The organism is Spirochaetia bacterium 38H-sp (assembly GCA_039023545.1).
GTDB lineage: Bacteria > Spirochaetota > Spirochaetia > Winmispirales > Winmispiraceae > Rarispira > Rarispira pelagica.
Genome location: JBCHKQ010000002.1, coordinates 57672 through 115342 on the forward strand (window position 1 = coordinate 57672; position 57671 = coordinate 115342).

Consider the following 57671-nt stretch of genomic DNA (forward strand, 5'->3'; position numbering starts at 1 on the left):
TAAATATATTCAAAAAGAATTTCATACAAAATGCATTGAGAAATAATAAAGGAAACCAGACACTAACAGCAAAAAAATTGGGAATACAAAGAACATATCTTGCAAAACTTATAAAAGAATTAAATATTAATTTATAATTTATTTAAGGAGTTATTATGCAACCTCAGGAAAAAACACCTGCTGCTAATGGAAAAATTATCTCATTTATTTTAAAAAACAGATGGATAATTACAGCTGTTGCTGTTGCTGTAATTGTTGTGTTCACAGGAGTTATGGGATACCTTTCTGTGATAGATACAAAAAACAAAAAAGCTGCCATAGAGCTGGAGAACCTGACAGAAAAGTTAGGTGAATGGATTTCAGAAACAGATCAAACTAAAAAAGAGGCAATAGAAAAAATATTAACCGAAAGATTGCAGAAAATTGCTTTAGATTACAAAAATACATTTGCATCACAGAGAGCATACTATATACTTGGCGAACTGTTCTACCAAAAAGAAAATTGGGAAAAAGCAGCAGAATACTACAAAAAAGTCGCCTCTGCCAATAAAAACTATCTTTCTTTCGTTTCTTTAAGCAATCTGGCTGTATGTATGGAAAATAATGGTAAACTAGAAGATGCAATAAAGACCTATAAAGATATAATAGCATCAGGTTTAAAACCTCTTATTCCTCGAGCAAAGTTTAATCTGGCAAGATTACTGGAAACTACAGGTAAAAAGGAAGATGCAATAAAGGAATACAGCAGCCTTAGTGAGGACTATCCAAACAGCATGTGGACAAATATCGCAAAACAACGACTTCTACTACTTGAGATAAGTAATTAAACCTCTGATAATATTAGGAGGAGGCAAAAATGTCAGTAAAAAAGAAAAAAATATTTGAGCCTAAAATTTTCGGCTTGATGATTGGTCTATTTATTTTTTTTGTTTTCCTCCTCCTAAAACTCTACACATCTATCCCGCAAAGATTAGAACTAAAAGTTTTTGATACCTTTTTGATGTTAAAACCGGAAGCAACAAGAGAAATAAAGACAGCAGAGGGAAGAACTCAAATTATAAGAACTCACAAAATTTCTGATGACATTCTGATTCTAGGAATTGATTTTAAGACTCTTAGCAACATAGGTAAATGGCCTTTCGATAGAGCTGTACATGCAAATCTTATAAACGGTTTTACAAGAGTCACAGATATCTCTCAGCGAGAAAATTCTATTTTGTTAGATATATTTTTCGTAGAACCACAGAAAGATGCATATAACGATGCTTTGCTGGTAAAAAGCATACAAGATAACAATAGAGTTTTTCTAGAAACCGTGCTGGAACTCGGAGAACCCCCTCTTAAATTCAAAGAAGAACTATATAAAAGGCAAAAAACTCTAGTTGATACATATGGAGAAATAAAAAACATAAAAGGAAACTGGGAAGCTGTAATGCCTTTCTATGGCATGCAACCTCCGCTTGTACCATACGGAAAAGCAGTAAAGGGATATGGGCATGCCAATTATATAGCAGATGAAGACAAAATATTCAGACGACAACCATTAATAGCAAAATTAAGTACTTTAATCGATGTAATACCAGTAGAATCCTTAACACCAGATTACAAATTGAATAGAAATTATTTTGAGAGATTAGCATGGGTGGATAAAGAAGGTTTTGAACATTCCGTAAAATATCCTCTAACAAATCAAAGTATAATAGAGCTGAAAAATACGTTAAAGAAAATGGCACCCCCTGTAGAAGAGGATACTGATTCAGACGGTGTTATAGATAAAACTTATTATATTGTAAAAAAATACAGAGATGAATTTATTCCTGCAATTACACTGTCATTAGCTCTTCAATATATGAATAAAAGTCTTGATGATGTTGAAGTTGTTTTAGGAAAATATATAAAAATAAAAAATCCGCAGAAATTCAATAGCAGCACTGGAAAATGGGAAACTTATAAAATAGTAAAACAACCAGCACAATATAAAGATGGGGAAATAATAAAACAGACCGAATATCAAGAACTCGATGAGTTAAAAATCCCCATAGACGAACAAGGAAAAATGTTGATAAATTTCATGGGTCCAGGTTCTGATCCAACAGGATACCAAACTTTTCCCGTTAAATCATATTATGCATATGCAACTAACATTCCTCCAAGTAACCAGGATAAATGGCGACCATCAAGAGGAGTTGCTAATAAAATAATATTGGTAGGAGCCTTTGCAAAAGGAATGGCAGCAGATGAAAAGCCAACTCCTTTTGGCCTTATGTACGGTGTAGAAGTCCATGCCAATGCATTAAACACCATTTTGATGAATAACTTTATAACTCCGTTGGAAGACTATTACAATATAGCAATTCTTCTTCTGTTCATACTCCTAATCTGCTTTTATTCTTCCAGAATGTCCACGCCAGTAGCATTTATTTTAACTCTTTTTATCTCTCTTGGATTCTTTTTCATTTCTAATTTTATAGTTTTTGATATCTACAATACTACTATGGATGTAGCATTTCCAATAGTTGCCGGATTATTTTCTTTTGTTTCAATCGTTGTATACAGAGTTATGACAGAAGAAAAAGATAAAAGACTAATAAGAGAAACTTTCGGCAAATATGTTAATCCAAGTGTTGTTGATCAAATTTTGTCAAATCCGCCAGAATTGGGTGGAGTAGACAAAGAGCTAACAGTCCTGTTTTCTGATATAAGAGGCTTCACAACACTATCGGAGACAATGACTCCTCAGGAATTAGTAAACCATCTCAATGTGTATCTGACAGAAATGACTAATATCATTTTCGAGTTGGATGGCACACTTGATAAATATGTTGGTGACGAAATAATGTGTTTTTGGGGAGCTCCCATATCACAAGAGGATCATGCTTTAAGAGCTTGTAAGTGTGCTATAAGACAGATGGATGCTCTAAGAAAATTAAATGAAAGCTGGCCACCCGAAAAAAGATTGAATATTGGAATAGGTATAAACTCAGGCATAATGACGGTTGGCAATATGGGGTCCCCAGGTAGGATGAACTATACCTTAATGGGTGATAATGTCAACTTGGGAGCACGCCTGGAAGGAACCAATAAGATGTACATGACAAACATTATAATCAGCGAATATACTTATGCACTTGTAAAAGAACACGTGATTGTGAGAGAGCTTGATAATATACGTGTAAAAGGCAAAAACAAACCTGTACTCATTTATGAGTTGATTGACATAGTAGATGAATAACTTTTACAAAAATATTAAATATATATTTATAATATTAAATATATCAATTCTATTCTCATGTGGACTTGAGCAGGGATATATATTGTACAGCATTGATCCAACGACAATAGAGCCGTTATCCATCCAGAGCGGAAAAACAGGTTTTTCGTATTCCGGAGAAAATTCAAGCATTGTAGCATTCACTGGTTTTGAATTATATTATAAATTTTTTGCAGCAGATTCAGAATATAGTAGTAGAGATACATTTATGACAAATGAAACATATTTGACGACAAAAACAACAATAGAAAGTGAAATATCAAATACCCAATCGGTTTTATCCCAGTATGGCTTTAGGAGAGTGATAAGAACAGACAAACCATCTTTACCACTTATACCAATATCTAACAAAACAGGAAGTTATGATATAGTCGTAGATATCATAACAGATGCAACAGAAGGAAAAATATTTGTTTCCGGAGATGAAAATTATGATTTTATTATAAGAAGGAATGTACAAGTTAATGGTGAATACTTATCATTTATGAATCTAACAATAGGACAAGATGATTTTACTCAATCCGGAAGCTATTATTATTTATGCTTTGTTGTCATGTCCTACGGAGTAGACGAACAACTCAACAGTATCTACAGTAGTGCAGTGTTTTTAAAACCAATAAATGTTACGAGTTATATAATACCATAAAGTCAGCTTCTGATAATATATATTCTGTCTAATTAGGAGATATTATGAACAACTCCCCAATAGAGGAACTCAAATCTATAATAGAAACACTAAGAGGTCCTAACGGATGTCCTTGGGATAAAAAACAGACCCCTATGACAATGCTTGACGCATTATGGGAAGAGGTCGCAGAATTAAACATTGCTATAGTAAATAGTGATATTGAAAATATCGAAGAAGAAATTGGAGATGTTATTCTGGTATTATTCATGATCATTCAAATATATAAAGAACAATCTCAGTTGGATTACGAAAACATATTTATCAAATTAAACAATAAGTTGATAAGAAGACATCCGCATGTTTTTGGTAAAGAAAAAGCATCAACAGCAGAAGAAGCTTTAACACACTGGAACAAAGAAAAAAGAAAGGAAAAAAAAGCAATTACCAACAACTTATTAGATTTTCTTAATAATGATTTTGAAAACAGTTTTAAATCCCCCTACATCTTAACATATGTATTACAGGAAAAATTATCACAGATTGGATTTGATTGGGAAGATTCCATAGGCCCTCTTAATAAAATAAAAGAAGAAATATTGGAAATTGAACACGAATTCAATAAAGATAATAAAAACAAAGAAAACTTATCTACGGAAATAGGAGATCTAATATTCTCTGTAATTAACTTCTCCAGAAAGGAAAAAATCTCTCCTGAAAAATCCTTACTAATGACACTAAAGAAGATAAAAAAAAGATTTATAAAAATGCACCAACTAAATCCAGACTTTGAAAATTTGGATTTAAAATCTATGGATACTCTATGGAATATTTCAAAGAATGCAGAAACTGATGACTGTTAAGAGTATAATTACCTATTTTCAGTATACTTTCTTCTTTTGTTATATGTACAGGAAATTCCGAAGTTATCTCAATAAGTTTTTTTATTGTTAGTGGTTTTTTTTCTGGAACCAAACTTATTACTAGAGTATCTTTTTTTATTGCAATCTTGTCTCCAAAAATACTATCTTTGAGCTTATCTAGAATTTCCTTCATATTCTCAGAGTATATCCTGTACTTGTTTCCAATATGCAAAGAGGATATAGAGCTTGGTTTTTTATTGCCTTTTTTATAAGTAAACAATTTAACTTCTTTTATGGATATTCCTTCTGGAAAAAATTGATTTAGATATCTTGTTTTTAGCATCACATCAAGCACTCCCCACTTGGATGTCAGAATCTCAAACTTAATCATTTCATCCAGAGATTCGACACCTATAGGTGTTGGGTTCAAAAATTCCATAATTGGATGAGGAGAAAAACCATTGCTATGTTTTAGTTTAAACCCTGCTCTGGTGAGAGATTTTTGGAAGACATCTACTAGGTTCCTTTGAGAAATAAATTGAGCTGTTTTTTCTTTAAAAAATCTCATATAAACAATAGCAGTTGTATCGTAACTGACAAAGTGTTTAAAAATTAAAGGTTTAAGTAATTGACCATTAGAATTATTTTTTATTCTTATTTTAGAATTACATATTCCACATGGATGACTACAAGTATCAACACATATATCTGTATATTGTTTTTCATTTGACAATAGGTATTCTTTCTTAAGATAATTCTTTGATAATCCTATATTAATATTGTCCCAAGGCAATTCAGTTTCTAGTTCTTTTTTTGAAACTATGTAGTTTACATAATCATTATATTCTTTGTTAAAAAGATTTAACCATATATCTTCCTTTAAATAATCATCCCATGCATCAAATCTGGCTCCCCTACTCCATGCTTTATAGCATATTTCACCTGAAACGTGAGTTCCTCTGGAAATAATACCTTCTATCAGAGATTGAAGAGGATTATGATAGCTAATCTTTATTCTCTTGTTATATATAAATGCATCTAAAATTTCCTTTATTCTCAAACTCGCTTCTTCTGGAGATAACTGCCCTGCCCATTGAAATGGCGTATGTGGCTTTGGCACAAATGTTCCCAAGCTAATACTCAGGTTTAATTTTGTTTTTTCATATATATTATTAATAAAATCTATTATGCCTTTTACTTCAGAAGGATCATCCAAATTTCCCGGCAAACCTAGCATAAAATAAAATTTTGCACTTCTCCATCCTCGTTCTTTTGCCAGGTTTAAAATATTGATTATCTTATTTTTATCTATGTTTTTATTTATCTGCACTTGCCCTTTCTCATAAGGAGTTTCAATCGCAAAGGTTAATCCGCTCTTTCTACCAACACTTATCTTGTCCAATAACTCAAGAGAAAATGAATTTATTTTTAATGAAGGAAGAGCAAAAGAAATGTTTTCATCGGCAAATATAGCATTAAGGTTATCCACCAATTCCCCAATTTGAGGATAATCTCCGCTGCTTAAAGAAGCTAAAGTAATATCTCTATATCCATAGTAATTATACAACCAAAAAACTTCTTGATATATATTTACTATACTTTTAATTCTCTGAGGTCTATAAAAGAAGCCCGCATGACAAAATCTACATCCGTTAGGACATCCTCGCATTATTTCAACAGTTCCATTATCCTGTGAAATTTTTATTGATGGAACAGGAAATTTTATTTTGAAAGATTTCTCGCCAAAATTTTTCCATATGGCTCTGTAAGTTTTTTCTTTTTTTCCAGGAAACCAGCAATTAGTAGAATTTTTAAAATGATTTATAATAGAATTTCTCTTACTATATTTCCTTATTTCGAATATATTTATCGATGAAAAAAAACTTTCGCCAAGTTCCTCAAACTCTCCTATAAATGCAAAATCAACAAAATCTGAAAATGGTAATGGATTTGTAACAGCAGGACCACCAATTATAACAACAGGATCTGTTTCTTTTCTATCTGATGTAAAAATAGGTATATTGGAAGATGATAATAATGTAAAAATATTTGTAAAGCAAAGCTCATAACCTATTGATACAGCTAATATATCAAATTTTTTAATAGGCGTCCTCGTTTCAAGAGATAAGAGTTCTTCATTATTCATCTGTAAAGATTGCTCCATATCCGTATCAGGAATAAAGACTCTTTCACAATTTATATGAGGATAAGAATTTAATCGGGTGTACAAATATTTAATAGCAGAATTTGCCATACCAATTTCATACTTATCAGGAAAACACAAGACAATATTTAGATTGTCTCGGGAGAAAGACTTATGGGATATTCCAGCCTCCCCACCCATATATTGTATGGGATTTCTAACATTTGTATATATCATATAACGTCCTATACTATAATACTATATCTATTTTTAGATATATTTAAAACAATACTGATAGCTAATAATGACATCCAAGTTGAGGAGCCCCCATACGATAAAAGGAGAAGCGGAATTCCTGTGATTGGCATTATTCCCATAGTCATTCCCACATTTACTAAAAAATGAAACATAAATATGGTAGCAATACCACTGGCCAACAATTTTCCAAAGACATCAGAACATTGCATTGCGACATATATCATTCTAATAATTAAGTAGGCATATAATAAAAAAATAACAGTACCTCCTAAAAATCCCCATTCTTCTGCAATAATAGAAAAAATAAAATCAGTACTTTGTTGAGGAAGATATCTTAAATGGCTTTGAGTACCATTTAAAAAACCTTTTCCCACAGCACCACCGGAACCAATAGCAGTTAGAGACTGTATAATATTCCATCCTGCCCCCTTAGAATCCACACTAGGATCAATAAAGACAGCTAATCTCATTATTTGATAATCCTTCAAAATTTTTCTTGCAAGGATAGACACACCAAGAGGAAAGAAGAATATTAACATAAAATAGTTAACCCAGTAAAATATTCTAATTTTTGTAAGATAATATGCAATCAATAAAATTATACATATAAACAATGAGGTTAATAAAATAATATTTGTCAGGTCTGATGTAAAAATAAGTATAATTGATTCATCAAAACCCAAAGCTTTTCCTAAAAAGGGGAAAATTATCCATAGGAATAAAGAAAAAAGGAAGAAAATTATAAAAATCACATATTTAAAAGAAGCCCCAGCAACATAAATAACCGTCAAAAATATAGGAATAAAAACAAGTGCAGTTCCCAAATCGGGTTGTAAAAGAATAAGTATAAAAGGAAAAAATATTATTAAAGAGCCTTTAAGTATAGAATTGATATCTTTATAATTTAAATTTCTATTTGCTGTATATGAAGATATCAGAAGAAGAGCTGATATCTTCATAAACTCTGACGGTTGTATTCCTAAAAAAGATATTCCCAACCAGGCCTTAGCTCCACTTACTGTTTTTCCAACAATCAAAGTTATAATAATAAGGAATATATTTGCCCAATAAATATAAACAGATATCTCTTTGTAATATCTATAATTGACAGAAGAAAAAAATAATAGCAAAATAAATCCAACACTGCTCCATAATATTTGCTTAACAAATTCATAGCTAACCAACTTGTTATCAGAATCAACATTACTGGAATATATAAAAAGGATACCTATAACAAGCAATATAATCACTATAAATAAAATGGACCAATCCTGATCTTTCCATATGCTTTGTATATTAATATTAACCATATATACTCCTGACTAGTATAAATACCATGCACCCGTTCTTTTTAACTCATCTATAATGTCATTATACTTAGCTCTAGTAAAAATACCATGGAAAATAATATTTGCAGCCTTAGGTGCCCACCATTCCCAGTTATTACTTGCATCTACCAGTACAACAACAACAACAATATCGTTGGGATTTTTTGTATCATATGGTGCATACGCAGCAAACCATGAGACAAACCTATCTTTAAGTCCGACTTCTCCTGTTCCTGTTTTTCCCGCAACAGCTACTTTATTTGTGGTAATAACGGATTTAGCAGTTCCTTCTGTAATAACTGCACGCATCAGTTCTTTTAATTTTATAAATATTTCCTCGTTAATGTTTACAGCAGTAAGTATCTCCGGTTTATGAGATTCAATTGTATACCCACTTACAGGATCTTTAATTTCCTTTACAATATGAGGAGTAATTATATATCCATTATTAACTATCATAGCAATCATATCAGCCATTTGAATTGGAGTAACTGCTAAGAATCCCTGACCAATAGACATATTTACGGTATCACCACCGAGCCAAGGATAATTAAATCTATCTTTTTTCCATTTTGGATTTGGAACAATACCTGCCACCTCTCCGGGAAGATCTATGTTTGTTTTGTTTCCAAAGCCAAACATATTGGCATATTGTGATATTTTCTCAACACCAAGTTTCTCAGCTCCAAGCTTATAGAAATATACATCACAGGATTGAGCCACGGCTTTTCTTAAGTTTACAACTCCGTGACCTGTTTTTACCCAACAGTTAAAAGCCCTATCACCATAAATATAAGAGCCAGAACAAAAAACAGTCTCTTCTTCCGTTATATCTTTTTCTGCCAATGCAGCAGTAGACATAACAAGTTTAAATGTTGAAGCAGGAGGGAAAGTTGACTGTATAGCTCTATTGATAAATGGAAAGGAGGGATCCAAGCTTAATTTTTTAAATTCCATTGAACCGGTTTTAGAATTAAAAAATAAATTTGGATCATATGTTGGATATGAATATAATGCTAATAATTCTCCTGTAACAGGTTTTAGAACAACAACAGCACCATTTCGTTCCCCAAGAGCCTTTTGACTGAGCTCTTGAATATAAGGATCTATACTGATAATCAAGTCTTTTCCACTTTCTGGAGCTTTATTAATCTTTTCATCAATTATTTGGCCTCTTGCATCTACAATCCTACGCAATTTACCTGATTTGCCTTTAAGAATTTTTTCATATTGTTTTTCCAAGCCAGTTTTTCCAATAATTTCTCCCGGTGTATATCCTTTATTATAGAGAGTTTTTAGTTCTGTACTTGTTATTTCTCCGACATAGCCAATCAGATGAGAATAAGTGTTACCGTATGGATAAAATCTTATTGGTGTTTTTTGCCAACTGATAGCTGGAAAGTTGGATATGTTTTCAGCTATTCGTGTAATATCCGAAAAGGACAAGTCTTTATCAAGCAGAATAGGCGAAAAAGTGTTTGGATTATATTTTTTAACTTTATCAAGATAAAAGTTATTATCTCTTTTTAAAAGCAATGATAGATTAACAAGCTCTTCTTCCAATTGACCTGCAGGAACATCTCCAGGAGTAATATATAAAGAAAAAGATTCGTAACTTGTAGCAAGTCTGACAGAAAAATTGGTATCAAAAATATCTCCCCTTTTAGGAATTAAAATTATATCACGATTCACATTTTCTTTCGCTTGATTTTGATACCAATTACCTGCAATTATTTGTAAATAAAATAATCTAAAAATATATATAATGAATAATATTATCACAAAAATCATGAGAAGAACCAGACGATGGTTATTTTTTCTACCTAAAACTGTTAAACCCATTTTGAACCATCTATCAACTTTAGCTTTACAAATAAATATCTTATTAAAGGGATTAGTGTTAACGAAAAAAATATATTCAAAATATTCTGAAATAACGGAAAATCCACACTAACACCTACTAGCTCGCCTAACCAGAATAAAACAAAAAAATGTAAAATATATAGAACTATAAATCCTATTGAAAAAGAAACATATGATGTTTCAATAAAATCACTAAACACTTGCAAAAGAATACATTCTGTAAGCCTGATTGTCCCCCAAAAGCCCATAGGTACTATTGAGAGAATATCTTCAACAATCCCCAGGCTAAAGGCAAGCAGTTGAATTTTAAAAAACGAATTTTTATTACTCAATATTATAAAAGCTAATGTTATTAACGTGATATCTGGAATTATATTTGAAAAACTGAAACCAGCAAATACCCTGCGTATTATCACAGATACAAACGCAGCTATTAAAAATTTTATAAAATCTTTATTCTTCTCTCTCATCTTTTTTAACCGATTTTGTTATAATAAATACATCTTCAATTTGGCCAATAGTTGCATAAGGTTCAATATATAATTTCAATGAAGAATCATAATCATTAGCAACTATCTCTTTTACAACCCCTATTTTCAATCCTTCCGGGAAAATTAACGATAAAGAAGAAGAAACAACAATATCACCTATCTTTATGTCATTCTTATAAGCGTATGGGATATAACTCATTGACAAATAGTTATGATTAGAACCCATACCATTTATGAGCCCAATATTGTTACTACCCATTATTTTAGCAGGAATATAAAACTGCTTATTAAATATTGTCATTACTCTAGCTGTATCATCATATACTTCCATTACTTTCCCTAGTATTACCGGCTTTCCTTTTATGACAACAATTACAGGATTATTTTTATGAATATTATTTCTTTCTCCTTTATCGATCAAAAAAGATATATCAGCACTTAAAAGATCATTAGAAATTACAGAGGCATATTCTACTGAAAACTCGATAGACTGCAAGATACCCAAGTTGTTCTTAAGCCGTTTATTTTCTTCTAGTATAACATTATATTTCGTTATCTTCTCTTCATAATTTATTATTTTTTCTTGCATATTATTTACTTTTTCAATCAATTCGTTTTGATTTTCAAAATATAGAGACAAGTTATGAAAAGTTGATTTAGTATATATAAAAATACTCTCCACTTTAGATAATATGGAAACCCCTAATCTTTCTAGAAAATTATCAGGATTGGTTAGAAAAATTATATTTAACAAATATAATAAACTGGAGAATAATACCCTTATCCAAATATCTTTAAAAGACTTAGTTCGATTAAAGTTCATACTTAATAAACTCTATCTGTACCAAATCTGCTTTTTTCCATTTCTTTCTCGTATTCATAGTATAATCCAGCACCGATAGCTACACAGTGTAATGGATTTTCTGCAACAAAAACAGGCACCCCTGTTTCCTTTGAAACCAATTTATCAAAGCCCTTTAGAAGAGCCCCTCCTCCTGTTAAAACAATACCTCTTTCTACTATATCTGCTGCAAGTTCAGGTGGGGTTTCACTCAAGGTTTTCTTTATTTCTTCTATTATTGCTGTTACGGGTTCTTGTAACGCTTCTCTAACCTCAACACTATCTATTTCCAACCTGCGAGGTAGTCCTGTTATAGCATCCGTTCCTTTGATTTCCATCTTTTCTATTTTCCCGTCTGGAACAGCATTGCCAATAGTTTTCTTTAAAAGTTCTGCGGTTTGTTCACCTATAATCAGATTATGAACGCTTCTAATATGTTTAATAATAGATTCATCAAATTCATCACCACCTATTCTTATTGCATTTGTGACAACCATTCCACCAAGAGATATTACTGATATTTCTGAAGTACCTCCGCCAATATCACATATCATATGCCCGGCTGGTTCATAGATAGGAATATTAGCACCTATAGCAGCAGCTAAAGATTCTTCAATAACTTTTACCGATTTTGCACCTGTTTTTTCACCACTTGCCTCTACAGCTTTTTGTTCTACCTCTGTTATACAAGATGGTACACCTATAACCATACGCGGTTTTCTTAACCAACTATTAGAAACAACTTTACTCATAAAATATCTTATCATTTTCTCTGTTGTTTCCAGATCTGCAATAACGCCATCTCTAAGAGGCCTTATTGCTATTATCTTCTCAGGAGTTTTCCATAGCATTTTTTTTGCCTCTTCTCCAACCGCCAACAACCTCTTTGTGCCTCTCTCAACTGCAACAACCGACGGTTCATTAACAACAATCCCCTTACCTCTAACATATATAAGAGTATTGCATGTACCAAGATCAATACCTATATCAGGTGCCAATCCCTTCAAAAAATCTTTAAGTGACATTAAAAACCCCCATCAGTTTCTTTTAATCTACTGATAATATCATGATTATCAGAATCATACTTTAGAGCTTTACGCCATAAGGCTCTAGCTTCTATTTTATTTCCTGAAGCAAAAGCTATTTCTCCCACAAAATAATAAGCTAGTGCATTATGTTTATTATTAGCAATCAAAATATCAAAAATTTTCTTTGCATTATCATATTCTTTGTTCTCATAAAGGATTTCTCCTTTTAGTAGAAGTGCATCCCAATAAATAGCAGCTTCTTTATTATTGTTTGTCAAAACAGTATCTACACTATTAAGAGCTTTGTTAAAGTCACCCATATAAAAATAATTCTTTGATATTGCCAGCTTTATCATATCAGAAGGCAACTTAGAATAGGCCTTCTCTAAAAACAGATTAGAATCTTGATACTTTTTCTTTTTTGAATATAGAAGTCCAAGATACTGTTCTATGTCAGCAGATTCATATTTTTTATTATAAGCATAAAGCAAATATTTTTCCGAAAGATCAAGATATGAATCTCCTTTTAGAAAATAAGCTTTCCCCAGGAGGTAATAAAAATATATCCGCAAGTTGGCATCATTTTCTAAGAAAAGAAATTTTCTAATTCTTAAAACAGCTTTACTAATATAAAGTTGAGAAGTAGAATTATCAGGTACGGAAAAAGCAACTGCCAAATATGATATAGCATTAAAATTTATATACAAGGTATTTAATGGGTCATTTATTAACAATTCTTCTGTTTTATCTATTATCTTCCAATAATCAGAATCATTCCACAATGATTCAAGTTCATTCTTTTCATGTTTATTTATCATCACTAAATTGGAATTAGTATATATAAAAAAAAACAATACTCCCATTAAACAAATAGGTAAGAGCAAATAAACTAATATTCTAGGAAATATTAAAATATTGTTATTCATATTGTGAGAACATTAAATTATAAAACACAAAAAAAGTCAACGAAAAAAGTCAGCAGGTGTATAAGCCGGATTTTGTATTAGACCATCATTTATCTAATGGTGTATAAACTCTATGCGATCCACCCGCAGGTATTGATCGAGCAAACCCCTGCTGCATGATCTTGCTCCAGGTAAGGTTTACCTAGCATCAATAGTTGCCTATTGACCGGTGGGCTCTTACCCCACCTTTTCACCCTTGCTTGAGATCAAGCGGTTTATTTCTGTGGCACTATCTGTCAGGGAAAACCTGCCCAGAAATTATCTGGTACCTTGCTCTACGGAGTCCGGACTTTCCTCCCATCAAGGGCGATGGTCACACCTGCTGACAAAACTTTAGATCTCATCTTCTATATCATCATCTGTTATTTCTTCATCGTCCAAGTCATCTACAAAATCATCATCTACAAAATCATCATCATCTTTAAGTTCTTCATCATCTTCATCATCTTCATCGTCTTCAATATCTTCGGAATCATATATATCATCTTCGGAATCATATATATCAAGTTGTTCTTCTTCAAAAAGCTCATCTTCGAATAAATCATCTTCCTCTACCAAATCAGAAAGTTCACCAAACACATCACTCTCATATACTAAGTTTTCTTTTTCATCCTCAATCTGTTGAAAAAACAATATCCTAGAACAATGGGGGCAAAATACTATCTCATCAGCTCTTCTTATCTTATTTACAAATTCTCTAGGGAGTAAAATATTACAACCAGTACAAACATCTTTTATGACAGGCACTATACCTATACCTTCTTTGCTCTTTATGATTCTAGAAAACTTAAAAACAACATCCGGATCCAAATCAGGAGTTATTTCTTTTTCTTTTAACATTAATTCATTAAGTTTCGCTTGTTTTTCAGCTAGTTTTTCATTTATAAGACTTTCTTCATTCTTTATGTCATCTTCCGCAGATTGTATAACATTTTTTTCTCTCGTTATCGTCTCTTCAAGATCTTTTGCTCTGGCTTCTTCTTTCTGTAGCTCACGCCTTATTTCATTTTCCTTCTCTTTTGCATATGCAATTTCTTTTTCTGCAGCTTCATATTCTCTTTGTGTTTCAAGATGCTCCATTCTTGCTTCTATTCCAACTCTCTTATTTTCTGCTTCCTGCAATTGAATTGTCAATTGTTTTATTTTATTCTTTACATACTCATATTTTTGGTTCTTAGAAATAAAATCTTCTTTTAACCTTTTTAACATATCCTGCTGTGTTGTAAGACTCTGAGGCATTTGTTTTATTTCTTTTTCCAATATGAATCTTTCAGACAAAATGGTCTGAAGTTCTTTTAACTTGTTCAAAACATGGGTATTAAGCATAATTTTCTCCTTCTATTATTCTTCAAGATAATCTTTTAATCTTCTACTTCTTTTAGGATGTCTTAGCCTTCTTAAAGCTTTGGCTTCTATTTGTCTTATTCTTTCTCTAGTTACATTAAAGTACAATCCCACTTCTTCCAAAGTCAATGAATATCCATCTTCAAGACCAAAACGCATTTTTAAAACTTCTTGCTCTCTTTCTGGAAGAGAAGAAAGAACTTCTTTTAGTTGTCTTTGTAGAAGCGCATAAGCAGTTTGATTTGAAGGGTTAATTGCAGTCTTATCCTCAATAAAATCTCCCACACTAGAATCTTCCTCTTCTCCAATGGGACTTTCAAGAGAAATAGGCTCTCTGGAAACATTTTTCACAGATTTAACTCTGCTCAATGGCCAGCCCAACCTCTCTGCAATTTCCTCATCGGTAGGCTCTCGACCTAGAACCTGCATAAGTTGCCTTGCTTCCCTTTGCACTTTATTTATCTGTTCTATCATATGAACAGGAACTCTAATAGTTCTAGCCTGATCAGAAATAGATCTTGTAATAGCCTGTCTTATCCACCATGTGGCATAAGTTGAGAATTTATAACCTTTTCGATATTCAAATTTTTCAACAGCTTTGATTAGTCCTATATTACCCTCCTGAACAAGATCAAAGAAATGCAATCCTCTATTTGTATATTTTTTAGCGATACTGACAACAAGACGGAGATTAGCTTGAATAAGTTTATCCTTTGCTGTTTTCATCAATTCTTTTCCATAACTTATCTCTTTGCTTAAACTTAGGATCTCGTCGATAGAAGCTTCAAATTCTATTTCAAATGACCTTAACTTTTTTTCTGTAGTCTGAAACCTTCTTATTGCCTCTTTTATCTCTTCTGCACTCATACTCAAAGTTTCTTCTATGTTTTCCCTTTCAGCAGAAGAAGCAAGCCCCCGACCGAGCAATCTAAGCTCCCTGGGGCTTGATACCCCCAGTCTTCTTTCTATCTTTATTTGTTCATCCTGAAATTCTCTTACTTTTTTTGCAGTATCCAAAAACTTATCTTGAAGGAATTGCACCTCTTCTTGTTCCAATTCTATATCTTTAAGAAAATCAAGAAGCCTTTGCCTTTTTTCTTTTAGTTTTTGATCCTGTAGTATATTTTCTCCACGTTGAATCAGTTTCTTTTTTTCTTCATGATATTGCTTTAACTGTGATATTATTTTTTTTAGTGGTTCTCTATAAGCTTGTTGTAAACGTTTTTTTTCAGATATAAACTCTTGGAGTTCTTCTTTTGATAATCCCATATCCTCGGGATCTTTTTTGGAAAATATTTTTTGAGCTATTTGGAAAAAAAGAGATAACAGAATCCCAGACTTTTGTATCAAACTCTTGACAATATTTTCACCTTCTTCCATTTGTTTAGATAATACAACCTCTTCTTCTGCAGATAAAAGATTTTCCTTTCCTATTTCTCTTAGATAAAGTCTGATAGGATCATCAGAAGAAGTATCTTTTTCTGTTAAAAAAACTTTACTTTTCTTTTTTTCTTGAGAATCATCATTATCGGATAATACAATATTTTTATTTTCAAAAAATGCTAATACCTCATCCAACTTTTCTCCATCCAAGAGCTCTTCCGGTAACAATTCTGTTACATCATCATAGGTCAAAGACCCCTTCTTTGATGCATAATCCAAAAGTTTTTTTATAGAAGGGTGTTCTTCTATTCTCATTATATTATCTGCCATCACTTTTACCTCTTAGTTTTCTCAATTCTTCTTGCAAGTGCATTTGTTCCTCTAAGAGCTTTTTCAAATTTTCATCATCCTTTTCCATATTTAGCTTTTGCGTAAGCTCAGCTATACTCTCCTGTAAAGAATTAATTTTTATTTTTTTAGCGGTATCCATAATTATTTTTTTTGTATTAGTATCAAATTCTTCTGAAAAGATAGAGTCCAGAATAAAATTCTTCATATCGGAATCCTCTATAGCATCTATAATCTGCTCCATCTTCATATCCCCTGTACGATATGATTCTTCAAACAATATAAACAACCGTCTTCCCCAATCCGATACAAGATCGTCTATATTAATAAACTTTCTAATTTCTTTAAAATAAACAGGATGAGAACAAAGTGCTCTCATCATAAACATTTCATCTTTTTCTTTCGAATTTTTAAATTTCAAATACGAATTAATCGAAGAAAAAGATTTTATATCATTATTAATAAAATTTTTATAAAAATCATCTTTTAAAACAGTAATGGGAATTTTTATAACATTGGACAGGAGCTCAAAAAATTCTTCTCGGCGTACGGATGATTTTATACTGCTTATATACCCAAACATCTTCTTTATAACAGCCTCTTTAGTATCTCGAATAGATAATATAGTATTTTTACTGTATTTTTCCAAGATGTATTTAAAAACATCTATTTTTTTTTCAAAATGTTCTATAACACATGAGTATAAGCTATCCCCTCCTTTTTTTTCAAGTACGGATGCTGGATCTTCTCCCAAAGGAAGAGATATACAATATGGATTAACGCCTATTTTCTCAGCAATAATACCAGCCTTATACGTAGCTTCTAACCCTGCAGAATCAGAATCAAACAAAAAGAAAAAATCAGAAGCATATCTTTTTAATATATTGGCCTGTTCTATTGTAAAAGCTGTACCGAGAGGAGCAACAACATTTTTAACATTGGCCTGATGTAATGCTATAACATCAAAATATCCTTCAACAATAACAACAGAATTTGTTTTTTTTATTTCATCTATAGATTGATATAATCCATATAAACTATTTTTTTTCTTAAAAATCCCAGTTTCTGGAGAATTAATATACTTTGGGAATTTGCTATTATCAGATAATCTTCTTCCTCCAAAACCTATAACAATGCCTCTAGTGTTAAAAATGGGGAAAACCAATCTATCTGAAAACAGACAATAATCTGGTGCTTTTGAAGAAAACAATCCACATTTTTTTAAAAAATCTTTTTGAAACCCCTTTTTTAACAAGAAATTAAATAACCACCCTTTTTTAGAAGGACAATAACCTAACATGAATTTATTTATCATATCTGTAGTAAGGTTTCTGGACTGATAATATTCTAAAGCTTTTTCTGCTCCAGATATACCATTAATCAGAAAATAATTGAAAAGCTTAGCAGTTCTGGTATTAAAATCTTCTAAAGATTTTTCAATATTCCTTTCATAAGCATCAGATACATTTCTAATTTGTATGGAGGCCTTTTCGGCCAAAATAGTAAGCGCCTCATTAAAAGATATTCTTTCGGCTTCCATTAAAAATGCAAACACATCTCCTCCTTTATGGCAACCAAAACAATAGAACAAGCCATTTTCTCTGTCTACAGAAAACGAAGGATCTGTATCAGAATGAAAAGGACATATGCCGAAATATCTTCTGCCTTTCTGAGAAAGTTGAGTATACTCACCTACTATCTCAACAATATCTATTCTATCTTTTATCTGATTTATAATTTCTTTTGAAACACCCATTTCAATTTTTATAAGGTTTTAGATATAGAAATTTTGCTCTAACATGTTCCTCAAATGTTTTTGAAAAATAATGTTTACCTTTTGCAGGATCTTTCAAGACAAAATACAGAAAATCTGTTTTTGGCGGATATAAAACAGCTTTTATAGCTATCAAACCAGGATTAGAAATAGGGGCCGGCGGGAGTCCATAATACTTATAAGTGTTAAAAGGAGATTCAACTTTTAGATCATCATATGTTAATTCCAATTTGTTTTTTTCACCTCTTTCTTCTGTAAGTACATAGTCAATTGTGGCACATGATTCTAAAGGTATTCTCCTTTCTAATCTATTAAAAAAAACAGAAGCTATAAGCGGAGCCTCCTCGGGAAGTCGATATTCTCTCTCTACTATAGAAGCGAGAATTAATTTTTCATAAAAATCCTTGGACATAATATCTTCATGAGATATTAAAGTCCCAACCTTTTTAAAAAAATTATCTATTATTTTTGTGATTATCTCTTCTCCTGATTGTCCATATGAAAAAAAATAAGTATCAGGGAATAGATAACCTTCTAAACTATCAGAACTTAAGCCCAAGCTTTTTATAAATTTCTTATTAGTGATCAGAGATAAAAATCTTTCAGAATCAATCAATCTTTTTTTATCAAGCAATTCTGCTATCCGTGTACTAGTCCATCCTTCTGGGATGGTAACTTTTACAATCGCATTCTCGCCTTTCAAAATAATCTTGTATATTTCATACGTACTCATTGCCGGGGATAATAGATAGCCCCCTTGTTTTAATAAAGAGGCAGAGTTGTTTATCTTTGTAAGGATTCTAAAAAGTAAAGGGCTTCTGATTAAATTATTTTCATATAATTTTTGAGACACTTTAAATGCAGAATCACCAGAATTAACTATCACCAGTATATGGTTGTTATTTTGAGATTGTACCGGCAAGTTTAAATAATAGCCATATCCCATTAGCAAGGATATGGCTATAACAAAAAATATAATAATAGCAATAAAAAATTTTATTCTATTCATACAACCTATTCTTTTATCAAAATAAACTCAACACGTCTATTTTTCCACCTGTTTTTAATATCAGTATGAGGTACAAGAGGTTCCTTACCTCCTATGCCAGCAATAGTTATCCTTTGCTCATTTAACCCCATGCTAACAAGAGCATTTTTTACAGAGTCTGCTCTCTTTAAAGATAATGGTATAAGTTCCTCTACCTCTTCCCGTTCTGTACCGGAGATATTAACTGCATGCCCTTCTATTTTTATTTTATAATTTCCATATTTATTAAATATCTTAACAAGTTTCTCAATTATTTTTTTATTTTTCATTCCTTCTTCTGAGTCATCCATAACAAGTACAGAACTATTGGGTTCAAAATAGATACTTGATATTTTTATTTTCAGTCTATTACCTTCCCTTATGACTAACACGTCTACCGGAACTATTGTTTTTACAACAGAAGTGTTCCCAACAGCATCTAAAGCAGAGAAAATCAAATTATAATCTTCTGCAGAAGAGACAAGTTCTCCTGTCTTAGAGCGTCCATCCCATATTATTTGAGGAGCAGGAGTTCCTTTTCCCGAGAAGTTGGTAAACGGATTACCGTATGGATCTTGTATGGCTATATCCCAAGATACAATTCCGGATAAATCAGAAGTACTAATAGTAAAAAACACTTCATCATCTATCCCATCATTATCAGGAGAAAATGGCACAGGAGAGACATTTATCTCTAATTCCGGAGCAGTAGTATCCACTATAAATGTTTTTGAATTTTCCTGTATAGTTTCTCCTCTAGAAAAAACAACAGTATATCTGGCAGTATATATACCGTCTGATATTTTTCCGTTAGAGTTCAACCCATTCCATGTTATTTTCATTACTGATTCTTGAGTTTTTCCAGTATATGTTTTTTCTATAACTCCATTATTTATTAATTCCAAGCTCCATGATTCTACGGCATCAGCAGGTTCTGTATATATAGTAATTGTCTGAGTATCCAAAACACCATCGGAATTAGGAGAAAAAGCTTTTTCTTTAACAGTAACAAATACCTTTATGGGACGAATATCAACAACAATATTATCTACCTTGATACTGGTTTTATTTCCTGCCTTGTCCTGTCCTTCAAGCAAATAATAAAATTTTGCATATTGAATAACATTATCAGCAGAATCCTTACCTGACCATGAGAAAGATTCTAACTTTCCTGTCCATTCTTTTTCAATAATTTTATTATTATTTTCTTTTGATATAATAAACGCTTTCCAAGTAGCATTTTCATTGGAAGATTGGTTAAAAATACAATAATCTTTTTTACCATCATTATTGGGAGAGAAAATTTTGTTTTCTACCTTTAGATCTACAACAGGAGGAGTAATATCAACAACAATATTGTCAACTTTTGCATTCTCAATATTACCATTGGAATAATATACATTAAGTTGGGCAAAATATTTTCCCTCTTCCACTACATTTCCATTGTTATCCTTGCCATCCCATATTATTTGTCCAGGAACTATTTTATTACCAGCAAAAGCCTTAACATTTATCCCCTCAATATCTCTAATAATAAGTTCATACTTATCAACCATTTGCTGTGTTTTTAGTTGGGGATAAAAAGAAATGGTATCCTTGTTTCCATCGGAATTTGGCGAAAATGTATCGTAATTTACAGACAAAAGTACAGGGGTTTTTTCTGTAGAAAGAGAAAAGAATACAGGTTCACTTGTAAACGAATTTCCTGCTCCGTCTGTAGATTTTACAATATAATAATATCTTCCATCCAAAGCAAGACCGGTACCATCGGTTATACCATTCCATTGAAGTTCACCAGGTGGGAAATTATTCCATACAAAAGTCCTGACCTTTTGATCTTTATCCGTAAATATTTCTCCAATCCACCTATCCTCTCTCGATGAATTACTGTGTCTTATTATAAGCTCATCCTTTCTTCCATCGGAATTTGGTGAAAAAATGGGATCAGGAATATTGACACTCACACTTGGTGGAGTAATATCAAGATAAAAAACAGAAGTAGAGGCAGTAGGAGAGTTACCGTTTTGGTATCTTACTGTCAATTTGGCAACATAACCTCCTTCTGGCATAAGATTGCCATTGATATCCTTTCCGTCAAAGATAATAGAGGATGGAGGTATAGACTTATCTTCTTTTTTATACTTTAACTGATTATCATCTGTAAAAATTTCTAGTTTCCAGTTTACAATTCCTTTTATAACTGGCACGTCCAAATCAAATTTCAAATTATCGGATATCCCATCACCGTTGGGAGAAAAATATTTGGAATTTACAGTTATTCCCACAGGTGTCGGTTCCGTACTTATAATAATATTATCAATTTCCTTTGTTATAGAATTACCGGCTTTGTCTGTTGAAGACATAGTATAAGTATATATACCATCCGTACAAAGAACACCATTATTATCTCTGCCATCCCATTCAACATCTGATGGACTAGCGTCACGCCAGAAAAATTCCTTTTTAATATTTCCATTTTGATCTATTATTTTACCTATCCATAGTTCTTCTTCAGACCCTTTTTGTAGTATCTTTATAGTATCTTTTAGACCATCATTGTTGGGAGAAAATATCTTTGCATCCTCGGACTCTACACTTATAGAAATCTCCGGAAAAGTCTTATCAAGAATTATTAATTTCTTATCTGTGATAGTAATATTACCATTATCATCAGAGGCAGTAACATATACATAATATTTACCATCCTCCGCAATGTCGCCATTGTCAGTAATTCCATCCCATCTCAATTTATCAGGAATAGGAACTCCTTCTTTTGGCTTTAATAGTTGTTGAAAGAAAGTTTTTAAATTTTTATCTTGCGGTCTTTCTTCTTTATTTTCTATTGTTCTGATTATTTTGCCATTTTCATTCTCTATTTTTAGAGAATAATTTATTACATATCGTTGATCTTTTATTCCAAACGGGAACTCAAGATAATCATTTATACCATCATTATTAGGAGAAATATAAGTAATATCATCTAATTCTACAGTTACTTCTGGGGAATCTGAATCGATAACCCCCAAAGGCAGATTAAAACCGGTTGAAAATATCCAAACATCATTGCTTAATGGTAATAAAGAAAAACGTGGGCTTATTTCGCTCTTATTCCATCCATAATCTGCAAGAAGCCCTTTCTCTTGTTTAAAATCAATAGGAAAAGAAAAGCTAATTCCTACAGAAGGAAGGATATGCTTTACAGATGCACTAGCATCCAACAGCTCTCTTAAATTAAGAGTATAACCAGTATCAAATCTAAAAATATCCGATATCCCTATTCCCACACCACTCTTCAAAACAGCATTTTGGAAAAAAGGAAAACTTAGAGAATTAGCCCATTTTAGTGAAATTATATTATTTTCTATTATAAACGAATCAAATGTTAGAACAGGAGTATACAGCGGAGGGATGGATTCTCCGTTATTTATAGGTTGATATCCTTTTCCAATACCAGAAACTACAAATCCTACACGGCTTTTTTTGAAAATATCATTGTCTCTCAGAAACCATAAAAACCCTATATCAGAAAGCAGTCCAAAGTCATACACATCGGCAGTACCCATAATAGTTTTTACAGATACGCCAAAATTCAAATCATCAAAAATTTCTTTAGATGCGGAAAAACTTAAGCTAAAAGTTGAGCCCAAATCAATCTCATCCAAGCCTGATCCTATATATGATAAATATATAGAAAAAACAGCAAATCTAGAAGGAAATGAAGCGCCTGAGGAAAAACCATTTAACCCATATCCTGAAGGAGAAAAACCACCAGTATAATATAAACTCAATGATGTTCTCTGTTCGCTTGCAGTACTGGCTGGATTTATATTGGATACATCGGGAACTACATCTGACGCAAATGTAGAAGATGTTCCCAATAAAGCAGAAGAAGAATATTGATAAAATTCTTCCCCAATATAATTCATTTCCTGTCCATAAGCAGATAAAATTACACAACCCAGTATAAGAAGAATTAAAATTTTACCCTTCATATATTATCCCCCTCTTTTAAATTCATATACAATTTATCCAATTCATTCATCTGAAAAATATCCACCTTTTCATAAAGCCAATTTTCCAATTTTTGCTTTAATCTTTGCATGGTATCATCAAGTTTTTCTTCTTGATAAGATAGTAATAAATATAATCCAAGTTTTTCTTTATCAGTCAAGTCCAACACAATAAGTCTTATCCTCTTTTGCCAATTCTATTTCTAAAAGTTCATTTCCTTGATGTCTAGCATATTCTCGTGCAGCTTGAAGGTTTTGGAAAAGCAATTTATCATCATATAAAGGTTCATGATGAAACATAAGAACCTTCTTAATATTCCATTTGATGGCAAAATCAACAACAAGACTGAAAGAAGAATGGCCCCATTTGTATTTTTCTATGGATTCTCCCAAAGTATATTGACTATCAATTATTAAAAAATCAAGTTCATAAAAAAATTTTTTATTTCTAGGATTATCTATAAAATAATCATCTTCCAACTCCACATCTGTTGCATACATTATTTTCTTATTTTTATATTCCACTTTATAAGCATAACAACCTCCCGGATGTTCTACAGGTATAGGAGTAACAAATATATCTTTAATTTTATATGGGCTTTCTTCATTCAGAACAACAAAATTTTTACGACAAGCCATAGCATCCATAGTTACAGGGAAGTACGGACTTAACATTTGATTATAAAGATATTCTTTTAATTTTCTAACTGGTGAATAAAAAAAAGCCTCAACATCTTTTGAGTATAACTGCTGGAAAAAAGGCAACCCCATAATATGATCCCAGTGAAAATGAGAAAAGAACACATGAAAAGACTTACGGTTGTCTTTTTGTCGAGAAAGCCAAATACTGTAGTTTCTTATTCCAGAACCAGCATCAAACAAAAGAGAAATATTATTAGGAAATTTTATTTCCACGCAAGAAGTATTGCCTCCCCAAGTACCATATAACCATTCGGGAAGAGATGAAATAAAAAGCTCTTTATCCTCTTTTGTTCTAACATCATCTGAAGTGATTCTAGATACAACTGCTGAAATTTTATTTTTAACATCTATATCGGTTAAAGGCATAGGTAATGAGCCTCTAACTCCCCAGCACTTAATATTAATTTCCTTTTTCATAACTAATCAAAGTATTAAAGGAGGTTCCCCCAATCGTTTTTTTCTTATTGCTTCTATCTCATCATAAGTATATAATCTTCCATGGTTAACACCGGGACACGATTTTTCCAAGTCATCCCAGTTTTCCTGAGATAATAAGTACTCTTCCCAAAAAGGATAAGTTCTACACTGCAGAGGTCTAGCTTTGTATACAGCACAGCCACCATCCTCCCAGAATATACAATCATAGTTACTTTTCTCTTTTAAAGACAATCTCTTGAATCCAGAAAAATTTATTTCTCTGCAAAATTTATGGATAAAATCTTCTTGTGTGATTTTAAGGTGTTTTACTAGATTCTGAATATCTGACATTGATAAAAATACATATCCCGGTTCATATCTACAACATCGGGAACATCTTACACATTGAAATTTTAAACCGTCTTTATAAAAAACATCTTCACTCATATTTTTAAGAATATATCCTTTTAGAGCATTTTAGTATATAGTTAATCAAATAAGCCAATCAATTTTTTATCAAATATCCTATTACCTAGTGTCAGGATTTCTGCTCTATCTTCAAATATAGCTATGGTATGCTCAAACTGAGCTGTTTTGTTCCTATCTTTCATTATATAGGCAAAACCATCATCATGTCTTTCTACTGCAATATCCCCAAAAGTAACAACCGGCTCTATGGTAAAAACCATTCCAGGAACAATTCTTTCCCCAGTACGCTTTATACCATAATGGAAAACAGTTGGAGACTCATGCATATTTTTACCTATACCATGGCCTGCAAAATCAGGTATTACCTTGCAACCACATTGTCTAGCCTCATCTTCAATAGCTGCTCCAATATCTCTTATGTATCCACCAGGGATAGCCGCAGAAACTCCAGCCATTGTACAACGCCAGGCAGCCCGTATCAAATTAATATTATCCTCATGGGTTTCATCCACAGAATATGTCCACGAACCATCTCCATGCCATCCTTTATAACATATAGCAATATCAACCGTTAAAATATCTTCAGCCTTCAAAACTTGAGAAACAATTCCTCCATGTACAGCAATTTCATTCACAGAAATAGAAAGTGGTAAGGGGAACATCTTTTCTATAACAAGGGATGAAGATAATTTTGTTTTATTCAATATATAATTAACTGTCTCGATAATTTCCCCTGTTGAAATTCCCGGCCTAATAATAGTTCTCAACTCCCTTAAAATCTTTTCTACGTAGTTACAAGCTATCTTAATTTTTTTTATCTCATCATAAGTTTTTAAACATATCATAGCAGTTAACTAACCAGTTATATAAAATAGCAAAAAACTAAATAACAATAGGATAAAAAGTAATGAAGCCCAGAAAAGATTTAAAATTATCAAAAGTTTACTTTTCCTAAACAGAACCACATTAAATATTAAAAACAAAAACAATCCCATAATTGATACAGAAAAAACATATAACAATAATCTCTGAGTATTTACTTCTATTGTTTGATTCCCTCCGGATATAAACCATACACCTGCATAAAAAGACAACAAGGAAAAAGTTAACAAAAAAAAACTGAAATATTCTTTCTTTATATTCATTTTTTTATTTATTGCATAATCGTATTTAATATAGTATCAATATCGTATGAGTTATGAATATAGTAAAGAGCTTTATGACTCTCTAATCAAGTTAATTTCCAATAATATAATAGAAATAAAGCCAATACCTACGGAAATTGAAGAATCGCTACCTAATATAATGGAATTTGATGCTGTCGTTTTTGATATTTATGGCACACTATTTATTTCCGGAAGCGGAGATATTAGTATTGTCATGGGTAAAAGCAAGAATCATTTTTTTTCCGAAGTATTTTCTTTTTTTAATATAACCGTTAAAAATAAAAAAATAGATTATTCCTCTATATTTTATAATATAATAGAAAAACATCAGAACCAAAGAGTAGCTGATGGAATTGTTAATCCAGAAGTAAACATTCTTGAAGTATGGAAAGATTTTATTCTAGATTTAAAAAATAAGAAAGTAATAGATATAGAAAATATAACCAACGAACTGCTCACAGCTATAGCAGTAAAATACGAAATTCTTGTTAATCCTGTTTATCCTATGCCAGGAGCAATAGAATTTATAAACAAACTGAGAATGCATAACAAACTCTTGGGAATAATATCTAATGCACAGTTTTATACACCTCTTCTTTTTTATCTGTTTTGGGGAAAACTACCAGAAGAACTCGGTTTTTCTCATGACCTAATCATATATTCTTACCAAGAAAAAGAGGCAAAACCATCAAAAAACTTATTTTTAAAAGTAAAAAAAGAATTACAAAATCAAAACATCTCTCCGTCAAATGTCTTATATATTGGAAACGATATAAAAAACGATATATACCCTGCAAGCCAAATAGGATTTAAAACCGCCCTGTTTGCAGGAGATAAACGCTCTCTTAGATTGAGAGAAACAGAAGTGTCATTATCAAACATAAAGCCAGATTATATAATAAAAAATTTTAGAAATATAGGGGGTGGGTGATGAAAAAACTGGTGATAGTAATTATCTTAGCTCTCATCATAGGGATAGTTTTGTTTTGGGTTGGAAATATTTCTTTTTCACTATCTGATAATCAATATGCTGTAGTTTTTTCAAAAACTTCCGGCTGGATAGAAAAAACAATAGAACCTGCAAAAATAACATGGATATGGCAAAACCTCATCCCCTTTAACTGTAAAATATATAAATATAAAATTGTAAACAGAAAAAGCAGCATAGAAATATCTGGAACATTACCCTCCGGTGAGCTTTATTCTTCCGTCCTTCCATCTGTATATAATTTTTCATATTTAGCAAAGTTAAAAATCCAATACTCGCTTACCCCTGACAAAATATTACTAATAGCAAAAGAAGGCATATATCCGGAAAACATAGACGAATGGTATTCTGATATAGAAAAAAAAATAGAAGAAACGATATCCAGTAGCATATACAAATCCATAACAAACACTACATCCTCACCAAGTAGCTTTAAAGAAAAAATATTCTCTCTAATTAGAGAAAATTTACCAGACATAACCATAAAAGACATAATCATAGAAGAACTCAAGCTACCAGATATGGATATTTATATGCAAGCAAAAAAAATATACTTAGAAATACTCAATGAACAATCAAAAATAAAACTAGAACTATCAAAAGAAGAAAGTCTAAAATCAGAAAAAGATAAAATCATAATAGAAAGACTTCAAAAATATGGCAGAGTACTAAAAGAAAATCCAGAATTACTAGAATATTTTAAATTGAACCCAGCTAATCCGGATCCATTGGGTATTTTTGAAGGACTATAATATGTGCAGAAATTACTTATTTTCTTTTAATAAGATGCAATATTTTACCCAAAAAGAAAGCATAACAGGATGCATATTATGCCATATCTCCAAACACGACCATAAATGCGAAGAATTAGTCTTATGGGAAAATGAGTATTTTATTATATCTCTTAATCTTTATCCTTATAATCCGGGACATTTAATAATATTTCCCAAAAGACACATAGAAGATTTTAGAAAATTTAGCGAAACAGAAATTATGCAAATCAATAGAATAACAAAAGCCTGTTTAAACCTGCTGGATGAGACCTATCATCCGGCAGGCTATAATATTGGCTATAATATGGGACTATGCGCAGGTGCATCAATAGAACACATACATCAACATATTGTCCCGAGATATAAAAATGAAATAGGCATAGAAGAAATCATAGGAGGCAGTAGAATACTAGTAGAATCCCCCAGAGAAAGTCATAAAAGACTGCTGGATACAATAAGTGAGAAACACATATTTACTTAAAAAATAAATCATGTTCAGAATCTTTTAATAGATTCAAAAGCAAATCAAGACTTTTAATTTTATTCCTCCAACCATATACATATTCTTGAAACGGCTCATCAGATGTATAGTATTCTTCTGCAATATCTGTTATATCAGGTAGTATATCTATCAATCTGTCAAAAAAATCACCAAACTTGGATATTATACCCCTTGCAGCATTAACAATTTCATATGCTTCTTTACCTTTTTGATCTATAAGATGTCTTTGGACATCTGATACAGCAGTTCTGTCCTCAGATATAAACAATAGTCTACCATCAGGATTATCAAGAGAAAAACTCTGCTCAAAAGAAATCATTTCTGATAAAAAATCATCTATATCTTTATTTATAGAATTCAACACAGTTAATACATTTTTAAATCTAGTAGGAATAGCCTTAGCCATAGTCTCAAAAAAATCTCTTAACTCCATAATATACCACCTTTTAAAGACAGTAAAAATCACAGAGAAAGATTCTATATACATAAAAGAGTGAGGGAAAAGAGTTTTTAATCTACTTGTGGCAAAAGTATTTAAATTATCCATCCTTTCTTTTCCAAAAGGAAACAAAGAAGAATTAAGAGAAGATATGACATCCCTTATAATATCCAACACAGAATCATCATATTCTCCTATTATATGTAATATAAGAGACGAAGAATAAAAATTCTTAGCATCAATAGAAGGCACATAAATATAGAAACGATAAAAAGGATCTTTGTGAACAACCTGAAAAAAATCAGAAAGAGGAATTTTCTTATAAAAATTGATTGTAGCTTCTCGTAGAGATTTAAAAGCTGACTTTAGACTATCCACATCATAAAATTGCTTCTCATCTTTTTCTTTTTTACTTTGTATATATGAATAATAATATTTGAAAATTGCATCGGGAATATCATACTTTATAAACCTATTAAAAACACTAACAGCATAATATAAACGCTCTAGAAGGTGCTCACACTTACTAAAACCAACCTCTCTCAAAGTCGAAAAATCAGATACAGTATCAGGATCACTTACATTAAATAAGTTATAGAATAAACCATAGGGAAAAAAAACCAAATTTCTTGCTGCAAACAAGGGTAAAAGATTATAATCCATATCCCTAAAAATCTCTTTTGGAATAGATTCCAAATATGATTCTATCTTTTTCCGCAATATTTTCTTCACGTTCTCTCTCGATTTTCCCTCTAAAAACAGATTAAAAATTTCCTCTCGTGAGATAAAATCAAAAAGCTCTTTTTTACAAGAAGGAATCATCGTATTTAACGTTTCATGGATCAATTCTACAAAAAAAGATTTGTCCCCCCATAAAGTTCTATAAAAGTCCAATAAAAATCTGGAAGAAATATCAAGAGCAATCAAATACTCCAGAAACCCCGGCTTTATGGAAAATGTCCTAAGATTGAACATATCAAAAGCTAACCTGTTTATTTTTTTTCTTTTTTTAGAAAGATAGAGTTGTAAAAAAGCCTCTTCTTTGGAGCGAGCAGTAAACAAATTTCTAAACCACAAAACTATTCTCTCAAAAATAGAAAGCTCTCTCATCTTTTGCAAAATGACAAACTCTCTCTGTTCTTCAGAAAAAATTTTAGGATATATAGGCTCTCCTTTATCATCATTGACTCCAAAGAGAGAACTCTCTATTTTCTTCAACAAATCTTTTCTTTCTTCTGGAGCAAGGCTGTGTGCCAGCTCTTCTAATGTAGGCATAAACACTCCTGCAACTAAACTTTAAATAAATTTAAAACCAATAATAATCGACCTGATAACACATCAACAGACTGTTTTGTTTCTACTACCACATTACTTATTCCAACATCTCCAGGAATCCATCTCAAACCATCCAAAGGCCATTTAAACCCTGTTGTAGAAGCCAAAGTCTCTTGAATACAAACAGGGAAAAAAGACACTGTGCTTTTAACAGGAAAAGAAAAATAATATTTACCCTTATTTAAAGAAAAAACAGCTTCTTTTCCAGTAATCCATAAATCCGGAAAAAAATCCCTAAAAAAAATAGAATATATACCCAACAGCTGATCTACCCGCCCTCCTCCACCACCTACAATAAAAAAACTCTTGATATTCTTTTCTCTTATTATATTTATAGCAAGTTCTGTATCAGTATAATCCTTGTCTTGAGGATACTTATATATTTCACATGTTCTAAATTTATCAAGCAAAGAGACATCACTAAGAGAATCCATATCACCGACAATAACATCAGGAACAAAACCATAAGAATCACAAATCTCCAATCCAGAATCAGCAGCCACAATAAAAAAATTGTCAGCATTTACCATAGCCATAACACTTAAAAAAACATCATAAGAAGGGAAATCACCGCCCGTAAAAATAAGACCTGTACTCATAACAAAAATATCGGCATAAAAAAGTACAAAAAAAGTAATTTGATTAAACAGCGGTAAAAACAAGCCGACAATAAAAGAGCCCTGTACGGGCAAAGGCCAAGGAAGGCCATAATAAACTATCACGGAGGATAGTATGATAATTAATCACAACCTGAGTGCAATGTTTGCGCATCGCCAGAACAAGTTCAACGGTATAAACCTTGACAAAAACATGGAAAAGCTGTCATCCGGCATGCGTATCAACAGAGCATCCGACGATGCATCCGGACTTGCCGTATCAGAGAAAATGCGCTCTCAAATAAGAGGTCTTAATCAGGCAGAAAGAAATGCACAGGATGGCATCTCCTTCATTCAGACAACAGAAGGATATTTGCAGGACACCACAGACATACTGCAAAGGCTAAGAGAACTAGCAGTGCAAGCAGCCAACGGAATTTATTCTGACGAAGACAGGATGCAGATTCAGGTAGAAGTATCTCAGCTTGTTGATGAGATAAACAGAATAGCATCACATGCTCAGTTCAACGGCATGAACCTTCTTACAGGGCGCTTTGCAAAAGAAACAGGAGAAAACGTAGTAACAGCTAGCATGTGGTTCCACATAGGCGCCAACATGGACCAGCGAGAGCGCGTTTATATAGGTACCATGACAGCTCAGGGCCTTGGTATACAGAGCACCAACGGACTTCCGCACACTGCAAGCTTTTTTACACTTGCAACACCAGAAGACGCAAACAGAGCAATCGGCCTTATAGACCAGGCACTCAAAAAAGTCAACAAGCAGCGAGCAGATCTTGGTGCATATCAAAACAGATTGGAATTTGCATCAAAGAGCCTCTCAATAGGAGCAGAAAACCTCCAGGCAGCAGAATCCAGAATAAGAGATACAGACATGGCCGGAGAAATGGTAGAATTTGTAAAGAACCAGATACTCAACCAGAGCTCCACCGCTATGCTTGCACAGGCCAACCAGAAAACACAGAGCGTACTCCAACTCCTACAGTAAAGTTACAAAACAAAACCGAACGGCTGCCCGCTTTGCAGGCAGCCTTTTTTATTGACAATAAATCCTCCAGCAGTATACTGAGCCCATGCACCATTATAAAAAAGCACCATTTAAAATAAAAAAACTACCAGAAACACTAATAGAAATAGCAAACACACTAAAAAAAAATAAGCATCAATGCTACATAGTCGGAGGAGCAGTAAGAGACATTGCAATGGGAAAAGAACCGGACGACTATGATCTTGCAAGCTCGGCAACACCAGAAGAAATAAAAAAAATATTTAAAAAAGTAATCCCCACAGGAATACAACACGGAACCGTAACAATCCTTATAAAGAGAGATAAATACGAGATAACCACCTTTAGAGAAGAAGAAGGATACACAGATCTAAGGCATCCCGACAAAATAAGATACACACGTTCCCTTGAAACAGATTTATCACGACGAGACTTTACAATCAACGCATTAGCACTGGACCCTATAACAGAAGAAATATATGACCTGTATCAAGGATATGCTGATATCAAAAAAAAGATCATAAAAACAGTAGGACAACCGGACAAGAGATTTGAAGAGGACGCCTTAAGAATACTAAGAGCAATACGCTTTGCAGCACAACTAGGATTTACAATAGAAAAAGAAACATACAAAGCAATAAAAAGACACAGCAAAAACATACAACAAATCTCATGGGAAAGAATACGAGAAGAGTTTACAAAAGTGCTTCTCTCCCCTTCCCCATCACTAGGCATAAAACTAATGGAAGAAACAGAAATACTCCAATACATAATACCAGAACTCTTAACATGCAAAAACATATCGCAAGGGAAAGCACATAGATTTGACGTATACCATCACCTTCTGGCAAGCTGTGACCTTGTAGAAAAAAAAGACATAATAATAAAACTTGCAGCTCTCTTCCACGACATAGGCAAACCTATAACAAAAATAGAGATTCCCGGGAAAGGACTTGCCTTTTATGATCATGATAAAGAATCCGCTAAAATTGCAAAAAAAATTCTAAAAAGACTAAAATACCCCAATAGCACAATAGAAAAAGTAACGCATCTCATACAAAATCACATGATAAAATACACAGAAGACTGGACAGATGCAGCTATACGCAGACACATAACAAGAATAGGAAAAGACAACCTCGACCAATTACTAGAATTACTAAAAGCGGATAGATGGGGAATAACAGGAACAAAAACAAAAGTTACAGATATAGAAGCATTGCGATACAGAATAAACACAGAACTAAACAAAAGTAACGCTCTCACCATAAAAGACCTAAAAATCAACGGAAATACCTTACAGGAGACATTAGAAATTCCCGCAGGCCCATGGATAGGAAAAATATTGAAATACCTCATGGAAGCCGTACTCGATGACCCAAAACTTAATACAAAAGAAAAACTTATAGAGATAGCCAAAAAATATTACAAAAAATACAATTAATTAGTATTGGAACCCGCAAGAGCCTTGTAGGCAATAGCAGCTGCATCCTGCTCGGCTTCTTTTTTATTTTTCCCTTTGCCAGGACCATAAGATTTATCCAAGATCATAACCTCTATTACAAAAGTGCGATTATGATCTGGACCTTTTTTCTGTACTAACCTGTATTTGGGATAAGTCTTAAAATTTTTCTGTACATATTCCTGAAGAAGTGTTTTATAATCCTTTTTATGCCTGTTTTCAACAACCTTATCTATTTCTGGAACAATTAATCTAAGAACAAAATCTTTTGCTGCTTCAAAACCAGCATCAAGATAATATGCCCCTATTATAGCTTCCGTTGCATCAGCAAGAAGCGCCTTCTTAGACCTTCCACCGGAAAACTCTTCTCCCTTGCTTATTAGAATAAAATTGTCCACCTTTATCTTTAAAGCAACATCATAGAGAGTATCCTCGCTTACAACAAAAGATTTTATCCTTGCAAGCTCTCCCTCTGCCTTATCAGGAAAGGTATTATACAGGTAGTCTGCTACTGCAAGCCCCAAAACAGAATCCCCAAGGAATTCCAATCTCTCATTATCCCCTACACCGACCTGCTCGTGAGCATAAGAACGATGAGAAAAAGCCAGGTTTAGAAGCTCCAAGCTTCTAAACCTTATGCCATTTTGTTTTTCAAAGAGAAGTAATTCTTTTCTTCTATCCTCAGATATTTTTGAAGGAGCAGAACTATCAAAAAGTCCTTTAAGCAACCACACTGATGTTTATTTCTTCTCCAGTTCTGATTTGATAAAAGCAAGAGCATCGCCAACGGTCTCAAACTCGTTAGCCTTCTCATCGGGAATTGTGATACCAAGCTCTTCTTCTATTGCATATACAAGCTCATAGGTATCAAGACTGTCAGCGCCAAGATCCTGACGGAAAGAAGCACTCTCTGTAATCTTATCCTCTTCCACCTCAAGCTTCTCGGCAATAAGCTTTTTAAGTTTGTCAAAAAGATCGTCCATTTTTTGTACCCCTCTAGGTAAATGGTAAGTTATGCCATCTCCTCTGGCTCAAGAACCTGCTTGCCTCTATAGTTGCCACACTTAGGACATACTCTATGAGGCTTTACTTTACTGCCGCAATTACTGCATACAGAAAGAACAACCCCATTTATTCTCATATTTATGGAGCGTCTCCTTCTGGACCTTGCCTTGGATGTTTTATACTTTGGTACTGCCATATCATCCCTCTTTAAATGATGTAGCACTAAACCTATACCAAGGCAATAAAAATGTCAAGTATCACGGCAGTTCTTTATTATTCGTTATACTATAGAAATAACAATCGGTCAATAGCCGATTATATAATTCTCGTATTATACAAGTATGCAATATACAAAACATACAAAATTATAAACAAAAATCCTGCCTTTATAGAAACACGCTTAAATAAAAATAAAAATAAAAACAATAAAACAGACGCCCCTAACATAACAGCAAAATCAATCCAGAATGCAGGAAAAACAACTGGAAGAGGCGCAAGAATGGCGCTAAAACCTGCAACCCCCAGTGTATTAAAAATATTACTGCCAACTATATTGCCTATGGAAATATCACTTTCCTTTTTTGCAGCCGCAACAACAGAAGTAACAAGCTCCGGCAAACTCGTACCAAAAGCAATAACAGTAAGAGAAATAAAACGCTCAGAAACGTTAAATACTTCTCTGGCAAACCATATTGCACTGTTTATAAGCATATTAGAACCTGCAAGAAGCATACTGAAACCAAAGACAATTAATACAAAAATTATAGGAATAGACTTTTGGGAAGTATCATCTACTGCATCTATCTCCAAACGCTCCTGCAAAACAGCTTCCCCCTCTTTTTTTGCCTTTCTATAGAGGATATAAAGATATATGATAAGACTGCAGAACATAGGAAGACCTAGCCATATATTTAGCACAGAGGCTTTGGCAGAAGCAAAAATAATAACGCCTATAAGGAGAAGAATATACGAGAAAAACAACCAGGGAAAATCAAACACAATCAACTGTCTGTTTCCCGAAATGATATGAAATATAGAAACTATACCCAGAATAAGCAGAATATTAGCAATATTGCTGCCTATGACATTACCAAGAGAAAGCGTAGGATGACCGCTTAAAGCTGCAATACCGCTAACAAAAAACTCAGGAGCAGAAGTCCCCATGGCAACAACCGTGAGACCTATTATAAGAGGTGATATGTTAAACCTCTTTGCAAGAGAAGAAGCTCCACTAATAAAAAAGTCTCCTCCCCAGTACAGACCTGCAATCCCAATAAGACCTACAAAAGAATTTATTATTATACTCATAAGAAATAAACCTCTATAAAAGCTTTTTCCTTAGTTCCTGTTCTATAAAATCAGGAACAAGATTGGAAACATCTCCACCAAAAGAAACAATCTCTTTTATGGTAGAAGAACGCAATACAAAATATCTGGGATCTGTAGGAATAAAAAGAGTTTCTATCTCAGGATTAAGCCCCTTGTTGAGCATAGCAAGCTCAAACTCATGATTAAAATCTCCCAGAGCCCTTACACCTCTGACAATCACTCTAATATCCTTCTGCCTTGCATAATCCACAACAAGCCCGTCCCACGTATCCACAATTACGTTGGAAAATCTTTCTGTTAGCCTTGACATAAAATCATGCCTTTCCTGTTTAGAAAACAACCTGTTTTTGCTTGGATTGGCAGCAATAAGGATAGTAACGGTTTCAAAGATACATGCAATCCTCTCTATTACATTGATATGACCATATGTAGGAGGATCAAAAGTTCCAGGATAAATCGCTTTTTTCATAAACGCAGTATAAACAACAAAAAAAAAAAAAACAATTAAACACATATAGTATTGACCATAAAGACAAGTTAGTGCATTTTATAATATAGAAATAAGAGGGGGTGTACAGGTTTCGACCGGGAAGGTTTGCGTTTATAAGTTGCAGGTGGAGCGGTAACTCCTAAAACTGCCAACGGCTATAAATGCCAACGATGAACTTGCATTGGCTGCTTAAATAACACAGCCACGGGTACCTGATGCGCAGTCCTGAGCATTAGGCTACTTGTCAGAAACCAGGACTTACTGTATGTCGCGTTCGGCCGGCATGCAGGACATCTTAGCCGGACTCGGGAAGGACGGCAGGCTCCGGGCCCAAGTCTTCCTTAAAAACAAAAACCAGAGCCTAAACCTGTAGAAGCTTATAGACCGCTTTCCGGGACGCGGGTTCGATTCCCGCCACCTCCAACACAATGTAGTTCCTAGCTCATATCGAACGGGCTCACTATCCCTATTTTGCAAAAAAAGAGTATGGGCTTGGCAAGCCTGCCTGTGACATAAACAATACATCTTGGCTTATTGCAATAAGAATATTCATAAGCTCTTTTAATTTAAGCCCGTAGTATCCCTTTATCAGTTTTACTTCCTGGCAATTATGATAAGAACAGAGCTTTTCTTCCTCAATATCTCCTATAGCTCAACCTCCCTTATCTGTGCTAATCCGCAGAAACGAGCAGACACAAGAAAATAATAAACGACGCAAAAAACATTTGTTTTTTTTCATATCACATGCCTCCGCAATGCTAAAAATATTTAAAATTGTATACAGAGACACGATATAACACATCATACTTTTGGTATGATATTGTATGAAGATACAATTTTTATACCGAACGGCCTCGCATGGGTAAACCATAAAAGGTACATGGCTCGGCCTGCCTGCGGCAGAATACAAAGCAAATTTTTCTAGTCCTATTATCCATATGCCGAAGGCAGCGTTTTGACGCTTAGCGTCAAAACGCGTTCGGTATAAAATAAAAACTGCTGTCTGTGCTTTTTATAACCGATTATTTAATATGCGCTTTTTTTATGTCTTTTTGTTATTTTTATTAAACGTATCTCTTGCTTTCTCTCAGACAGCATACAGGCTGCCTGACGAGGTCAAAATTGTAGAAAAGCATAACTATTCTCACTCCATAAACGGGCGTTATGTTGGGCATATTTACCGCGAGCTAAGAGGGCGTCTTAAAAAGAAGGGAAGCGTATATAAAGGGACAGCATATTTTTTGGAATCTTTGACACACCTTGCGCCTTCTGTGCCACAGAGGGTAGATAATGAGGTGAAGGTTTCTTATATGCCGGATGCTTCTTCTGATTTTTTGGAATTATTTCCAACTTATAAAGCTATTCCTTTTTTACCGGCAGAAGGGATTGTGACTGGAGAGCCTTGGAGAGGATTTGGCTATGTGGGGGTGGATCCGCTGGGAACAGGGGATGTAAAAAACATCAGGGTCTACGTTGAATACAGATATGCCGGTACACAGGAGTATCAAGGCAGACAGGTGCATGTCGTAAGCGGGCAGTTTGCTCTCAGATTCTCCGATGACAGGGTAAACGGGCTTATAAAGAGTGAGGGAAAACACTTGCTTACTGTTTATGTTACGGAGTATGGCGAGCCTGTTTTTATCAAAGATAGTTTTGATGATAATTTTCTGTTCTCCGATAAAACAAGTGTTAAAAACAAAGGCTTTGTGCTTGTCTGGTTTTACGATATCGTTCCTTTTGATTACTCTTCCACCATTCCGCTTATTGTAAAATCTATGGGAGATGAGACCTATGTTCCTTTAGACACAAAAAAACCTGATGCATCAGTATCAAAATATAAAGAAAAAACAACAGGAGACGAGGATAAAGATGCTGAAGCCATAGATAATGAGACAGATAAACAATTTTTTGCAAAACTAAATGATCAGGATAGTGTGGAAAAGACAGAAGAAGGGATAAAAATTACTATAAGGTCCCTGCGCTTTGTTGCAAATAGCGCAGAACTTCTGGCAGGTGAGGAGAAAAAACTAGAAACACTTGCAGAAAATCTAAAAAAGATTCCCGGAAGAACAATCCTTATAACAGGGCATACCGCGGACATAGGTAGACCTACTGCTCAGAAGAATCTGTCCATAGAGAGAGCAAAAAAGATTGTCGAGCAATTAGTAAACCTGGGAGTGGATGGCTCACGGTTGATATACCAAGGCAAGGGCGGTACAGAACCCATTGCTGACAATAGCACAGAAGAAGGGAGAGCACTCAACAGACGCGTTGAGATTACTATCATGGAAGACTAGGGCTTTTTAGACATAAAATATGCACATTGTTAAATACACCTTAAGAAAATACATTAACATAAGAGTATACTTTAATACACACATTAAGAAAAATATTGAGGCGGGCTACGCTATATGTGTAGCGATTCGTTCTCCTGTGATGCTGTCAAAAACAAAAAACCTGGAAAAAGAGACCTCCACAGTCTCTCCTATCCTAAAATCACCTTCTGCTTCTGTTTCTATAACAGAGCTGTCTTCAAGCTCAAGCTTGATAATACGCTTGTTATCCAGAGGAAAACTTCCTATATCTTTTACTTCTGCTTTTACAACATTGTTAAGCTTGACACTTTTTTTTGCCGGTATATCGATATATTCCGGACGTATTCCTATTACTCTTCCCAGATATTCATCGGATAGGATATCTCCGGGTATGAGGTTGAGAGACTGCATAAATCTATGCGGATTTAAAAACTCGGCAACAAATATGTTCCGGGGATTTTCATAGAGCTCTTCTGGACTACCTTCCTGCTCTATCCTCCCTTCCCTCATCACAACAATCTTATCTGCTAACAGAAGGGCTTCGTGCTGGTCATGAGTAACATAAATCGTAGTAATATTAAAATAACTAAGAAGTTTTTTAAGTTGTACTCTGTATTTTTCTCTAAGAGGCTGATCGAGATTGGAAAAAGGCTCATCCATAAGAAACAGCCTAGGGTCTCGTGTGATACATCTGCCTATGGCAACCCGCTGCTTTTCTCCTCCCGACAGGTTTTTAGGAAATCTCCCGGAAAGATGCTCTAGCTTAACATCCAAAAGGCGACTGGTTCTTCTGTATTTTTCTTCTGCATCTCTTTCGTCTTCTTCTGTCCAGTTCTTGCTTAATTTTTTAAAGAAGAAGTAAGACATTATGTTATCTTTTACATTAAAGTGAGGATAAAGCGCATAATTTTGAAAAACCATGCCTATCCTTCTTTCTCCTGGTGGAAGTTCTGACAATTCTTTGTCACCATATAATATTTTACCGGTATCGTGATGGATTAATCCCGCTATTATCTTGAGCAATGTTGTTTTACCGCATCCTGTGGGGCCTATTATAACAGTTGTTTTACCTGCAGGAATTGTGAGAGATATATTATCAAGACAAAACACAGGTTCATTGTCTTCTTTTATCCCTCTTATAAACTGCCAAACAGAACGGGAAGGAACAAAGGTCTTTGTTATATCAGAAAGTATAATATCTTCCATAAACACATTATACCAGCATGCTTCTCATGTGTCAAAAAGCTTTTAAAATATTGTATTTTTGATTATTATCTTAACATGGAGGTCATATGTATAATTATAAAGAAGAAGTAATATTTTCCGAGAATATCAGGTATTTTTATAGGACATGGAAAAACCCAAAGAACAGAGCAATTGTATTTATATGCCATGGCATAGGAGAGCACTCAGGTAATTTTGTCGAGCTGGGAGGTCTTATTGCAGATGCAGGATACATGGTAATTGCTCCGGATCATTACGGACATGGACAGTCAGGCGGCAAGAAAGGCTATATCCCCTCATGGGAAACCTTTAGAAACGAAATAAAGCTAATTTTATCCAAAGAAAATGCAGACGGTATGCCTGTTATTCTGTATGGCCACAGCATGGGAGCTACCATTGTGCTTGATTATTTTATAAGAAACCAGGAAAACATAGGAGGAGCTGTGGTTACTGCACCTGCACTGTCTTTGGACGGGGTATCGGGTATAAAAAAACTACTGGGCAGATTTATGGCAAAAATAAAACCCGATTTTCAACTGGAATCCGGACTGGATACCTCGTATTTGACAAAGGATAAGGATATGATGGCAAGGCTTTTTTCGGATCCATTGGCACATGGGAAAGCAACACCAAGGCTAATGCTGGAAATAGAAGAAGTAATCAATTATTGCCACGAGAATGCAAATAAAATAGAAAAGCCAATCTTGATAATGCAGGGAGAAAAAGACAGGATAGTATCACCGGAAGCCACAAAATCATTTTTCTCAAACATAAAAACAGAAGATAAAACCCTGATATTAGTACCTAACGGAATGCACAAAATAGAACATGATACGGAAAGGGAGGAAAGTATAGAAAAAATACTTAACTGGTTAAAAAAACATAACTAAAGCATATCCCTATCATGCTCGCTTAGCAGATTGCCTACAATAGAAGCTTCTCTCTCCAGTTTCTTTTTCTTTGTTTTCTGTAGATAGTATCTGCATGCCAAATCTCGCGGAGCAATCTCCAAAGCCTGCATAAAAAACTCCTCTGCCTCATCAAACTCATCATTAAAATAAGCATATAGAGCTTTTTCAAAATATGTGCTGGATTTTATCTTATCCTTATCATAATTGGTCATTATCTCAAAAATAGGAACGCTGTTATGCTTGCCTTTAAGCCTAATGCGGCCTAGAAACCTAAAGAAATAATTGTTATTCTCCTGAGCAATATCAGGCATCTGCAGAAACAAATTGTGAGAAATGAGTAGACGTGCTCCCATCACTTTTGTAAGAGCTTCAAGTCTGGCTGCAGTGTTTACCGTATCCGAAACTACCGTACCGTCCATTCTTGTTGCTTCTCCTACAGTTCCCAGCACAACATCACCCCAGTGAAGTCCGATACCTATATCTATGGGAGATTTACCGACACGCTGTCTTTCCCTGTTATATTCATCCAAGCTCAAAAGCATCTCGGCTCCGGCCTTTACTGCTGACTTGGGTTCCCCAGGAAAAAGAGCCATAATACCATCACCAAGATATTTGTCTATAAAACCGCCGTTTTCTTTGATTATAGGAGATATTCTGTTGAGATAAGAATTTAAGAAGTTAAAACTCTCTTCCGGAGTAAGCTGCTCCGATATTGTTGTAAAATCACGTATATCAGAAAACATCACAGCCATATCATGTACCTTATGGTCTCCCAGTGTAACAGACTCTAGAGAATCCCTTCCTAGCATGTTTATGAACTCATAAGGGACAAATCTGCTCGCGGCATTTGCCAGCTTTTTCATCTTTTCGCTATACTCCAGCATCGTATTGTGTGTTATTGCATACCTTCTGGAAAGAATGTAGGACTGGAGAAGAAGAAAAAAGAACAAAGCATAGGATGACATATAAGTAAAGCCGATATTAAAGATAGAATAAAGAACATCGTTTATAACAGCAACAGCTATAGCTGCAAAACCAACAACTACCGGTATACTCTCTTTTTCCTTATTTATTAAAGCCCTAACCACATAGACCATTACCACAACAACTGCGGAAATAAGAATGATATTGTATATATTGTGAAGATTTGCACCAATGGAAAGAGGAAGAGCAGCAAGCAGTATCATAAAGATAAGAGAAGAATACCTAAAAAAAATTGAATACCACCTGTACTCCACAGAAGGGAACAAACTGGTAATAAAATGGTAAAAAGAAACAGCGGCTACGTAAACACATATGATTTCTATCTTGATAAGAATTATGGTAAAACGTCCTTCCAGCAGCATGTGTATTAACCTTGTACCTGTAAGACCTCCTCTTATCACTATGGCAAGAGCAAACAGAGCGAAAGCCAGATAACTCATATCCCTTCTTAAGAAGAAAAGAACGAGATGATATAAAGCTATTATAAAAAGGGCACCAAATACAAAAAAATCCACACCAGAATAAAGCTGATTTCTACTATTGATAACGCTGGGTTTGCCTATAACAATAGGAACTTTTAGACCACCATAGATATCGTCAAAGTTTGCCACCTGAAGAAACACATCAAAATCACGACCAGGCGGTGTAAAAGTAACAGTTCTTGGTCTAAGAGAAGGTTCTATACTATTCTTGCTGGTAGAAAAAAAACCATTCTCAAGTACAAGTCTTTCATTGACAAACAACCTGTAAGTACCTGTAATCTCACGCAAATCAAAAGTGATAGGTGTATAAGGCTGATAATCATCATAATCAACTATAATAAAATGCAGATAATAGGTACCATATCCCTCAGCAGGATAATGACCAGAAAGTTCCTGAGCATTGTTCCAAAAAGACGGAAAACTCACCAACTCATAAGAAGAAGAGGAAACATCTTCCATGGAAAGAAGTTTCTTCCAATAAAATCGTGCAAAACCGGTAAGAGAAACAGGCTTATCCAGCATTTTATGAGTTATCAAAACAGTACTGTCAAGAACGTTCTTCTCAATTCCAAATACAGACATCAATGAGAAAAATAAAAAAAACAAGAGTAGATATTTTTTTACCATATACCGCAAACTCTAATTAATTATACATATATTATCAGCATAAAACCATATTAATATTAACAAGCAAGGAGAAAAATAATACATTTTTTAATACCGAACGGCTGGATTGCACCTTAGGCAGCAAAGAATAAGCAAAAAGATGCAATCCAGCCTGCCTGTGGCAAATATTAAGAAAACCAGGCAGAAATATTATTATGTCTCTGCACCCGCAGGCAGGGCTTTACGAGCATAGCGAGTAGAGCCCGTTCGGTACCAAATAAAAAGCCCGGCATAACCGGGCATGTATCATTCTTTATTTGTTTGTAGCGGCTGCTTTTCTCATCTCTTCCAAAACGGACAGCGCCTTGAGTTTTACCGGCCTTATATAATTGCCTCTTGTTATTATCTCTCCTATCGCACTCACAAGCTCAGGATTTGAAATACCATTGTTTGTTTTTGCGAGTTTTTCTATTGCAAGCAGCGTGGAAAAAGCAAGGTTGTTGTCCGGAGTGGTCTTAAGGTTTTCCTGGTGAAGTTTAAAGGCAAGTACATTTGTGACTTCTTCATTATCGTTAATACCTATCTTACCCAAGCCATAAACAGCTTCGGCAACGACCATGGGCTCTTTTTCTTTTTGGACAACGTCCAAAAGTATATCCTTAGCTTTCTCGCCTCCTATCTTACCAAGAAGCTGACATGCCTGTCGTCTTATCTCAGGAAAGTTGTTTACAACTCTATTGTTGCGTTTTACTTCTTTTGAATATGTTTCTGTTGCAAGTGTCTGGAGGATGGTAAAGGCAGCTCCGTCATCAGAAAGTCTTCCCTCGTCAGCCATCTTCTCCAAATTCCTGAGTGCAAGCTGCTTGAGTTCCTCACTCTCTGAGTAGGCTTCATCCTGTATAAGCCTGAGTTCTATATCCTGACTGAGATAATACTCTTCTATTGTAGACACATCGCCCGATGATTGATTATCAGCGGTTTCCTGGGCAAACGGTGAGACTATAAATACAAAAGCTATGACAGCAATAAACGCTCCTTTTAATCTCATATTGTTCTCCTAAAAATTAAAATATTTTCCATGCCCCATCCACTTTTTTTAAGTTGTAGATGAGGTAAGGGGTTTCTTTTATTATCATAAAGGCCTTGACAGAATCCTTATCTATAAATTCTATCTTATCCAATCTTACGTTGGACCTGCTGGGAACAACTACGTATATAAAATAGTCCTTAAGACTTTTTAGAGTAATTCCCGCTTTTTTAAGCCTTGGAACTTCCGATAGCTCTTTAAGCTTCTCTGGAGAAGAATATGTATCCAGATATTCTTTAGAAAGATAAGAAAGCCATTTGTCATAATCTTTTTTTTGGATAACTTGTGTAAGCTCTCCCATAAATGCTTCTATCTGTGCAAAGGTCTCATCATATACATCCTGAGTAACCACAAACTCCTCCGGAGCAGGAGAAGATGTCGGTTCTACAGATTCTACCGGCACGGGAGAAGAGTTCGCAACAACAGCATCATCACTCTTGCAAGAAAAAAAGAGCAATAAAAATACAAGCAAAAATATCATATCTTTTTTCATATCTATACTGAAGTGTAAAAACACTTGGCAACTTTGTCAATCAAAAAACAAAGTTCCTTGCATGATATAGAAAAGCAGGATACTATATACCCATGGAAAAAAGCTCTGAGAAGATACAACAGCAACAAGAGTTTGAAAAACTCGTAGAAATGTATGTCAACAAATTCGCTCAGTCTAAGATAGAAGTAGAACATTTTATCACCTTTGCCCTTGCCTTTGCTGCAAAAAATAATTCTGCTTTTCCCTTTTTCTCTCGCTTTAGGACAAGAGAAAGTCTCTCCTATGAGCTTCTGCAGATGGCAAAGGAGATTGATGATAATCCATATTTTTTATTCGAAAAGAATAAGCACGGTACACTTGATATCATATATTACCTTGCAAATGACTATGAAAAAATAGAAAAGCGTTTTGCACTAATCAAGGCAAAACCAGAATTGCCTTTTCCTGATTATTCATTCTTACAGCTAACAACGCCGGATAAAAAGTTCTTTCATCTGGATGCAAAAGAGGATTTTATAGGATGGTTTGAAAGAAATCAGGAACGAAAAGACAATGTCCTTGTAAGTATTTCTTTTCCTTCCGGTATTCCTTCCTTTGTTACAACTGGACAGATAATACTCAACGATTTGTTTGACATCTGTCTGGCCAAAGTAAAACGATATCTCCAGGAAAATGAGAAAAATGTCGGATACACAACACAGAAACTGAGACCTTTTTTTAGAAACAATGAAACGGCATTGAAAGAACTTTTTAATGCTGTTTTAACAAAAACAGACCAGATAGTAAGAGATATAAAAGAACCCGGAGACAGGACATATTATTTCTGGAATCAGCTGTGTTCTTTTCTTTTCCGAGAGTTTTCCGAGAAAAAAGAAAGACAGGATACAGAAACTTCCTATGCTCAGGCAGCATATATTCTAGGCCTATATCTTATATATTATAAAGGCAAACAAAGAAAGAAAAAAGAAGAAGAACGAGCCTTGCAGATTTTGGAAAAAAATCTCAGAAAAAAACCCTATTTTTTTACTATAGCAGACATACTATCCTTCACCGATAATAAGGGGATACCTCTTACAAAATTCTGTCCAAGAGAAAGAATAACAGACTATATTTCCGAAAGGACAGAGGCTCCAGATCCTCTTTCTCTTCCGCAGATATTAAAACTAAAGGCTCCAAACGATAACGAGTATTATATAGCAAAAGAACTTCTTATTCCTCTTTTTTCGGAAAAACAGTTTACACACTCAATGGAGCTAAAAAGAGAATATACCAACCTATGGTATCTTCTGCTAAAAAAAGACGAAGAAACCGATGCTATGTTTAACGACGAAGACTTCGAACAGGATATAAAAGAGAGACTTCTGAGACGAGACCCCGTATTTCTGGCTATGCTGAGTTTTCATACACTTTACATTGCATGGGAAAACAACCCCCTACCAGCAAGTCAAAAATCGGAAATGGCAGGAATCTTTGATACAAAGGCAAGAAAGCTAAAACCCTTAAGAGAAATATTAAATCTGGACAGAGAAAAAATACTAAAAGATGCAAAAATAATGCTTCCATTTTGGAAGGTTATTCCTGTAGTAAGCTCTATAATAAGGTTTTTTAAGTTTCTTTTTACAGGAAAAAAGCGAACAAAAAGAGGAAAAGCAACAAAAAAACAAAGCACTGCAACACTCGTACTCAACAATAACAAACCAGAGAAAAAACCACCACAAATAACAACTCCCCCTGTAAAAGCAAGCATACAAACTCAACAGAGTACAGCAAACTCAGCCAGGGCATTTAAAACAAGAATAAGGGAACTCACTAGAGAATTTGTAGCAGACAATACAGAGCTTGAGAGAACTATGGAAGAGCTTGAAGATATATGGAATCCGCTTATAGATACTGTTGCAAAAAAAAATCTGACTGAGGATGTTGAAAACTTTGCAAAAGACTTTTTAAGAAAAATGAGAATACTAAACCATAGAAAACCGCCTACCAGAGAACAAATACACACAATGGCAAAGACACTATCAGAGAACAAAGCATTTGAAAGAATAAAAAACAAGGAAGCTTTTAGAAAATATCTTGAGCTTTGTATGCTCAAGATACTCAACAATATAAAAATATGATAGCTATTATCCTACGGAAAATCCTCTTATGGCAAGTTCTCCAGAAGGAGCAAGTTGTCTAATACACTTATAGAAAAGTTCTCCGCATGTTCTTGCATCATCCAATGCTCGGTGATGATATTTTTGTTCTATTCCGCAGCTGTAAGCAAGAGCTTTGAGGTTATATTTGGGTAAACCCGGAAAAGCTTTTCTTGACATAGACAGAGTATCCAATATCAATAAAGAAGGGAAATCCCGCCCTGCCCTTGCATATTCTTTCCTCAAGAAAGAAAGATCAAACTTTGCATTATGCGCAACTAGAACATTATTACCTACAAAATCCTCAAAATAATCAAAAAAATCCGCCATCGTAGGAGCATCCATAACATCATCATCATATATGCCATGGATATTGCTTACAACTTCTGGAATTGGTATTCCGGGATTAATAAGACTGGACAGGCTATCCACCTCACGGCCATCCTCAAACATTACACAGGCAATCTCTACCACCCTGTCTTTGTCAGCATAAAGACCTGTTGTCTCAACATCAAAAGCAATAACAGGTGATTCCAACCAATTAAACTGCATCTCTTTCCTTTCTGTTTTTATAACTATGTTGACATAAAACCACATATTTTTCTAGCATCAGGCATGGACATAAGAACAACACTAAAACAAAATAACATAGAATACGACGATATACGCTGGTATCTCTCCCTAAACCTTGCTATGCAGCTATTGCAGTATAAAGACAAAGAAGAAGAACTTGCAAAGCTAATCTGGAGCGGAAAGCTGGAAGATAAACTATACGATATGACAGAAACCTTTCTCTCAATGCTGGAACAAAAAAAAGAAGAAGGCAGGCTGGATGAGCCTGCCTTGCGAGAGATTATATCAGAAATAAATCTGGCAAAGGATAAAAGAAAACTTATGGAATAAGAGAGTTTATTTTCTCCCTTATCTTATCGAGCTTTGCCTTGACCTTAGCCTTTGCCGCATCAAGATTACCATCAACCTTCTCCGTACAGGAAGCATAAAACTTTATCTTAGGCTCAGTACCACTTGGCCTTGCGCTCACAACACTCTCATCATCCATAATAAACTGAAGAACATTAGAAGATGGAAGATTTATATCCTTTTCTTTTCTTCCGCTCACAACATCAAGCGTAGTACCATCAAGATAATCCTTTATCTTTACAACTCTTGAGCCGGCAAACTCAGAAGGAGGAGTATTTCTCATGCTGTCCATAATTTCTCTCATCTGTTTCATGCCACTTTCGCCAGGAAAAGTCTTGGTAATGAGGAGCTCCTCGTAATAACCATGAATCTTATAAAGTTCATTGAGTCTGTCAAGAAGACTCTTACCCTGCATCCTGTAGTAAAGGGTCATCTCCACTGTAACAACAGCAGCAGAAACAGCATCCTTATCACGCACATCAGAACCTATAAGATATCCATAACTTTCTTCTCCGCCACAGATATAAGTATAGCTATTATTCTTCTCAAACTCTCTTATCTGTGCCGCAATATTTTTAAAACCTGTTAGAACATCAAAACAAGCAGCACCATAATACTCCGCAACCTTTCTCTGCATATTGGTAGTGACAACAGTCTTTATAACAGCAGGATTGGGCGGAAGCTTACCCAGCTCTTTTCTGGATGACAAGATATAATCATTGATAAGCACACCAAGCTGATTACCCGTTACAAGCACATATTCTCCCGAGGCATCCGGAACGGCAATCCCAAGCCTATCAGAATCCGGATCCGTACCCATAACAACATCGGCCTTTCTCTCTTTTCCGTATTTTAAGGCAAGAGCCATGGCACTAGCTTCTTCCGGATTAGGATAATCAACAGTCGGGAAATTACCATCTGGCTCACGCTGTTCCGGCACAGTAAAAACATCAACACCGTATTTTTTAAGAACAGTCTCAACAGGAACCCTACCAGCTCCATGAAGAGGCGTATAAACTACAGAAAGTTCGCTTGCATGCTCTTTGAGAACATCCGGCCTTGTAATCTGTTTTTCAACAGCAGCAAAATAAGCCTCGTCAACATCCTTATCTATATAAACAAGAAGCCCCTTTTCCTTAGCCTCATCTATAGACATAGAAACAATATCAGAAGTAACCTTTCTCACCTCTTCTATAATTCCCTTATCCTGAGGAGAAACAACCTGAGACCCATCCGACCAGAAAACCTTATATCCATTATAAGCAGGAGGATTATGGGAAGCAGTCACAACAATACCCGCAGTAGCTCCAAGATATCTTACGGCAAAAGAAAGCTCCGGAGTCGGTCTTAGAGAAGTAAAAATATAAGTCTTAATCCCATTGCCGCATAGAACCAAAGCAGCCTCACGAGAAAAAACATCAGAATAATTTCTAGAATCATAAGCAATAACAACAGAGGCATTATCGGCTGCATTTTTCTTTATATAATTGGCAAGTCCCTGAGTAGCCCTTCTTACCATAAGAGGATTCATCCTCATAAAACCGCCGCCAATAACCCCACGCATACCTCCAGTACCAAACTCAAGCTCGGAATAAAACCTATCATTAAGCTCATCCCACGACTCTGACTCCACAAGCTTTTTGACCTCATCCTTAAACTCAGAATATGTCTCAAGCTCAACATAGAGATTAGCCTTTTCCTTCAAAATAGAAATATCCATTATTCCCTCCGTAAACAATATTATCCATAATACAATATTAATGTTTTACAACAATATCAAGACAAGATTTTTATAAAAAACAAACAAAAACCGAACGGCATAAGCGCAGCCCATAAAGCAAAAATAAGCAGGCTGCGCTTATGCCTGCCTGCGGCAAAAATGAAGAAAACCATCAAGACTCATCTTGAAACTCATAATAGAAACCGGTATCATATCATATAAAATAAGACACAGGAGAAAAAATGAAGCAATATGGATTTAACTTTCTATGGGCATTTTCAAAGGAAGAATCAGGGAAAAACCCTCAGGAACCAGATAAAAAAGCACTGGATTTTCTGGCAAAGCATGGATTTAACTTTGTAAGAATCCCCATGGACTACAGATACTGGACAAACAACTTTGACTATTTTAAACCTGATGAGGCTTTTTTTGACTACACTGACAAATACATAGAAGAATGTAGGAAAAGGAACATCCACATTTGCATAAACATCCACAGAGCACCGGGATACTGCATAAACAGAAACGACATAGAAAAACATAACCTCTGGACAGACAAAGAAGCACAAGACGCATTTGTATTCTACTGGGAAACCTTTGCAAAAAGATACAAAGGCATTTCATCCGAGCAACTCTCCTTTGACTTGCTTAACGAACCGCCGGAAGAAAGACAGTACGGGATGACAAGAGAAATACACAGAAAAGTTATAAAAAGAACAATAGAAGCCATAAGAAAAATAGACAAAGAAAGAAGAATCGTAATAGACGGAATAGGCGGAGGACATCTTGCCATGCCAGAAATGGCAGACTTAGGAGTAGTACACAGCGGAAGAGGCTACCAGCCAATGGCAGTAAGCCACTACAAAGCAGAATGGTGGATTGACAGCAATAAGGTAACAGAAGCGCCCCAGTATCCTGGGACAAAATGGGACGGCATAATATGGAACAAAGAAAGCCTCAGAGACTTTTATAAACCATGGCTGGAAGTAGCAAAAACTGGAGTAGAAATACATATAGGCGAGTTTGGTTGTTATGATAAGACTGACAACAAGGTTGCTCTTGCATGGCTTTCTGACTTGATATCTCTTTATAAAGAATGGGGATGGGGATATTCACTTTGGAATTTTGAAGGTCCATTTGGCATAATAGGACACAGACGAGAAGGTGCAAGATGGGAAAAGATAGACGGTTATCTTGTAGACAGAGACCTCCTAGAATTGTTAAAGCCTTAAAAAATACACAGGTACAAAGAGGCTGCACTTTGTGCAGCCTCTTTTGATATAAAATAAGTCTTTTCTTTTTGAATCTTTTTATATATAATTTTACAACTATTTTTGCGGAGGACTTTTGTGAAACAACATAAATTGCTAAACCTTCCGAGCATAAGACGTCTACCTTCCTATCTGCAGGTTGTAAAAACCGCCATGGAAGAGGGAAAGGAATACATATCAGGCACATATATTTCCCAAGAGCTTGAGCTTGAGGCAATACAGGTAAGAAAGGATCTTGCTTTAACCGGTATAATGGGCAGACCCCGAATGGGCTATCCCGTGAAGGAACTCATAAATGCCATAGAAAGCTTTCTACAGTGGAATACAGACCAGTATGCTTGTGTGGTAGGTGCAGGAAATCTGGGACAAGCTCTTTTGGGATTTAACGAGCTAAAAAAACATAAGCTACATATTGTTGCGGCTTTTGATGTGGATAAAAGCAAGATAGGTAAAAAATTTCATGGAACAGAGGTTTTTTCTCTGGATGAGATTGGAAAAAAAATAAAAGAGCTTGGCTTTAATATGGCAATACTTACTGTACCACAAGAGAGCGCTCAAGAGACAGCAGAGATTCTTGCTGATAATGGTATAAAGGCTATCTGGAATTTTACCAACATTAAGCTAAAGCTGCCTTCAGATATTATTGTCCAACAGGAAGATTTGTCATCAGGATATGCTGTTCTGTCTGTAAAGATGGCAAGGTTTTCTTAATTATTTATTATTTGCTTTTCTGCCGCAGGCAGGTTTTACCGCACTCTTTCTGTTTTGCTGTTGTTTTTTGGTGAGGTAAAACCGTTCGGTATAAAATAAATAAAATGCCCTTCGTGAGGAAGGGCTTGTGGTGTTATTTTACGATTATTCTATGATAGCGTTTTTTTCCTGCCCGCAAGAGAATTTCTCCGTCCTGATCTATGTGGGTTTTGTCTACTTTTGCTTCTAAATCAGCAATTTTGTTGTCTCCTATGTAGGCTCCGCCCTGAGTGATTAGTCGCCGTGCTTCGCTCTTTGAGGCAGAGAGTCCTGTACGAGCAAATAGCTCCACTATGTTTATACCCTGCTCAATTTCTACCATTGGGATTTCTGTCGTGGGTATCGCACTTCTGTCCTTGCCACCGCCACCAAAGGCTGCACGGGCTGCTTCCAGAGCTTTTTCTGCTTCTTCTTTGCTATGGATAAGTGCTGTCAGCTCGTATGCAAGGCGCTCTTTTGCCTTGTTTATGCGTTCGTCGTCATATGATGTGAGCTGATCTATTTCTTCTACTGGCAACAACGTGTAAAACTTGAGAAGTTTGTTGACATCCGAATCAGGAACGTTTCTCCAGTATTGGAAGAACTCATAGGGGCTTACCAGATTAGGATCCAAAAATAGGGCACCCTTTTCTGTTTTCCCCATTTTTTTACCATCGGAGCGGGTCACAAGAGGAACGGTGAGTCCGTAGGCCTCCTTGGACTCTACTCTGCGGATTAGGTCTATACCCGCCACTATGTTTCCCCACTGGTCATCACCTCCTATCTGGAGGCTGCAGTTGTATTTCTGATTGAGAACCAAAAAGTCATAGGATTGTAAAAGCTGATAGTTAAACTCTATAAAGGAGAGTCCTGTCTCCAGCCTTGCTTTGTAGGTCTCAAAGCTCAACATCCTGTTTACAGAGAAGTGTCTGCCTATATCTCTAAGAAAGTCTATATAGTTGAGATTTGCAAGCCAATCTGCATTGTTGACTATTATTGCCTGCTCACCGTCAACTTTGAAAAAATGCTCTACCTGTTTTCTTATGGATTCTACGTTATTGTTTATCTGCTCTATCGTGAGCATCTTTCTCATTTCTGTCTTGCCGGAAGGGTCGCCTATTCTGGCTGTTCCTCCACCCATAACAAGTATTGCTTTATGCCCTGCGTTTACAAGATGGTATGCAGCAAAGAGAGGAACAAGATGCCCTGCATGCAGACTAGGTCCTGTGGGGTCCATTCCTAAATAAAAGGTAACCTGCCCTCTATCCATAAGATCCGACAGGCCTTCCAGATCTGTACACTGTTGGAGCATGCCTCTTTCTGACAGGACTTCCAATGCTTTGTTCATACTCCGACCCTCTTGTAGTCTTTGATTGCCTGCTTGATTGTGTCCACAATCTCGTTTTTGTGTATACGGACTTGCTCCATACTATCGCGGTATCGAAGTGTTACCGTATCGTTCTCCTTTGTATCGTAGTCAACTGTTATACAATAAGGAGTTCCTATCTCATCCTGTCTTCTATAACGTCTTCCTATTGCACCGCTTTCATCGTAAAAAGTGGAAAAATGCTCTCTGAGTTCTTCCTCCAACTCCATAGCATACTCTGAAAGTCCATCTTTCTTTACAAGAGGAAACACACCTACTGTTACAGGGGCTATAAGCGGATGGAACCTAAGAACTGTTCTTGTTTCTCCATTTTCAAGTGTTTCTTCTTCGTATGCATCGGAGAGAACCATAAGAACACTTCTGGTAAGTCCTGCAGATGTTTCTATTATATAGGGAACAAAGCGTTCCTTAGTCTGGTCATCAAGATATGTAAGGTCTTTACCGGAATACTCGGAGTGTCGAGAAAGGTCAAAATCAGTACGATTATGTATTCCCTCAAGCTCACGCCATCCCATAGGGAACTCATATTCTATATCTACAGCTTCCTTTGCATAGTGGGCAAGCTCATCCGGGCCATGAGGATGGAACCTGAGTTTATCAGGTCTTATACCCAATTTCTTATAATATTCCATCCTTGTTTCTTTCCAGTAGTCAAACCACTTCTTATCCTCTGATGGCTTTACAAAAAACTGCATCTCCATTTGCTCAAACTCACAAGTTCTGAAAATAAAGTTCTTGGTTACAATCTCGTTTCTAAAAGCCTTACCAACCTGTGCAATACCAAAAGGAACCTTTACCCTGCTAGTCTGAACACAGTTTTTATAGTTTACATATATACCCTGAGCGGTTTCCGGACGCAGATACACGATATTGCTTTCATCTTCAACCGGTCCCAAATGTGTCTTAAACATCAGGTTAAACTGTCTGGGCTCAGTAAAACTGTCCTTTGTGCCACAAACAGGACAGGCAGCAGTAAGATCTATCTGATCCGCTCTAAAACGGCTCTTACACTGTTTACAATCTACAAGCGGGTCATGAAAGTTTTCCACATGTCCAGAAGCTTCCCATACACGCGGATGCATAAGGATTGCGGCATCAAGTCCGACAATATTCCTTCTGCTTCTTACCATCTCATTCCACCAGAATCTTTGAATATTGTTCTTGAGTTCAACCCCAAGAGGACCATAATCCCAGGCAGAAGCAAGACCTCCATAAATTTCACTTGACTGAAAAACAAAACCTCTTCTCTTACATAGAGAAACTATAGTATCCAGCGTAATTTTTTCCATCTTTTACTCCTCATTCCAATCGACAAGCTTTGTATACGCAGCATCAACTCTGCGGATAGCCTCATCCTCACCCATAAGATAAATGGATTCAAGAAGAGGCGGAGATACTGTAGAACCGGTTATAGCAACCCTTAGAGGCATAAGAAGCAGCCCCAGTTTTATACCCAGGCTGTCTGCCAACTCACGAAAGCCATTCTCATTTTCATCATGGCTCCTGCCCTCATATCCATGCAAAAATCCTTTTATAGCCTCAAGAGCAGAAAGAGTTTTTTGCTTATCTGACTTCTTATGGATCAACATAGAAGGCTCATACTCGGGAAGACCTTTAAATAAAAACTCCAACATAGGTCCCACATCAGAAAGAACCCTTAGCCTTTCCTTTATAATTGGCACTGCACCAAGAAGCTTTTTCTTTTCCTCATCTGATGGTTCCTTAGAAACAAGACCATAGTCTATTGCATAAGGCAAAAGAAGTTCAAAAAGTTCTTCATCTGTTTTTTTTCTTATATAGACACCATTAAACCAATCAAGCTTCTTATAATCAAAAACAGCTGGAGACTTGTTAAGTCTCTCTATGGAAAAAACCCTCTCCAAGTCTTCTCTGGAAAAAAACTCGGTAGAATCATCATAAGACCAACCAAGCAAAGAAACATAATTGACAAGTGCCTCGGCAAGATACCCCTGCTTTCTAAACTCAAGCACGCTGGTGGCACCATGACGCTTAGACAGCTTCTGTCCATCCTCACCAAGCACCATAGGCAGATGGCAATAAACCGGGGGCTCCCAGCCAAAAGCCTTATAAATCAAAACATGAAGAGGCGTAGAAGGAATCCATTCTTGCGCCCGCAGAATATGAGTTATCTCCATAAGATGATCATCCACCACATTTGCAAGATGATAGGTAGGGAAACCATCTGATTTTAGCAAAACAGGATCGGGATTGATATCAGTATTAGCATAAGACACATCACCGAGAAGCACATCAGAAAAAAAAGTTTCCCCTTCCAGTGGAACCTTTAGACGGATAACATAAGGCCTGCCCTCTGCAAGCATAGAATCAACCTCACTCTGAGAAAGATTGCGGCAATGCCTGTCATACCCACTAGCCTTACCTTTACCACGCTCCTGTCTAAGCTTTTCGAGCCTTTCTGGAGTACAAAAACAATAGTAAGCCATCCCCATATCTACAAGCCGTCTGGCATGCTCCTCATAAAGCTCTCTGCGCTCTGACTGAAAATAAGGACCAAAATCCCCGCCTTTACCAGGCCCTTCATCCCAATCAATCCCCAACCATCTAAAAGTATCAAAAATATCCTCAAGAGCCCTCTCATCATAACGCTCACGGTCAGTATCCTCTATCCTAAGAATAAAAGTCCCGCCGGCAGACCTTGCAAAAAAATAATTAAACAACGCAGTCCTGAGCCCGCCTATATGCTGCAAGCCCGTAGGAGAAGGCGCATACCTCACCCTCACAGCCATAAAAACTCCTAAAAAACAAAGTGTAAGCGATTATATACAAGCATTTTACCAGGGTCAAGGACAACAGACAAAACACAATAAACCGAACGTTGCAGACTCATACTGAGCCTGCAACTGCCTACGGCAAAAAGACAGAAAAAAGTATACAAAATAATACATATTAAAGTAAACTATAATATGTATTATCTTTACTCTCTATAAAATAAAGAAAACAATAAGGTATACAGACATGTTGCCACAGGCAGCGCAAAACCGTAAGGTTTTGCGCGTTCGGTATACAGTCAAAAACTTATAATTCTATAGCAAGAGTGAGGGCGACAACCCTTCTTACTCCAGAGGTCTTCAGAACAGATGCACATTCGTTTAGAGTAGAACCTGTTGTGCAAACATCATCCAAAAGAATTACGGATTCTTCACAGTATACAGCCTCTGCAGATGCAGCAAACCTGCCCTCCACCGCCTTTCGCCTTTCCTCGGCAGACAACTCCTTTTGAGAAACAATATTTGTGGCTTTATCGGAAAAAACAAGAGAAATACCCGGTTTATACCTAAAATATCCATTGAGCCTATCTGCTAGCAGACCAGTATGACAAAACCCTCTTTTTTTTATCCGCGCAGGACGAGAAGGAACGCTAACAACAGGATAAAGAAAACCACTTGATAGTATCAAATTTAATACATGCTCATAAAAAAGATTAGCAACCTGTCTCATCCCCTTTTCTTTATAAAGCCATAAGAGTTTTTTGAATGTACCAGCGTATAGAAAAACAGATAAAAAAGCATCTACATTGGGAAGTTTTTTCTCAAACTCAGCAACTTCCCAATCCCTTACATAAAGGAGCTCCTGTCTGCAGCGCTTGCACAGACGAAAACTATAACAAGTTTCCACAGGCATATTGCAGACTATGCAAAAAGAAGGAAAAAGATAAAAGAAAGCTTCTCTTACTATTTGTTTAAAATTGCTTTCCATTTTTCAAGCATTTTAAAGGCCTTAAGCGGGGTTATATTGTTGATATCAGCAGCCTTTATCTCCTCGATAATAGAATCAGACAAATTAAATAAAAGCCCCTGTTCAAGTCCTGTGATTGATTGGGAATAATTGCTTTCGGAAACAAGAATTTTTTCAAGCTCCAACGCTCTATTAAAAACCCAGTCAGGAACACCTGCCAGCTTTGCCACATGTATGCCATAAGAACGTTCTGCAGGCTTGTCTATTATTTTTTTCAAAAAAATGATATCAGACTCGGTTTCCTTTATCATAAGACTCTTATTGGCAACCTCTTTATAATCCAATGCAGTAAGCTCGTGAAAATGAGTAGCAAATAGAGTCCTTGCTTTTACATAATTGATTATATACTCGCAGACAGCTTTTGCTATAGCTAGCCCGTCTGTTGTTCCTGTCCCACGCCCTACCTCATCCATTATAATAAGGCTTTTCTCCGAGGCATTATGAAGTATAAAAGCTGTCTCATTCATTTCCACAAGAAAAGTAGATTCCCCCTTAGTAAGATTATCACTGGCGCCAATTCTGCAGAATATCTTATCCACAACCCCTATTTCTGCCTCATCGGCAGGAACAAAAGAACCAATCTGTGCCATAAGAACGATAAGGGCATTCTGCCTGAGATACGTAGATTTGCCGGACATGTTGGGACCTGTTATTATATGAAAAAAAGGCTGTCCCTCTGATATGTTTAAATCATTGGGAACAAAAGCAGAAGAAGAATAAGCCTCTACAATAGGATGTCTGCCACCTTTTATCTTGAGATTTCTGTTATTTTTTAATACTGGTCTTACATATCCGTACCGTGTTGCAGAAAAAGCAAGAGATTGAAGCACATCTATACTGGCTATAGACTTTGCTATTGCAAACAAATGAGCTATCGACTGCTGAACTGTTTTAAGAACAGAAACAAAAATCTCATATTCCAGCTCTATAAGCTTTTCTTCTGCTTCAGAAATCTGTGTTTCTAGCTCCATAAGCTTATCAGTGGTATAACGAGCTGACTGAACAAGAGTCTGCCTCGGAATAAAATAATCAGGTACATTTTTTATATTAGATTTGGACACCTCAAAGAAGTACCCTATAATCTTGTTATATTTCAGTTTAAGATTGCTTATGTTTGTAGATTTTTTTTCTTCTTCCATATAAGAGTCAAGAAAAAATTTGCTGTTTTCTTTGAGCTCTCTGAGCCTATCAATTCTATCATCATAACCTTCTCTTATTATATTTCCCTCGTTAAAATTGATAGAAGGATTTTCTTTTATCGCAGAAAAAATAAGGCTGCTTACTTTCTCGGCCGCATTTACAATAGAAACATCACAAAGAAAAAAAGAAAAAACAGGATTATCTAATAATATATCCCAGATTTCTTTATATTTGCGTAAAGATACAGCAATAGCATATAAATCCTTG

The 57671-nt window shown here is 35.1% G+C and carries 50 protein-coding genes and 2 other RNA genes (2 of these 52 cut by a window edge); 17 read left to right on the forward strand and 35 right to left on the reverse strand.

Annotated features, from left to right (window positions below):
• The 5 genes in view from WKV44_04150 to mazG are tightly spaced (at most 44 nt apart) and all read left to right on the forward strand, a layout consistent with a single transcriptional unit that may run on beyond the window.
• Positions 1 to 137, forward strand: partial view of a sigma 54-interacting transcriptional regulator gene (locus WKV44_04150; protein MEM5947731.1) — the final stretch only. It extends 1375 nt beyond the left edge of the window; the window shows 137 of its 1512 coding nt (coding positions 1376-1512); its start codon lies off the left edge, out of view; its stop codon occupies positions 135 to 137.
• A gap of 18 nt (positions 138 to 155) precedes the next feature.
• On the forward strand, positions 156 to 827 hold the full coding sequence (locus WKV44_04155) for a tetratricopeptide repeat protein (protein MEM5947732.1): 672 nt from the start codon (positions 156 to 158) through the stop codon (positions 825 to 827).
• Positions 828 to 856: 29 nt separating this feature from the next.
• The gene (locus WKV44_04160; GenBank protein ID MEM5947733.1) at positions 857 to 3232 is read left to right on the forward strand and encodes an adenylate/guanylate cyclase domain-containing protein; all 2376 of its coding nucleotides are present in this window, start codon (positions 857 to 859) and stop codon (positions 3230 to 3232) included.
• On the forward strand, positions 3225 to 3917 hold the full coding sequence (locus WKV44_04165) for a hypothetical protein (GenBank protein MEM5947734.1): 693 nt from the start codon (positions 3225 to 3227) through the stop codon (positions 3915 to 3917). The genes WKV44_04160 and WKV44_04165 overlap by 8 nt, the downstream gene beginning before the upstream one ends.
• Before the next feature lie 44 nt (positions 3918 to 3961).
• The gene (gene mazG, locus WKV44_04170; protein ID MEM5947735.1) at positions 3962 to 4759 is read left to right on the forward strand and encodes a nucleoside triphosphate pyrophosphohydrolase; all 798 of its coding nucleotides are present in this window, start codon (positions 3962 to 3964) and stop codon (positions 4757 to 4759) included.
• Here the strand turns inward: mazG and WKV44_04175 are convergent.
• From WKV44_04175 to map, 17 genes are all read right to left on the reverse strand, one after another.
• Positions 4707 to 7139: a TIGR03936 family radical SAM-associated protein gene (locus WKV44_04175; GenBank protein ID MEM5947736.1), complete on the reverse strand. Its 2433-nt coding sequence runs from the start codon at positions 7137 to 7139 to the stop codon at positions 4707 to 4709. The two genes, mazG and WKV44_04175, sit on opposite strands and share 53 nt — an antisense overlap.
• Before the next feature lie 8 nt (positions 7140 to 7147).
• Positions 7148 to 8470 carry a rod shape-determining protein RodA gene (rodA, locus tag WKV44_04180; GenBank protein ID MEM5947737.1) on the reverse strand — a complete coding sequence of 441 codons (1323 nt, stop codon included), beginning with the start codon at positions 8468 to 8470 and terminating at the stop codon, positions 7148 to 7150.
• Positions 8471 to 8482: 12 nt separating this feature from the next.
• Positions 8483 to 10330 (reverse strand): penicillin-binding protein 2, encoded by a 1848-nt coding sequence (gene mrdA, locus WKV44_04185; GenBank protein ID MEM5947738.1) that lies wholly within the window; start codon positions 10328 to 10330, stop codon positions 8483 to 8485.
• On the reverse strand, positions 10321 to 10821 hold the full coding sequence (locus tag WKV44_04190) for a hypothetical protein (protein MEM5947739.1): 501 nt from the start codon (positions 10819 to 10821) through the stop codon (positions 10321 to 10323). The genes mrdA and WKV44_04190 overlap by 10 nt, the downstream gene beginning before the upstream one ends.
• Positions 10805 to 11452, reverse strand: a complete 648-nt coding sequence (gene mreC, locus WKV44_04195; GenBank protein ID MEM5947740.1) for a rod shape-determining protein MreC — start codon at positions 11450 to 11452, stop codon at positions 10805 to 10807. Before mreC ends, WKV44_04190 begins: the two co-directional genes overlap by 17 nt.
• A 215-nt stretch (positions 11453 to 11667) precedes the next feature.
• A complete protein-coding gene (locus WKV44_04200) occupies positions 11668 to 12708 on the reverse strand; it encodes a rod shape-determining protein (GenBank protein MEM5947741.1) in 1041 nt (346 codons plus the stop codon).
• Positions 12708 to 13529, reverse strand: coding sequence for a tetratricopeptide repeat protein (locus tag WKV44_04205; protein ID MEM5947742.1), 822 nt, complete (start codon positions 13527 to 13529; stop codon positions 12708 to 12710). Before WKV44_04205 ends, WKV44_04200 begins: the two co-directional genes overlap by 1 nt.
• Before the next feature lie 153 nt (positions 13530 to 13682).
• Positions 13683 to 14002: RNase P RNA component class A (rnpB, locus tag WKV44_04210), an RNA gene on the reverse strand.
• A 7-nt stretch (positions 14003 to 14009) separates the two neighbouring features.
• Positions 14010 to 15002: a C4-type zinc ribbon domain-containing protein gene (locus WKV44_04215; protein MEM5947743.1), complete on the reverse strand. Its 993-nt coding sequence runs from the start codon at positions 15000 to 15002 to the stop codon at positions 14010 to 14012.
• 15 nt (positions 15003 to 15017) lie between these two features.
• The gene (gene rpoD, locus WKV44_04220) at positions 15018 to 16733 is read right to left on the reverse strand and encodes an RNA polymerase sigma factor RpoD (protein MEM5947744.1); all 1716 of its coding nucleotides are present in this window, start codon (positions 16731 to 16733) and stop codon (positions 15018 to 15020) included.
• Complete coding sequence (gene dnaG / locus WKV44_04225) at positions 16723 to 18507, reverse strand: DNA primase (GenBank protein MEM5947745.1); 1785 nt, start codon at positions 18505 to 18507, stop codon at positions 16723 to 16725. Before dnaG ends, rpoD begins: the two co-directional genes overlap by 11 nt.
• Before the next feature lies 1 nt (position 18508).
• Entirely contained in the window at positions 18509 to 19534 is a 1026-nt protein-coding gene (mltG, locus tag WKV44_04230) for an endolytic transglycosylase MltG (protein MEM5947746.1), read from the reverse strand.
• Between the two features lie 5 nt (positions 19535 to 19539).
• Positions 19540 to 23544 carry an OmpA family protein gene (locus WKV44_04235; GenBank protein MEM5947747.1) on the reverse strand — a complete coding sequence of 1335 codons (4005 nt, stop codon included), beginning with the start codon at positions 23542 to 23544 and terminating at the stop codon, positions 19540 to 19542.
• Positions 23541 to 23723 carry a hypothetical protein gene (locus WKV44_04240; GenBank protein ID MEM5947748.1) on the reverse strand — a complete coding sequence of 61 codons (183 nt, stop codon included), beginning with the start codon at positions 23721 to 23723 and terminating at the stop codon, positions 23541 to 23543. The genes WKV44_04235 and WKV44_04240 overlap by 4 nt, the downstream gene beginning before the upstream one ends.
• A complete protein-coding gene (locus WKV44_04245) occupies positions 23716 to 24681 on the reverse strand; it encodes an MBL fold metallo-hydrolase (protein MEM5947749.1) in 966 nt (321 codons plus the stop codon). The genes WKV44_04240 and WKV44_04245 overlap by 8 nt, the downstream gene beginning before the upstream one ends.
• A 6-nt stretch (positions 24682 to 24687) precedes the next feature.
• Complete coding sequence (locus WKV44_04250; GenBank protein MEM5947750.1) at positions 24688 to 25128, reverse strand: YkgJ family cysteine cluster protein; 441 nt, start codon at positions 25126 to 25128, stop codon at positions 24688 to 24690.
• A 41-nt stretch (positions 25129 to 25169) separates the two neighbouring features.
• On the reverse strand, positions 25170 to 25955 hold the full coding sequence (map, locus tag WKV44_04255) for a type I methionyl aminopeptidase (protein ID MEM5947751.1): 786 nt from the start codon (positions 25953 to 25955) through the stop codon (positions 25170 to 25172).
• Positions 25956 to 26301: 346 nt separating this feature from the next.
• On the opposite strand from map, the gene WKV44_04260 reads away from it, so the two are divergent.
• The 3 genes from WKV44_04260 to WKV44_04270 are packed head-to-tail and all read left to right on the forward strand — an operon-like array spanning position 26302 to position 28518.
• The gene (locus WKV44_04260) at positions 26302 to 27207 is read left to right on the forward strand and encodes an HAD family hydrolase (protein MEM5947752.1); all 906 of its coding nucleotides are present in this window, start codon (positions 26302 to 26304) and stop codon (positions 27205 to 27207) included.
• Complete coding sequence (locus tag WKV44_04265; GenBank protein ID MEM5947753.1) at positions 27207 to 28016, forward strand: hypothetical protein; 810 nt, start codon at positions 27207 to 27209, stop codon at positions 28014 to 28016. The genes WKV44_04260 and WKV44_04265 overlap by 1 nt, the downstream gene beginning before the upstream one ends.
• 1 nt (position 28017) lies before the next feature.
• Positions 28018 to 28518 carry an HIT domain-containing protein gene (locus tag WKV44_04270; GenBank protein MEM5947754.1) on the forward strand — a complete coding sequence of 167 codons (501 nt, stop codon included), beginning with the start codon at positions 28018 to 28020 and terminating at the stop codon, positions 28516 to 28518.
• On the opposite strand, the gene WKV44_04275 is transcribed toward WKV44_04270, so the two are convergent.
• Both WKV44_04275 and WKV44_04280 read right to left on the reverse strand, forming a co-directional pair.
• The gene (locus WKV44_04275; GenBank protein MEM5947755.1) at positions 28511 to 30253 is read right to left on the reverse strand and encodes a DUF5312 family protein; all 1743 of its coding nucleotides are present in this window, start codon (positions 30251 to 30253) and stop codon (positions 28511 to 28513) included. The two genes, WKV44_04270 and WKV44_04275, sit on opposite strands and share 8 nt — an antisense overlap.
• A 14-nt stretch (positions 30254 to 30267) precedes the next feature.
• Positions 30268 to 30912, reverse strand: coding sequence for a thiamine diphosphokinase (locus WKV44_04280; GenBank protein ID MEM5947756.1), 645 nt, complete (start codon positions 30910 to 30912; stop codon positions 30268 to 30270).
• A gap of 133 nt (positions 30913 to 31045) precedes the next feature.
• On the opposite strand from WKV44_04280, the gene WKV44_04285 reads away from it, so the two are divergent.
• Together WKV44_04285 and WKV44_04290 are read left to right on the forward strand one after the other, a co-directional pair.
• Positions 31046 to 31918: a flagellin gene (locus tag WKV44_04285; protein MEM5947757.1), complete on the forward strand. Its 873-nt coding sequence runs from the start codon at positions 31046 to 31048 to the stop codon at positions 31916 to 31918.
• 85 nt (positions 31919 to 32003) lie between these two features.
• The gene (locus tag WKV44_04290) at positions 32004 to 33380 is read left to right on the forward strand and encodes a CCA tRNA nucleotidyltransferase (protein ID MEM5947758.1); all 1377 of its coding nucleotides are present in this window, start codon (positions 32004 to 32006) and stop codon (positions 33378 to 33380) included.
• Here WKV44_04290 and rnc read toward each other — a convergent pair.
• From rnc to coaD, 5 genes are all read right to left on the reverse strand, one after another.
• Entirely contained in the window at positions 33377 to 34132 is a 756-nt protein-coding gene (rnc, locus tag WKV44_04295; GenBank protein MEM5947759.1) for a ribonuclease III, read from the reverse strand. The two genes, WKV44_04290 and rnc, sit on opposite strands and share 4 nt — an antisense overlap.
• 6 nt (positions 34133 to 34138) lie before the next feature.
• The gene (acpP, locus tag WKV44_04300; GenBank protein MEM5947760.1) at positions 34139 to 34381 is read right to left on the reverse strand and encodes an acyl carrier protein; all 243 of its coding nucleotides are present in this window, start codon (positions 34379 to 34381) and stop codon (positions 34139 to 34141) included.
• A gap of 29 nt (positions 34382 to 34410) precedes the next feature.
• Positions 34411 to 34599: a 50S ribosomal protein L32 gene (rpmF, locus tag WKV44_04305; GenBank protein MEM5947761.1), complete on the reverse strand. Its 189-nt coding sequence runs from the start codon at positions 34597 to 34599 to the stop codon at positions 34411 to 34413.
• Between the two features lie 119 nt (positions 34600 to 34718).
• Positions 34719 to 35711, reverse strand: a complete 993-nt coding sequence (locus tag WKV44_04310) for a calcium/sodium antiporter (protein MEM5947762.1) — start codon at positions 35709 to 35711, stop codon at positions 34719 to 34721.
• A gap of 13 nt (positions 35712 to 35724) precedes the next feature.
• Entirely contained in the window at positions 35725 to 36201 is a 477-nt protein-coding gene (gene coaD, locus WKV44_04315; GenBank protein MEM5947763.1) for a pantetheine-phosphate adenylyltransferase, read from the reverse strand.
• 97 nt (positions 36202 to 36298) lie between these two features.
• Here coaD and ssrA point away from each other — a divergent pair.
• Together ssrA and WKV44_04325 are read left to right on the forward strand one after the other, a co-directional pair.
• Positions 36299 to 36648, forward strand: a transfer-messenger RNA (tmRNA) gene (gene ssrA / locus WKV44_04320).
• Positions 36649 to 37253: 605 nt separating this feature from the next.
• On the forward strand, positions 37254 to 38519 hold the full coding sequence (locus WKV44_04325; protein ID MEM5947764.1) for an OmpA family protein: 1266 nt from the start codon (positions 37254 to 37256) through the stop codon (positions 38517 to 38519).
• 105 nt (positions 38520 to 38624) lie between these two features.
• Here WKV44_04325 and WKV44_04330 read toward each other — a convergent pair whose 3' ends face one another.
• Positions 38625 to 39743 (reverse strand): ABC transporter ATP-binding protein, encoded by a 1119-nt coding sequence (locus tag WKV44_04330; GenBank protein ID MEM5947765.1) that lies wholly within the window; start codon positions 39741 to 39743, stop codon positions 38625 to 38627.
• An 86-nt stretch (positions 39744 to 39829) separates the two neighbouring features.
• Here WKV44_04330 and WKV44_04335 point away from each other — a divergent pair, with 86 nt between their 5' ends.
• Entirely contained in the window at positions 39830 to 40651 is an 822-nt protein-coding gene (locus tag WKV44_04335; GenBank protein ID MEM5947766.1) for a lysophospholipase, read from the forward strand.
• Here WKV44_04335 and WKV44_04340 read toward each other — a convergent pair.
• The 3 genes from WKV44_04340 to WKV44_04350 form a co-directional block, all read right to left on the reverse strand.
• Positions 40648 to 42720: an adenylate/guanylate cyclase domain-containing protein gene (locus WKV44_04340; protein MEM5947767.1), complete on the reverse strand. Its 2073-nt coding sequence runs from the start codon at positions 42718 to 42720 to the stop codon at positions 40648 to 40650. The two genes, WKV44_04335 and WKV44_04340, sit on opposite strands and share 4 nt — an antisense overlap.
• Positions 42721 to 43057: 337 nt before the next feature.
• A complete protein-coding gene (locus tag WKV44_04345; protein MEM5947768.1) occupies positions 43058 to 43792 on the reverse strand; it encodes a HEAT repeat domain-containing protein in 735 nt (244 codons plus the stop codon).
• A gap of 16 nt (positions 43793 to 43808) precedes the next feature.
• On the reverse strand, positions 43809 to 44324 hold the full coding sequence (locus WKV44_04350; GenBank protein MEM5947769.1) for a hypothetical protein: 516 nt from the start codon (positions 44322 to 44324) through the stop codon (positions 43809 to 43811).
• 92 nt (positions 44325 to 44416) lie between these two features.
• On the opposite strand from WKV44_04350, the gene WKV44_04355 reads away from it, so the two are divergent.
• Complete coding sequence (locus WKV44_04355) at positions 44417 to 46441, forward strand: hypothetical protein (protein MEM5947770.1); 2025 nt, start codon at positions 44417 to 44419, stop codon at positions 46439 to 46441.
• Positions 46442 to 46447: 6 nt separating this feature from the next.
• On the opposite strand, the gene WKV44_04360 is transcribed toward WKV44_04355, so the two are convergent.
• Positions 46448 to 47056, reverse strand: coding sequence for a 3'-5' exonuclease (locus tag WKV44_04360; GenBank protein MEM5947771.1), 609 nt, complete (start codon positions 47054 to 47056; stop codon positions 46448 to 46450).
• 18 nt (positions 47057 to 47074) lie between these two features.
• On the opposite strand from WKV44_04360, the gene WKV44_04365 reads away from it, so the two are divergent.
• Entirely contained in the window at positions 47075 to 47362 is a 288-nt protein-coding gene (locus WKV44_04365; GenBank protein MEM5947772.1) for a hypothetical protein, read from the forward strand.
• On the opposite strand, the gene WKV44_04370 is transcribed toward WKV44_04365, so the two are convergent.
• A complete protein-coding gene (locus tag WKV44_04370) occupies positions 47352 to 49100 on the reverse strand; it encodes a phospho-sugar mutase (protein ID MEM5947773.1) in 1749 nt (582 codons plus the stop codon). The genes WKV44_04365 and WKV44_04370 overlap by 11 nt on opposite strands.
• Positions 49101 to 49342: 242 nt before the next feature.
• On the opposite strand from WKV44_04370, the gene WKV44_04375 reads away from it, so the two are divergent.
• Together WKV44_04375 and WKV44_04380 are read left to right on the forward strand one after the other, a co-directional pair.
• Positions 49343 to 50332 carry a cellulase family glycosylhydrolase gene (locus WKV44_04375; GenBank protein ID MEM5947774.1) on the forward strand — a complete coding sequence of 330 codons (990 nt, stop codon included), beginning with the start codon at positions 49343 to 49345 and terminating at the stop codon, positions 50330 to 50332.
• A gap of 117 nt (positions 50333 to 50449) precedes the next feature.
• On the forward strand, positions 50450 to 51082 hold the full coding sequence (locus WKV44_04380; GenBank protein ID MEM5947775.1) for a redox-sensing transcriptional repressor Rex: 633 nt from the start codon (positions 50450 to 50452) through the stop codon (positions 51080 to 51082).
• Positions 51083 to 51215: 133 nt separating this feature from the next.
• Here WKV44_04380 and tyrS read toward each other — a convergent pair whose 3' ends face one another.
• The 5 genes from tyrS to mutS all read right to left on the reverse strand — a co-directional run.
• Positions 51216 to 52448, reverse strand: a complete 1233-nt coding sequence (tyrS, locus tag WKV44_04385) for a tyrosine--tRNA ligase (protein ID MEM5947776.1) — start codon at positions 52446 to 52448, stop codon at positions 51216 to 51218.
• A complete protein-coding gene (locus WKV44_04390; protein ID MEM5947777.1) occupies positions 52445 to 53776 on the reverse strand; it encodes a glycine--tRNA ligase in 1332 nt (443 codons plus the stop codon). The genes tyrS and WKV44_04390 overlap by 4 nt, the downstream gene beginning before the upstream one ends.
• A 3-nt stretch (positions 53777 to 53779) precedes the next feature.
• Positions 53780 to 55255 (reverse strand): glutamate--tRNA ligase, encoded by a 1476-nt coding sequence (gene gltX, locus WKV44_04395; protein ID MEM5947778.1) that lies wholly within the window; start codon positions 55253 to 55255, stop codon positions 53780 to 53782.
• Positions 55256 to 55544: 289 nt separating this feature from the next.
• Positions 55545 to 56225: a phosphoribosyltransferase family protein gene (locus tag WKV44_04400; GenBank protein MEM5947779.1), complete on the reverse strand. Its 681-nt coding sequence runs from the start codon at positions 56223 to 56225 to the stop codon at positions 55545 to 55547.
• On the reverse strand, positions 56201 to 57671 hold the 3' portion of the coding sequence (gene mutS, locus WKV44_04405; protein MEM5947780.1) for a DNA mismatch repair protein MutS. It continues 1091 nt past the right edge of the window; only the last 1471 of its 2562 coding nucleotides appear in the window; its start codon lies beyond the right edge, outside the window; its stop codon occupies positions 56201 to 56203. Before mutS ends, WKV44_04400 begins: the two co-directional genes overlap by 25 nt.

Bases quoted from the DNA above. Each gene is read 5' to 3' on its own strand.
- WKV44_04155 (MEM5947732.1), top strand. From the start codon at position 156: ATGCAACCTCAGGAAAAAACACCTGCTGCTAATGGAAAAATTATCTCA.
- WKV44_04160 (MEM5947733.1), top strand. From the start codon at position 857: ATGTCAGTAAAAAAGAAAAAAATATTTGAGCCTAAAATTTTCGGCTTG.
- WKV44_04165 (MEM5947734.1), top strand. From the start codon at position 3,225: ATGAATAACTTTTACAAAAATATTAAATATATATTTATAATATTAAAT.
- mazG (MEM5947735.1), top strand. From the start codon at position 3,962: ATGAACAACTCCCCAATAGAGGAACTCAAATCTATAATAGAAACACTA.
- WKV44_04175 (MEM5947736.1), bottom strand. From the start codon at position 7,139: ATGATATATACAAATGTTAGAAATCCCATACAATATATGGGTGGGGAG.
- rodA (MEM5947737.1), bottom strand. From the start codon at position 8,470: ATGGTTAATATTAATATACAAAGCATATGGAAAGATCAGGATTGGTCC.
- mrdA (MEM5947738.1), bottom strand. From the start codon at position 10,330: ATGGGTTTAACAGTTTTAGGTAGAAAAAATAACCATCGTCTGGTTCTT.
- WKV44_04190 (MEM5947739.1), bottom strand. From the start codon at position 10,821: ATGAGAGAGAAGAATAAAGATTTTATAAAATTTTTAATAGCTGCGTTT.
- WKV44_04200 (MEM5947741.1), bottom strand. From the start codon at position 12,708: ATGTCACTTAAAGATTTTTTGAAGGGATTGGCACCTGATATAGGTATT.
- WKV44_04205 (MEM5947742.1), bottom strand. From the start codon at position 13,529: ATGATAAATAAACATGAAAAGAATGAACTTGAATCATTGTGGAATGAT.
- WKV44_04215 (MEM5947743.1), bottom strand. From the start codon at position 15,002: ATGCTTAATACCCATGTTTTGAACAAGTTAAAAGAACTTCAGACCATT.
- rpoD (MEM5947744.1), bottom strand. From the start codon at position 16,733: ATGGCAGATAATATAATGAGAATAGAAGAACACCCTTCTATAAAAAAA.
- dnaG (MEM5947745.1), bottom strand. From the start codon at position 18,507: ATGGGTGTTTCAAAAGAAATTATAAATCAGATAAAAGATAGAATAGAT.
- mltG (MEM5947746.1), bottom strand. From the start codon at position 19,534: ATGAATAGAATAAAATTTTTTATTGCTATTATTATATTTTTTGTTATA.
- WKV44_04235 (MEM5947747.1), bottom strand. From the start codon at position 23,544: ATGAAGGGTAAAATTTTAATTCTTCTTATACTGGGTTGTGTAATTTTA.
- WKV44_04245 (MEM5947749.1), bottom strand. From the start codon at position 24,681: ATGAAAAAGGAAATTAATATTAAGTGCTGGGGAGTTAGAGGCTCATTA.
- WKV44_04250 (MEM5947750.1), bottom strand. From the start codon at position 25,128: ATGAGTGAAGATGTTTTTTATAAAGACGGTTTAAAATTTCAATGTGTA.
- map (MEM5947751.1), bottom strand. From the start codon at position 25,955: ATGATATGTTTAAAAACTTATGATGAGATAAAAAAAATTAAGATAGCT.
- WKV44_04260 (MEM5947752.1), top strand. From the start codon at position 26,302: ATGAGTTATGAATATAGTAAAGAGCTTTATGACTCTCTAATCAAGTTA.
- WKV44_04265 (MEM5947753.1), top strand. From the start codon at position 27,207: ATGAAAAAACTGGTGATAGTAATTATCTTAGCTCTCATCATAGGGATA.
- WKV44_04270 (MEM5947754.1), top strand. From the start codon at position 28,018: ATGTGCAGAAATTACTTATTTTCTTTTAATAAGATGCAATATTTTACC.
- WKV44_04275 (MEM5947755.1), bottom strand. From the start codon at position 30,253: ATGCCTACATTAGAAGAGCTGGCACACAGCCTTGCTCCAGAAGAAAGA.
- WKV44_04280 (MEM5947756.1), bottom strand. From the start codon at position 30,912: ATGAGTACAGGTCTTATTTTTACGGGCGGTGATTTCCCTTCTTATGAT.
- WKV44_04285 (MEM5947757.1), top strand. From the start codon at position 31,046: ATGATAATTAATCACAACCTGAGTGCAATGTTTGCGCATCGCCAGAAC.
- WKV44_04290 (MEM5947758.1), top strand. From the start codon at position 32,004: ATGCACCATTATAAAAAAGCACCATTTAAAATAAAAAAACTACCAGAA.
- acpP (MEM5947760.1), bottom strand. From the start codon at position 34,381: ATGGACGATCTTTTTGACAAACTTAAAAAGCTTATTGCCGAGAAGCTT.
- rpmF (MEM5947761.1), bottom strand. From the start codon at position 34,599: ATGGCAGTACCAAAGTATAAAACATCCAAGGCAAGGTCCAGAAGGAGA.
- WKV44_04310 (MEM5947762.1), bottom strand. From the start codon at position 35,711: ATGAGTATAATAATAAATTCTTTTGTAGGTCTTATTGGGATTGCAGGT.
- coaD (MEM5947763.1), bottom strand. From the start codon at position 36,201: ATGAAAAAAGCGATTTATCCTGGAACTTTTGATCCTCCTACATATGGT.
- WKV44_04325 (MEM5947764.1), top strand. From the start codon at position 37,254: ATGCGCTTTTTTTATGTCTTTTTGTTATTTTTATTAAACGTATCTCTT.
- WKV44_04330 (MEM5947765.1), bottom strand. From the start codon at position 39,743: ATGGAAGATATTATACTTTCTGATATAACAAAGACCTTTGTTCCTTCC.
- WKV44_04335 (MEM5947766.1), top strand. From the start codon at position 39,830: ATGTATAATTATAAAGAAGAAGTAATATTTTCCGAGAATATCAGGTAT.
- WKV44_04340 (MEM5947767.1), bottom strand. From the start codon at position 42,720: ATGTCTGTATTTGGAATTGAGAAGAACGTTCTTGACAGTACTGTTTTG.
- WKV44_04345 (MEM5947768.1), bottom strand. From the start codon at position 43,792: ATGAGATTAAAAGGAGCGTTTATTGCTGTCATAGCTTTTGTATTTATA.
- WKV44_04350 (MEM5947769.1), bottom strand. From the start codon at position 44,324: ATGAAAAAAGATATGATATTTTTGCTTGTATTTTTATTGCTCTTTTTT.
- WKV44_04355 (MEM5947770.1), top strand. From the start codon at position 44,417: ATGGAAAAAAGCTCTGAGAAGATACAACAGCAACAAGAGTTTGAAAAA.
- WKV44_04360 (MEM5947771.1), bottom strand. From the start codon at position 47,056: ATGTGGTTTTATGTCAACATAGTTATAAAAACAGAAAGGAAAGAGATG.
- WKV44_04365 (MEM5947772.1), top strand. From the start codon at position 47,075: ATGGACATAAGAACAACACTAAAACAAAATAACATAGAATACGACGAT.
- WKV44_04370 (MEM5947773.1), bottom strand. From the start codon at position 49,100: ATGGATATTTCTATTTTGAAGGAAAAGGCTAATCTCTATGTTGAGCTT.
- WKV44_04375 (MEM5947774.1), top strand. From the start codon at position 49,343: ATGAAGCAATATGGATTTAACTTTCTATGGGCATTTTCAAAGGAAGAA.
- tyrS (MEM5947776.1), bottom strand. From the start codon at position 52,448: ATGAACAAAGCATTGGAAGTCCTGTCAGAAAGAGGCATGCTCCAACAG.
- WKV44_04390 (MEM5947777.1), bottom strand. From the start codon at position 53,776: ATGGAAAAAATTACGCTGGATACTATAGTTTCTCTATGTAAGAGAAGA.
- gltX (MEM5947778.1), bottom strand. From the start codon at position 55,255: ATGGCTGTGAGGGTGAGGTATGCGCCTTCTCCTACGGGCTTGCAGCAT.
- WKV44_04400 (MEM5947779.1), bottom strand. From the start codon at position 56,225: ATGGAAAGCAATTTTAAACAAATAGTAAGAGAAGCTTTCTTTTATCTT.